A 57,671-nucleotide genomic window follows, 5' to 3' on the forward strand; every position below is an offset into this window, starting at 1 on the left:
GGCCATCAAAGGCGGCAGCGCCCTATACAAAACGGCCAAAGGACTCAACGCAGCGGAACACGCGCTCGATGCCTATAAAACGACAAAAGGCTTTAGCCTCCTCCAGAAAACCGAATACGGGATATACGGGCTCCTCGCAGCCAACGGCCTCGGTGAAGCAGTCACCGGCAAAGACATGTTCGGCAACCAGCTAACCGAGGAACAGCGCCAGAACGGACTGTTGATGGCACTCGGAATCGGAGGTGTGGCAGGTGCTGCGAAGGTCGCTGATAAAGTAGCGAGTGGTACAAAGTTCATTCCTTACAGCAAAGAATTTGCGCAAAAGCAGGTACAGAAGGTTCAAGCCTTCGGCAGGGAAATCGGCAAGGTGGAAGTTCCTCTCCGGATTAGGGTCGAAGAATTAGCGACGGCGTATGGAAACAACTATAAACATGTCACATTTGATAAAACGACGATTAAGGATATCGTGCAGAAGTTTGCGGTGAAAAGACTGTCTACTGTAAATCAGGCAAGGGCTGACGGTGCGATGGTTGAAGCAGTTAGAAATCTACCAGCATATACAAGAAGACCTAACCAACCAAGAAATTATAAATATAAAGAACGTAATGAAGACGGAACTACACTGTACACTTTTATTTCAATCAAAAATGGAAAAGAATATCAAGTAATTTATGACAAAGATGGATTCCCAATTTTTCAATCAAAATTTGAAATTTACTTACCAGAAAAATATTTTTTAGAATCAGATGCTGCACAATTTGAATATTTATCTAAAACCTTATCTGAAGAAATTATAAGCAATCCAGAACTAGCTGAAAAGTTCACAGCGAAAGAATATGAAGTGTTTAAAGAAGGTAGAGTTCCAAAAACACTTACTTGGCATCATCATCAGGAAACAGGTAGAATGCAAATTGTGGATTATTTTGAACACCAAGCAGCCGGACATACTGGTGGAAGGGCTATATGGGGCGGTGGTGAATCGGGCAGAAAAGGTATTATAAAAAAAGAAATTCTGGAGATGGTAACATGGGATTAAAAAAGTGGCTATTTGTAGAGGAAGAAAAACCCGATGAGGGTGTAATTGCTTCGATTGAAAGAGTGTTTGAGATTGAATATCCTGATGACTACAAAATGTGTGTTATGAGATATAACGGAGGTTTTCCAGAGCCTAATATCTTTAATTTTGGTGAAGGGCAACAGGGAGTATTTAATGATTTAATTAGCTTTACTGATAATGATATAAATATAGGGATGTTTTATGAGCTATTTTCTAGTCCAACGTTAAAAGGGATTGTGCCTTTTGCCAGAGATCCATTTGGAAACTACTTATGTTTTGATTATCGAAATAATTATCCTTCTCCCAAAATAATTTTCTTCAATCATGAAGAAGAAGCGTTATCATTAGTTTGTGATACATTTAGTGATTTGCTAGAGCAAATGTATTCTATAGAAGATACAAAGTAGATGGGGGAGCAAAAATAAAATGGAATATAAATTTGAATATACATTTAAAAATATTACAGTAAGTGAACTTGAAAATTTCGAGAAAAAATTTAATTTAGTACTACCGGAAGATTTCAGTAAATTTTTATTATCTAATAATGGTGGAAAAGCGGTAAATAGAAGATTTCAAACAGAAGATCGAACAATAACTTCCTCGATTATACTATTTTTCCCTTTATCTAGTGAAATAGAAGAAAATTTAGAAAGTAATTTCATTAAGTATAATGAAAGCAGGATTGTACCGAAAGATTTTCTCCCTATAGGATTAGATCCGGCTAATAGTTTAATCTGTTTATCTTTAGATAGAGAACAAAAAGGTAAAGTTTATTTTTGTGACATGGACTACTTTGAAGAGGATAATGAATTAAGGAAAGAATTTATTAAACCGATATCTGGAAATTTTAAAGAGTTCATGGATAATTTATTTGTCGCCAAGTAAATAAAGTTTGAATATTGGGTGCGAAAATACAACAAAATAGAACCCGGTGGATTCCAAGCACTATCATCAACGCTTTCTGATGCTATTCTTCAATTTGTTCGTTTTTCTGAATGATATTAAAAGCTATTAGCCATGGTTATAATTCTTTTGACCTTTTATACAAAATAAACCAAAACTTTACTCTTATCAGGTAGCGTCTGGTTTAGAGCAACAGTAAAAGAATTGAATTAATCAAACTACCAAAAAATAACTCAAACTGTAAATGAGATTATTCCAGAAGAGTGGAGTAAAGTAATTTTGTATGGAGAAATTACTGTGGGGACAGGGACAGCGTTCATTTTCTATCACTTAATTTTAATGATAACCTCATATATATCCATGATATACCTTAATTACATATTAGTTGAATGGAGCATAGAGAAACATGGCGGAGGTTAATAAAGATCTTAATAGACTTATTAGAAGAATTTAAACAGAACAATGAACCAATTTAACTTTTACTTTAGAAAGTACAGGGAATTTTAAGGTTGATTATGATTATGTAGATCTATCAGATTCAGATGACCACGAAAGAAGGGTTATTTGGGAATATACTTATTTGGGTATTTTACCTGAATCTGAATATAATAAAAGTATTTTAGAAGAATACCTAAAGAAAGAATAATGAAGGACAAGAAAAGCTTGTTCTTTTGTATGACCTTAACGCAAAAGTTAAGGTCTTTTCATTGTTGATATGAATATGTATCATCTTAAGCCATATAGGTTCCTCAGATAATAGGCCGTGAGGACTTAAAATCATATAGAATTACTTCAGGCAAGGTGGCATAGGAAAAAATCAGCAAGTGGTACAAAGTTCATCCCTTACAGCAAAGAATTTGCGCAAAAGCAGGTTCAGAAGGCTCAAGCTACAATAACAGACATAGCGAGATCAGGGAAAACCACGTTAAAAAATATAGGTGAAGAACTAGGTAAAAAAGAAATTCTTAAACGTATAAGTGTGGAACAAGTTTCCATCGCAGCAGGACCAAGCCTTCCCCAAGTTATGATGGAAAAGCAGGCAATTAAGGAAGCCTATCAGAAATTCACCGTGAAGGATAGCAAAGTAGAGGTTGCTTCAGGGGAGAGTATTCCTAAGGGTACGCGTAAAGGTAGTAAGAGCGTTGATGATATAATTAAAGACGGTAGTCATTTTTTAGATGAGTTTAAATTAAAGCCAAATGTTAAATATGAAACAAATGGATATCGATATCAAACAGACGATTTAGGAAGAATTGAGAAGGCTTCGGGAGAGTTAACGTTGGAAATGGTTGTTCGTGATACCAAACATCAGTTAGCTGCTGGAGGGGATGAGAGAATAATAGCTCCTAGTACTAAAGGGGATCATGGAGGACATTTAATCGGTACTCAATTTAATGGTTCTCCTCTTATCGATAATATAGTTGCAATGAATGGTAATGTTAATGTAAGTGCTTATAAAAAACTTGAATATGCTTGGGCAAAAGCTTTAAGAGAAGGTCAACATGTTTCGGTAGATATAAAACCAATATATGAAGGGCAGTCTTTACGACCAAGTAGATTTGAAATAAAGTATAAAATTGATGGTAAAAAGGAGGTAAATAAATGAATAAAGAAAAAATGGAGCAACTATATCAAAATATAGGACGACAATTAAATTTTATTATTCCTGAATCTTGGGACAAAGTATTATTATATTCTGAAGTAACAGAGTGGAGTAATCGAACCTATTTCTACTATTATCCTCATTATAAAGAAACACCTATTTATAGTTTAGATATTGAAGATATGGATAATGTTAATGAGGACGAAGTTAATAGACAATTACACCAATTATATGAATATCTAAGAGAATTATGGGATGAATTTAAAAATCAAAAACAAGAGCAGTGGACTAACTTAACATTAGAATTGACATCAAATGGAAAATTTAATATTGATTATAATTATAGAAATTTAGAAAATGATGATAGCTATGAGCAACAAGTAATTTGGGAATATGAAAAATTAGGCATAATGCCAAAAGCGAATAGAAAACGGGATTTCAAGATAATTGAAGAATATAATAAAATTAAGAATACTACTAAATAAACTTACTTGTTAATAAAATTTTAATTTATGGTTGACTATGGTTATGAGAATCTTTCAGATGCAGATAATCACGAAAGAAGGGGTATTTGGGAATACACTTGCTTGGGTCTTTTACCTGAAACTGAATATGATAAGAGTATTTTAGAAGAATACCTTAAGAATGAATATTGGAGGACAATAAGAGCTTGTTCTTTTTGTATGACCTTAACGCAAAAGTTAAGGTCTTTTGTCTTTTCATTGTTGAGATATGAAAATGTATCAACTTACTCCATATCATGCTCCTCAGATAATAGGCCGTGAGGACTTAAAATCATATAGATTTACTTTAAGGCAAGGTGGATTAGAAAAAAGTAGCGAGTGTGGTACAAAGTTCATCCCTTACAGCAAGGAATTTGCGAAAAAGCAGGTTCAAGCTACAATAACAGACATAGCGAGATCAGGAAAAACCAAGATAAAAAATATAGGTGAAGCAATCGGTAAAAAAGAAATCCCTAAACGGATAAGTATGGAACAAGTATCCCTCGCAGGAGGACCAAGCCTTCCCCATGCTATGATTGAAAAACAGACAATTAAGGAAGCCTATCAGAAATTTGCGGTGAAGGATAGAAAAGTAGAGGGTGTTTCAAGGGAGAGTATTTCTAAGGGTACGGATAAAGCTCTATTGACTAATGAAGGAAAAGTTGGAACCTATAAACAACTTGTGAAACAAGGAACTGCTTTTGATAATATTACTCCACATCATATGCCTTCTGCAGAGAAAATGAAACAAGCTGGTATAAAAAGGAATGATGGTGTGAGTATGAATATGGAACAACCTCATCCTGGAACTGGTGGGAGACATCGTGAAACATATACATATGGTCTATCAGGAGAAAAATCGAAGGCGTATTTAAACCTTAGCTTTCGTGATGCCTTAGCTCATGATATCTTGGATGCTTGAAAAATTTATATAAAAGATGGTTTATATACTGCTGAGATAAGAGAAGGTTTAAGATAAGTTATTAAAAGAAACAAAGAGCTGTATCCGCATTTATTTGATAAATAAAACATGGAAAGGATGATTACCTTTGGATATTAAGAGTCATTTAAAAAGACTATATGATAATCGTTTATTAGAAAATGAAAATGAGATACGAGATTTTAATGAGTCATTAATGGAAGTAATAGAGTACAACGACGTCTCTGTTATTACAGATTTATGTTTAGTTTTGGATGATGAGACTGAGCAATTTGAGGTTATGTTTGGTTTGATTCATGGAATAGAGAGCTTATATAAAAATAACATAGAAGAAGGACTTGTATGTATTGCTAAAGCTTTTCCAAAGATGATTAACTCAGCTAAAGAATGGGTAGAAATTTTACATTATAGAATTTTTAATCACCCTCAAGTAAGATTAGCATATGGGAAAGTACTTTCGGGATTTGATCCATCAATTACGATTATTATTAAAGAATTATTGATTGATATAAAAAATGAAGACCCTGATATGTTTAGTGAATCTGTTAATGAGGTAATTAAGAACATCTAATGTTTAAAGTTGAACGATATAAAAGCACATAAGGCAAGTTAACAAAAAAAGAATTTATTATTGGAGTGGAAAGAAAAAGAATAAGCTATTAAAAAGTACATACTCCATGATGGTTGTACCATCATGGAGTACTGTGTGCAATGATAGAATAGAAAAACGAAGTACGAGCTTAGGCGAGATAACATTTTACTGGGTGATGAATATAAACACATGGAATGGACATAAAACTAACGAACTCGTACAAGCTCGTAGGTTTTAACGTAGTAGTTGTCACGACATATAAAAGGTGTCATACTGTTACCATAAAACTTACAAATTTAATGCTACTTAAAAACATATGAACTTAAAGCACTTGATTGTCAATTAGAGGCAACAAGTGCTTTTTTGCGTTTTAGCGTAGAAATGTAAAAGAGCACTATAATTTTATAAGTGCATTAAGTGTTAAATTTTTAGTTAAGTTTGAAGCAGACCATATGGTTTCAATGAAAGAAATAACTGAAATCGAAGGATTCAGTAGGTTAACTAGAGAACAACAGATAGAAATTCTAAATCTAAAAGATAATTTTGTTGGTCTTGGGAAATCTTCGAATGCCTCTAAGGGGGCTCATAGTTGGGCTGATTGGAAAGGACATTCTAAGATGGGAGAGGTTCCTGTTAATGTTAGAATGGAGATGCTAGAAAAAGAGGGAACAAGCTAGAGAAGCGCTAAAAGTAGCTATAGAGGAGAGGTTGAAGTAATGATGAAATTTGAAAAGATTATTATGGGTAAAACCATTGTAGTGACTGCCGAAAAAGAATTAGAACCTCAAATAGAAAATTTGTTTGCTATATTAGAACAGGTAGATTGTAATAAATTAATTCATGGATTCTCTCTTCAAGTTGGTTGGTCTGTCTATTATTTACATGAGAGAGAAACCGGGAATTTTATATTGACTTCTCCTGATTACTCTAGAAATCCATTTGAAGATATAACAGAAGATTTAACTTTAGCATTGTGGGTACAACTAGAACAAGGTCATTTTTTGAGAAAGATAAATGTCGATGGTTTATCAATAAAATTTAGTGATAAAATCATACTTACTAAAGGTGTACTAGAACTTGAGAAAATATATTTACAAAGAAATAGAGATGTTGAAAAAGGAGATTCAGGTTGGTATATAGGTCCTGTAGAGGATAATAATACTACAGAGTTGTATGCTCTATATGCTTATCAACTACTAAAAATTAAACCAGAAATCATTCAAGTTCTTGCTTTACCAAATGACTATTTGGTTGTTTTTGAAGGTCATGAAATAAAAGCAGTATTAAACGAAAACGATGTAGATGTTTTTAAAGGCTCTATATAGATTTTATTTACGGGAATTTAAGTTACACAACTAAACTATACAGGAAGTAAAACATTGAATAAAGCACTTGATTGTCAAACGGACAACAGGTGCTTTTTGTTTTATGTGAGAAATTGCTATGGACGACAGAAAATACTAATGAAAAATTCATAACTCATGATGGTTGTACCATCAAAGCATTCTGTTTTAATACTTAGTTTGTGAAAATAATAAAGATAAATAGGAGGGATAAGGAAAGTAAGATAACTGAAATAACAGGGGCAAATTTTGGAAAGCATATCATTAAAGGAAAGAATGGAAGGAAAGAACTTGATCCAAATGTACGCTATATAACTGAGGAAAATTATAAATATACAACTGATGAACTTGGTAGAATAGTAGATGTAAATGCAGAAGAATTAATATACTTGAAAAAGGAACAAGAAAAACAGCGATGCAAGTGGCAGTAGGTCGAGAAGAAGGTTGTTTGATGATGATGGTGGACACTTGATAGGAACTCAGTTTCGTGGTTCGGGAGATATTGATAATTTGCTTGCTTGAATAGGCAAATTAATCGCTCTGGTGGGGAGTGGTACAAGATGGAGACTGAGTGGGCAAACGCTCTGAAAGAGATTCCTGGGACTTCATTAAGACCAGATTCATATAAAGTAGTTTATGAGATTGAAGGTAAAGGAATATTTAAGAAAACCATTGAAAATAGAGCAGGAAGTAGAGAGATAGCTGAAACAGTTAATGAAATTATTCCAGAAGATTGGAATAAATTTTATTTTTATGCTCAAATATCAGAAAATGGAGGAGGAACTTACTTTTTTTTATAATACACTTGAAAATAAGCAATATAAATATAGTTTAGAAATTCCTTTCAAATATCAAATTGATGAAGATGAATTTGAGAGAAAAGAAGATGTTTTATATAAATTGAGTAAGGAGCTTAGAAAGGTTTTTAAAGATAATGAGCAAGTACTTTGGTATTCTTTTACAATGTCTCTAGAGAGTAGTGGGAAATTTAAGTTACATTATGATTATACAAATTGGTTTGATACAGATTATAGTTTTAGTGACCAGATGATTATTTGGAAAAATAAATATTTAGGTGACCATCTGATGAAAATTATAAAGCATTAATTGATAAGTATCATGATGAATTTCCAAATAATCCGATTTAATTAAATAGAACAGGACAGAAAAAGAAATTTTCATTTTGAAGAATTGATCTATGATGGTTGTACCATCATAAGCTACTGCTTGCACCCCCATCTCTCGACACAATAAAATAAGTCACACGAGCTTAGGCGAGATGACATTTTACTGGTTGATGAATATTAACACATGGAATGGACACGAAACTAACGAACTCGTACAAACTCGTAAGTTTTAACGTATTACTTGTCAAGACATATAAAAGGTGTCGTACTATTACTACAAAACAAATTTAATGCTACTTAAAAACTTATAAACTTTAAGCACTTGATTGTCTACTAAGGCAACAAGTGCTGTTTTGCATTTTAGAGTGAATTATAAAAAGACAACTATAATTTTATAATTGCACGAAGTGTTAAACTTTTATAGATTGTAATGGCTATGTAAAAAAATATAGGTGAAGAAATAGGTAAAAAAGAAATCCCTAAACGGATAAGTATGGAACAGACCTCCCTCGTAGGAGGACCAAGCCTTCGCCAAGTTGTGATAGAAACATACCATTAAGGAAGCCAAGCAGAAATTCACGGTGAAGGGGATAGCAAAGTAGAGGCTGCTTCAGGGGAGAGTATTCCTAAGGGTATGGGTAAAGGTAGTGCTGAAGTATGTGAAGTTAAAACATTAGTGGACAACAGACTATTTACAAACGGAAGAAAAAATAGGTTAAAGTCTGATATTAGATATAAAATTTACAATTAACAACGAGAACAGATAGATTGTCACACAGCAAAAACACACCTGGTAAAGTAAAAGGTCAAGACCATGCAGGGCATTTGGCAGGTGATAGGTTTGGAGGCTCACCTAAAATTGACAATTTGGTTTCGCTATTATCTGATGTTAATTTGAAGCAATATAAGAAAATTGAAGAAGAATGGGCTGCAGCTTTAAAAGAAACATCTCCCAAAAAAGTAACAGTTAATGTTGATATAATTTATTCTGGGAGTGATATGCGTCCTGAAAAATTTAAATATATATATACTATTAATGGTAAAAGGAGCTCTAGAGTTCTTGAAAATTAATCTAAGGAGTGAATTAGTAGTATGAAAGAATTTGAAGATAAGTTTAGTGAATTGCAAGCAGATATGATATCCATATGTATGGAATATGTTGAAGATAGAGCTGATAAAGTGTATGTTTATGCTTCACGTGAAGAAGGAGTTACTGCGAGCGATTTTTTTTATATGATTAACGACAAGTATGTAGAGCCTCATAAATTGAATGATGCATTGGAGAATGGGGAAGAAAGATATGATGTATCTGCAGAACGAAATTTTATGGTATTAGATATCTTAAATGAAGATATCGGAAAAATCAAAGCATTGTGCAAAGAATATAAAAGAGATATGCCCACTGAGATGAAATTAATATATGATGTTAAGAGTGGGAACTTCAAAGCTGAATACAAGTATGATTTAGTTTATACGCATGATGAGATTAAAACCGCCACTCATATTTTTAATGAGTGGTTTGATGAGATAAAAAATAATAACCTTTAAATTGTTTACACTCGAAGATACGCTCTAATTTGAATTCATGACTCATCAAGGTTGTACCTTCAAGGTGTGTCAATGTAATTTTAATATTAGGTAATAAGATCGAGAATAGGGCGGGATAACATTTTAATAGATAGGATTCCTCATAGATGTCATACAGTCAACATTAAAACATGAAACTTAATGAATTATTTAGAAAATGAACTTAAAGCGCTTGATTGTCTATTAAAGACAACAAGTGCTTTTTAGCGTTAAAAATTAAAAGAGCACTATAATTTTTATAATACACTAAGTGTTAAATTAATTCTTGTCTGTAAATAGACTGTAATGACTGTGAACGGTGTATTACGAGAGCAGAGGAAAGAAGAGAATAATCTTTAACAATGGTTTTAAGGTAAGGTGAAATAGAAAATTAATCCAATTATATATGTGCCAGAAAGCCAAATACGAATTATACGTACTCCTCGCAGCCAACGGTCTCGGGGAAGCAGCCACCGGCAAAGACATGTTCGGCAACCAGGTAACCGAGGAACAGCGCCAGAACGGCCTGTTGAAGGTGCTCGGAATCGGCGGTGTAGCTGGTGCGGCCAAAGTCGCCGATAAAGTACGAGTGGTACAAAGTTCGTCCCTTACAGCAAGGAGGTTGCGCAAAAGCAGGTTCAGAAGGTTCAAGCTACAATAACAGACATAGCGAGATCAGGAAAAACCACGTTAAAAAATATAGGTGACGAACTAGGTAAAAAAGAAATACCTAAACGGATAAGTATGGAACAAGTTTCCCTCGCAGGAGGACCAAACCTTCCCCAAATTGTAATGGAAAAGCAGACAATTAAGGAAGCCTATCAGAAATTCACGGTGAAGGATAGAAAAGTAGAGGGTGTTTCAGGGGAGAGTATTTCTAAGGGTACGGATAATAGGGGTGCTGAAGTTCCACCTGCCTTTAGACAAACTGAATTTGCTAGTTCGTATGAAGCGAGGCTTAATCAGACACCTGCATTAGAGAATTCAAAGGTTGAATTTGAGGGAATAAGGGGTGAATCTAAGGGAATACTTAAGCCGCCACCAGACCGTCAATTAAAACAAATTTTAGATGAAGTTGGGATTGATGGCATCCAATATAAAAATGCTGTTCCTGATTTTTCACCGACAGCAAAAGCACAAGTTGAAATCAACTATATGCTTGAAGGAAAAGGAACTTATGGAGGGAAAGCCAGACGAGCTAATTTTGTTCAATCAGACCAAAAATTAGCTGATCAACTTAATAATTCACCTGAATTAGCAAGCCAATTTGGGATGGAGTCTGGTAAAATTAGTGCAAGAGATATAAAGAAATATCGAGAAAATAATAAATTAACATGGCATGAATTAAATGATGTTAAAACAATGCAACTTGTGCCAACAAAAATAAATAGTGAATTCGGACATCTGGGTGGTGTATGAGAAATAAATGCAGGAGCTTTTATACCTGGAGGGTTTGCTAATAAACAAAAAGAGGAGATTTTAAAATGACTATAAACGACCCAATTTTTGGTGAACTTGAGTATGGTTGGGCTAAGGATACCACTATTCATTTTTTTGGTAAAGAAACTGAGATATCTTTGATGATAGATGGTGAAGAAGATGGAAAGTTTGATGAAGAGCAGTATATGGCATATCAAGCATTTATGCAAAAATGGGAGGATTTACAGCTAAGTTTATTGCAATCAATTTTAGACTATTACAAACAAAAGCGACATGAACTAGGTTATGATATTGGATTAAATGAAAATTATCCATTAGTTGAAACAACTAATCAAATACTAGAAATGATAACTTTAGATGGAATTGTTGTTCCTTATGCGGATATTTTTGAGGGGCGAGATATTGGAATTACATTTAATTGTACATGGGATATAGAAAATGGATTAGGGCTTCGTCTATTAAATGAAAAAATAATTGAAGTAGGTTACCAGGACGTTGCAATTTAAAATCGCTGTTAAAAAGTAAAGACTCATGATGGTTGTACCATCATAGAGTATTACGTGCAAAGATGGAATAGAAAAAGAAGTACGAGCTTAGGTGATATGACATTTTACTGGGCGATGAATATAAACACATGAATTGTATATTAAACTAGCGAACTCGTACAAATTCGTAAGTTTTAACGTAGTATTTGTCTCGACATATAAAAGTTGTCATACTGTTACTATGAAACTTACAAATTTAATGTTACTTAAAAACAAATCAACTTAAAGCGCTTGATTGTCAACTAAAGGCAACGAGTGCTTTTTAGCGTTATAGCGTTAAAAATTAAAAGAGCATAATACACTAGAGTTAAATTTTTATTGTCGTGTATATAGACTGTAATGACTGTGACAGTGTATGAGTAGAGAAAAAAAGGAAACTATCTTTAATAATGGTTTTAGGGTAAAGTAAAATGGGATATTAATCCAATAATTTATCTGCCATGAAACCAAGTGCGATCTGTACGGCTTAACCGCAGCCGCCTCGGTGAAGCGGCCACAGGCAAAGACATGTTCGGCAACCAACTACCGAGGAACAGCGCCAGAATGGGCTGTTGATGGCACTAGGGATCGGCGGTGTGGCTGGTGTGGCCAAAGTCGCTGGTAAAGTGGCAAGTGGTACAAAGTTCGTCCCTTACAGTAAGGAATTTGCGCAAAAGCAGGTTCAGAAGGTTCAAGCTACAATAACAGACATAGCGAGATCAGGAAAAACCACGATAAAAAATATAGGTGAAGCAATCGGTAAAAAAGAAATCCCTAAACGGATAAGTATGGAACAAGTATCCCTCGCAGGAGGACCAACCCTTCGCCAAGTTATGATGGAAAAGCAGACAATTAAGGAAGCCTATCAGAAATTCACGGTGAAGGATGGCAAAGTAGAGGCTGCTTCAGGGGAGAGTATTCCTAAGGGTACGGGTAATATATCAAACAATAATGTAAGTTTAAATCGAATAGATTATTTGCATGATAAATATGGAAGATTTACTTCAGAAGATTTAAATCATAGAATTAACTTACGTGGTGCTCTAGCACAAGAAGTTGAAAGATTAAATAAACTTGGCATTTCTAAAAGAGAGATGGGACCTGCAATTGCTGGAACTTTTGATAAAACAACAGGTAAATATTACTTTGGAATCAATAATACTACCGGTAAGATTCCAGAAAAGTTACACTCTTTAATAGAACAACGCATAATAAATATGCCGAAAGATATTAAAGAAGGATATACATTTACGTATGGGGCTGGATCTCACGCAGAAGTTTACTCATTAAATCAAGCGTTACTTGCAAATCCTCAAGCAAGTTCTTCAAATTTTAACACTCATGTAGTATGATCTGGTAAAAAATTGAAACCGGCTGGCATGATGATGCCAACTTGCCCACATTGTAATTATATTACTGAAGGATTTGAATTTAGTTCAGAGGTGAAAAAGATTGAAAGATCAAATTGAAATTTTAAGTAAAGAATATGTTATAGAACATGGAACCGACTTTGACGAAGATTTATGGTTTACATCTTATAGCGATGAAGTTTTAGATAATCCGGAAGACGAAAATGGGAAACCTTTTACCGGTTTAGCTTATGAGTTGTATGATAATGGGAATTTAATATATTATACAAATTATGTAAAAGGTTTTATAGAGGGCCAGTTAATAGAGTTTTATAAAAATGGAAATATAAAATCCGTGAAAAATTTAATACATGGACAAATTAATGGTACCGAAAGAATCTGGTACGAAAGTGGAGAATTAAAATTTGAAGGAAAATATAAATTCGGTATAGCTCTTCATTATGTGGAATGGGATGATAAAGGTCGTATCATCAAGCAAAAACTTTCTCCAACAGACACAGATTTAAAATTGATTGAATCTTTTTCTAAACGTGATACTCTATGAAGAATGTAGATTCAAACAATATAAAATTGTTAAATCAATTTACTAATATTCAAATTGAATTATTATCCGATGTAACTCTTGAGAATAGTTTTGACATTAGTGAAATCCAAACCATTGCTGGGGTAGATTTAGCTTACTGGGATGTAAATAAAACGACGTATGGTACATGTTGTATAGTTATGATTGATTATAATACAAAGGAAGTTGTCGAAAAGGTATATAGTTATGGAGAAATAAATGTTCCTTATATTTCAGGTTTCCTTGCTTTTCGAGAGTTGCCTCTAGTACTTGAAGCCGCGAAGAAATTATCTAATGAACCTGATTTATATATGTTTGATGGAAATGGGTATCTACATTATCGTCACATGGGAATTGCTACTCATGCTTCAATGTATTTAAAAAAACCAACTATTGGTGTGGCAAAGAGCTATTTAAAAATAGAAAATGTTGACTTTACGATGCCTGAAAATGAAGTGGGTTCGTATACTGACATCTTAATTCATGGTAATGTTTATGGCAGAACTTTGAGGACTTCCTATCATGTAAAACCAATTTTTGTTTCATGTGGGAACTGGATTGATTTAGAAACTAGTACGGAGATTGTCATGAACTGTATCAATCAAGAGAGTCGTTTACCCATTCCTATTAGATTAGCAGATATAGAAACACATAAAGTGAGAAAACAATTATTTAAATGAAGAATAATGTAAGTAGACATAGGACAAGTAAACAAAATTTTTGCGATAACTTGTTGAAAATCGAAAGCTTATGAGGTTTGTACGATCATAAAGTATTATAGCGAAATTTAGGCGGGATGACATTTTTTACGCAGGGAACATACCTAAAAAGAAAGCACTTGATTGTCTATTTGGCAACAGGTCCTTTTGCGTTTAATATGATTTATCAAAAGGTCGGGATGAGAGTATACGAAAGTGGTTGGTTAACCTGACATAAAAAGTAAAACCAAAATACTACTCCCGGAGTCGATCTAGTAACGGGCCGAAAGAATCGCCGCCGGCGCCATGGCAGCCGCTGGATTAATCCCCGTCGTCGGCTGGGCCGGCCGGGCCATCAAAGGCGGCACGCCCTATACAAAACGGCCAAAGGACTCAACGCAGCGAACCACGCGCTCGATGCCTATAAAACGACAAAAGGCTTTAGTCTCCTCCAGAAAACCGAATACGGAATATACGGACTCCTCGCAGCCAACGGCCTCTTTGAGACGGCCACCGGCAAAGACATGTTCGGCAACCAGCTAACCGAGGAACAGCGCCAGAACGGCCTTTTGATGGCACTCGGAATCGGCGGTGTGGCAGGTGCGGCGAAGGTCGCCGATAAAGTAGTGAGTGGTACAAAGTTCATCCCTTACAGTAAGGAATTTGCGCAAAAGCAGGTTCAGAAAGCAAAAGCATTCGGCAGACAAATCGGCAATGTGGAAGTACCTCTCCGGATTAGGGTCGAAGAATTAGCCACGGCGTATGGAAACAACTATAAACATGTCACATTTGATAAAACGACGGTTAAGGAAATTGTTCAGAAGTTTGCGGTGAAGAGCAATGGTGATAAGGGTATGGGTGTTTTGTACCATGTCCAAAGAATCTCAGAAATAGAAGTCAAGTTCAAGCAAAATCCTAAACACAATGCAGAAGAATTCGCAAGACAGTTAAAAGACCAAGAAAAAGGGTTGAATGGTTTAACTATTGATGAGTATTTAAAGAATAGAGAAAGATATATAGAAGAAGGAAGAGCTTTAGAAGGGAATGTAGCTCAAAAGGCTGCAAGAGTAAAAGCTTATTTAGATAAAGTTGATGAGTTAAGGGAGACAGGCTTATCTAGAAAAGAATCAGAAAAGCAGGCTACGGTATGGATGAATGAACAGGCTGCTTTACATAATCCAGATCAAATTGCGGGTGGCAATCCACTTGATATTGGTGGAATGGGAAAAAAGGGTTAATTCATCCCTTGGTTCGCAATGGAGATATAGAATTGATGTTATAGATGAACAAATAAAATCTATTGCAGCTAGTATGACGGAAGTGGATAAAAATCAATATACTTAAATGTGAAATTAATACAATGAAATAGAGGTGATTATAAAAATGTCAACTAACATTTTTGATAACTTTAAATTATTTGAAAAAGCACAAGCAGAAACTATTAATAATTTCAATGGTTACATACCTGAACAAGTATTAGAAGTGTGGAATAAATATGGTTTTGGTAGTATTTTAAACGGTTATTTAAATATTGTTAACCCAGAAAAATATCAGGAACTATTAAAGGATGTATATGTAAGAAACGAGGATGCTCTAGTATTGTTTACTACATCAATGGGAGATCTTGTTGTTTGGGAACATAATAAATATTTAATTTTACTTAATTTTAGAAAGGGTGAAATTAAAGGGATATCGTCCGGTTTTAAATATTTCTTTCCTGATTTAGAAGATGAATCATTTTACCAAGAAATTTTAGATTGGAATCCTTATCCTGAAGCAGTTGATAAATATGGAGAACCAGATTTTGATGAATGCTTTGGTTATACCCCTCTCCTTGGATTAGGTGGACCTGAGAATGTGGAAAACTTGAAAAAGGTGAAACTTATTGAGCATATTTATCTAATTACTCAATTCATGGGACCAATCGAATAAGGGAGAGTCAATGAAGTTGAAAAGATGGTTGATGATTACAAGTGACTATCAAAAGTAAATGAATCCAGGGACTTTTTTTGGGGTTAAGTCAAAAAGCCTAAAATTCAGGGGCTTATCGTTTTTTTCGATAAGCTCTTTTAATTTGGTGAAAAAAGAATCATAAATACTAGAAACTGGTTATATGAGAAAGTAGAAAAGAAATATTAATCCCCAAGTAACACCCCAAGGATAAGACAGACATAGTAACAAAGAAACTAAAATCCTCCCCTACCAGTAAGGAATATTGGAGATATGGACATTTGAAAATTGAGCAGGAGGTAGGTAAGTATGAATGAAATTAAACTTAATAGTATTTATCAAAAAATAGCCCAAACTATTAATGAAACTATACCAGAGGAATGGTCAAAGGTATTAATGTACGGTGAAATTGCTGACGGTACCGGTACGGCTTTCTTTTTTTATTATACTCCTAATAGTGAAGTGCCTATTTATAGTCATGATATACCTGAAATATATAGTTTAAATGAAGAAGAATATGATAAATTATGGTATCAATTATTAGATGAATTAAAAATATTATCAGATGAATTTAAAAATAATAATCAAGAACAATGGACCAATTTAACTTTTACTTTGGAAAGTACAGGGAAATTTAAAGTTGACTATGATTATGAAGATCTATCAAATGCAGATGATCACGAAAGAAGGGTTATTTGGGAATATACTCGTTTGGATCTTTTACCTGAAACTGAATATGATAAGAGTATTTTAGAAGAATACCTAAAGAATAATCAAGGATAAGAAAAGCTATTTCTTTTGTATGACCTTAACGGTAAAGTTAAGGTCTTTTCAATGTTGATATGGTATGTATCATCTTAAGCCATATCGGGTTCCTCAGATAAAAGGCCGTTAGGTCTAAAAATATTAATAGATAAGAATATGGATTTACTGACCTCAGGCAGGGTCGTGATAAAATAGCAAGTGGTACAAAGTTCGTCCCTTACAGCAAGGAATTTGCGCAAAGGCAGGTACAGAAGGTTCAAGCTACAATAACAGACATAGCGATATCAGGATAAAACACGTTAAAAAATATAGGTGAAGAACTGGGTAAAAAAGAAATTCCTAAACGGATAAGTGTGGAACAAGTATCCCTCGCAGGAGGACCAAGCCTTCCCCATGTTATGATGGAAAAGCAGACAATTAAGGAAGCCTATCAGAAATTTACGGTGAAGGATAGCAAAGTAGAGGCTGTTTCAGGGGAGAGAGTTTCTAAGGGTACGGGTAAAGGTATTTCTGGAGTAAGTGAAGTCAAAACATTTATCGACAACGGACAACAGTTTACAAATGGTAGAAAAAATAGGTTAAAGCCTGATATTAGGTATAAAACTGGAGAGTATGATTATCTATATGAAACAGATAATTTAGGTAGGATTTCAAAATTTGAAACAAAAAATTTACAATTAACAAAGAGAAAAGACAGATTGTCACACAGCAAGAATACACCAGGTAAAGTAAAAGGTCAGGACCATGCAGGACATTTGGCAGCTGATAGGTTTGGAGGATCACCTTAAATTGACAATTTGGTATCGCAATTATCTGATGTTAATTTGAAGAAATATAAGAAAGTCGAAGATAAATGGGCTGCAGCTCTAAAAGAAACACCACCAAAAAAAGTAACAGTTGATGTTGCTATAAATTACTCTGGGAATGATATGCGCCCAGACAAATTTATAGTTAATTACACTATTGATGGTAAGCCGGGCAGTGCAAAATTTAAAAATTTATAAAAGGAGTGCAATGTAGTATGAAAGAATTTGAAGATAGATTTAGTGAATTGCAAGCTGATATGATATCCATTTGTATGGAATATGTTGAAGATAGAGCCGATAAAGTATATGTTTATGCTTCATGTGAAGAAGATATGATATCGAGCAGTTTCTTTTATTTAATTAACAATAAGTATGTAGAATGTAATAAGGTGAACGATACATTGGAGAATGGGGACGAAAGATATGATGTATCTACAGAACGACAGTTTATGGTATTAAATATTATCAATGATGATGCCGAAAAAATTGAAGAATTATGCAAAGAATACGAAAGAGACATGCCAACGGAGTTGAAATTAATATATGATGCTAAGAGTGGCAGTCTTCAAGCTGAATACAAGTATGATTTAGTACATACAAATGATGATATAAAAACGGCAGATGATTTTGCTGATGAGTGGTTTGAGGAGATAAAAAATAATAATCTTTAAATTGTTTACAGTTAAAGATAAGTGCTCTAATTTGAATTAATGACTCATGAAGGTTGTGCAATCAAGGAGTGTCAATGTTATATTAGGCAATAAGAACGAGAATATGGTGAGATGACATTTTACTAGATAGAACCCCTCATAGATGTCTTGTGCAACCAAACTAACGAGATTGCACAAGCACTGGTTTTATACGTGACACTTGTCAAGAAACAAAAAAGACGTCATACTGTCAATATAAAAACATGAAACTTACAAACTTATGAAGACTCAAAGATATTACTAAACTTATAACATGTATGAACTTAAAGCACTTTATTGTCTATTATAGGCGACGAGTGTTTTTTTGCATGTTTACATACATGGATTAAGAACGATCATGATTATTTAATTAGCATACTAAGTGTTAAATTTTTATACGAGTGCGAACATAAATAGGAGGAGAACAGGCGATGATTGGGTAATGGAAACACAAGTATCGATAGATAAGGATCAATTATTAGACGAATTAAAAGAATTAGCAGAAGAAAATTTTTCATTAGAGAAAATTAACTTAATCCATATCGGGTTCCTCAGTTAATATGCCGTAAGGTATTAAAATCATTCTATTAGAAAATTATGAATATAATCAGGTGAGGTGGCTTAGAAAAAAGTAGCGAGTGGTACAAAGTTCGTCCCTTACAGCAAGAATTTGCCCAAAAGCAGGTTCAAAAAGGTTCAAGCTACAATAACAGACATAGCGAGATCAGGAAAAACCACGTTAAAAAATATAGGTGAAGAACTAGGTAAAAAAGAAATTCCTAAAAGTATAAGTGTGGAACAAGTATCCCTCGCAGGAGGACCAAGCCTTCCCCATGTTATGACGGAAAAGCAGACAATTAAGGAAGCCTATCAGAAATTTACGGTGAAGGATAGCAAAGTAGAGGCTGTTCCAGGGGAGAGTATTCCTAAGGGTACGGGTAAAAGTGCTGAAGTAAGTGAAGTTAAAACATTAGCGGACAACAGACAACAGTTTACAAACGGAAGAAAAAATAGGTTAAAGCCTGATATTAGGTATAAAACAGGAGAGTATGATTACTTTTATGAAACAGATAATGTAGGTAGGATTGTAAAATTTGAAACAGAAAATTTAAAATTAACAACGAGAACAGATAGATTGTCACACAGCAAAAACACACCTGGTAAAGTAAAAGGTCAAGACCATGCAGGGCATTTGGCAGGTGATAGATTTGGAGGATCACCTAAAATTGACAATTTGGTATCGCAATTATCTGATGTTAATTTGAAGCAATATAAGAAGATTGAAGAGGAATGGGCAACAGCTTTAAAAGAAACACCTCCAAAAAAAGTGACAGTTGATGTTGAAATAATTTATTCTGAAATGATATGCGCCCAAAGGAATTTATAGTTAATTACTCAATTGATGGTAAGTCAGGTTTTAGAATTATTGAAAATTAATCTAAGGAGTGAAAAAGTAGTATGAAAGAATTTGAAGATAGATTTAGTGAATTGCAAGCAGATATGGTCTCTATATGTGTGGAATATGTTGAGGATAGAGCGGATAAAGCGTATGTTTATGCTTCATGTGAAGAAGGAATTATTTCGAGCGGTTTCTTTTATTTGATTAATAATAAGTATGTAGAATGTCATAAGGTGAACGATGCATTGGAGAATGGGGACGAAAGATATGATGTGTCTGCAAAACGACAGTCTATGGTATTGCGCATAATATGTGAAGATATCCAAAAAGTAAAATTATTGTGCAAAGAATATGATAGAGACATGCCCACTGAGATGAAATTAATATATGATGTTAAGAGTGGTAACTTCAAAGCGGAATACAAGTATGATTTAGTATATACGAATGATGATATTAAAACGGCGGATCATATTGCTGATGAGTGGTTTGAGGAGGTAAAAAATAATAATCTTTAAATTGTTTACAGTTAAAGATATGCTGGAATTTGAATTAATGGCGCATGAAGGTTATTCCTTCAAGGAGTGTCAATGTTATTTTAATATTTAGGCAATAAGAAAGAGAATAGGGCGAGATGACATTTTCTAGATAGGACCACTCCATAGATGTCATCGGCAACCAAACAAGCTAGAGTGCACAAGCTCATAGGTTTATGCGTGACACTTGTCAAGATACAAAAAAGATGTCATACTGTCAACATAAAAATATGAAACTTACAAACTTATGAAAACTCAAAGAAATTACTAAACTTAAAACATGTATGAACTTAAAGCACTTGATTGTCTCCTAAAGGCAACGAGTGCTTTTTAGCGTAAAAATTTAATAGAGCACTATAATTTTATAAGTACTCTAAGTGTTAAATTCTTATTGTCGTGTTTATAGACTGTAATGACTGTGAACGGTGTAATACGAGAATAGAGGAAAAAAGAAACTATCTTTAAAAATGGTTTTAGGGTATAGTGAAATGGAAGATTAATCCAATAATTTATCTGCCATGAGACCAAGTGCGATCTGTATGGCTTAACTGTAGCCAACGGTCTAGGCGAAGCAGTTACAGGCAAGGACATAGCTAATTGAGGAACAGCGCCAGAACGGGCTGATGATGGCACTGGGAATCGGTGGAGTGGCAGGTACGGGAAAGTCGCAGATAAAGTAGCAAGTGGTACAAAGTTCATTCCTTACAGCAAGGAATTTGCGCAAAAGCATTCGGCCGGCAAATCGGTAATGTGGAAGTACCTCTTCGTATCAGAGTCGAAGAGGTAGCCACGGCGTATGGAAACAACTACAAGCATGTCACTTTTGATAATACGACGATTAAGGAAATAGTACAGAAGTTTGCGGTGAAGAGTGATGGTGGTAAGGGTACAGGCATTTATACCATATCCAAAGAATCTCAGAAATAGAGGTTATGTTCAAGCAAAATCCAAAACACAATGCAGAAGAATTCGCTAGACAGTTAAAAGACCAAGAAAAAGGGTTGAATGATTTAACTATTGATGAATATTTAAAGAATAGAGAAAGATATATAGAAGAAGGAAGAGCTGGAATTAAGGAAACAAGGATTGTCTAGACAAGACGCAAACAAAAAAGCAAATGAATGGTTAGAAACTCAAGCTGCTCTCCATAACCCGGATCAAATTGCGGGAGGAAGTCCTATTAATATAGGTGGAATGGGGGATAAAAAAGTTAATTCTTCTATTGGTTCTCAATGGAAATACAGAATAGATGTATTAGATGAAAAAATAAGAGAGCTATCAAAAACCATGGTTGAATCAGAAAGAAAATCAACATATTTAAATGTTAAATTAATGAATTAATTATTGGAGGGAGAATGATTTGTCAAATAATGTATTTGGAGGATTTGTATTTGAAGAAAAAATTGATAAAGAAGTCATCGAAAAATATAAAGAGAAGATACCAGAACAAATAACAGAAATATGGAGGCAATACGGGTTTGGAAGTATATTAAAAGGTTATTTAAAATTGATAAACCCTGAAGTATTTGAAGAACTTTTAAAAGATGTATATATAAGAAGCGAGGATGCTATTCCGTTATTTGCTACATCTATGGGCGATATAATTGTTTGGGAAAAAGGAAGATATTTAAACCTGCTAAATTTTAGAAAAGGGAATGTAAATGTTATTTCAGCTGGTTTTGACTTTTTTCTAGATGATTTAAATGATAATAGCTTTATTGTTGAAGAATTAGAATGGAATCCTTATCCTGAAGCAGTTGATAAATATGGAGAACCAGATTTTGATGAATGTTTTGGTTATACCCCTCTCCTTGGATTAGGTGGACCAGATAAAGTGGAAAACCTGAAAAAGGTGAAACTTATTGAACATATTTATCTGATTACTCAATTCATGGGACCAATCGAATAAGGGATAACCAATCAAGAATAGATTATGAATATAATTATTAAGATCTATCAGGTTCAGATAATCATGAAAGAAGGGGTATTTGGGAATATACTTTCTTGGGTCTTTTACCTCCAACTGAATATGATAAGAGTATTTTAGAAGAATACCTTAAGAATGAATATTGGAGGACAATAAGAGCTTGTTCTTTTTGTATGACCTTAACGCAAAAGTTAAGGTCTTTTGTCTTTTCATTGTTGAGATATGAAAATGTATCAACTTACTCCATATCATTCCTCAGATAATAGGCCAAGAGGACTTAAAATCATATAGATTTACTTTAAGGCAAGGTGGCTTAGAAAAAAGTAGCGAGTGGTACAAAGTTCGTCCCTTACAGCAAGTAATTTGTCCAAAAGCAGGTTCAGAGGTTCAAGCTACAATAACAGACATAGCGAGATCCGGAAAAACCACGTTAAAAAATATAGGTGAAGAACTAGGTAAAAAGGAAATTCCTAAACGTATAAGTGTGGAACAAGTTTCCCTCGCAGGAGGACCAAGCCTTCCCCAAGTTGTAATGGAAAAGCAGACAATTAAGGAAGCCTATCAGAAATTTACGGTTAAGGATAGCAAAGTTTTCTCACAGTAGATGAAATTGAGAGAATGGAAAATATTCTTCATGATTATCAGTGTACAGATAAAGAAATCCTAATAAAAAGAGAAGAATTTATAAAATTATTTTAAACATGCAATAAACCTATGTATTTGTCTGTGTTACGTACTTCAAGACTTGCAATAGAACTTTTAGCATACTATAATTTCGTTTGTTTATGAAGGTGATAACTGGTAAAACCAGTTATCACCTTCTTTATTCCTAAGTATACAGATTATAACTTTTGGTATAGGATGTTGTTAAAAACTACTAAGAACATTTGAAAATAGAGCAGGGGGATAAAAAATTGAATGAATCAATACTAAATGATTATTATCAGAATATAGCTCAAACTGTAAATGAGATGATTCCAGAAGAATGGAGTAAAGTAATTTTGTATGGAGAAATTACTGAGGGGACAGGGACTGCGTTCTTTTTCTATCAGTCTAATATTAATGATAAACTCATATATAGCCATGATATCCCTGAATTACATAGTATTAGTAGAAGGGAGTATAGAGATACATGGCGGAAGTTAATAAAGGTCTTAAAAGAATTATCGGATGAATTTAAAAATAATAATCAAGAACAATGGACCAATTTAACTTTTACTTTAGAAAGTTCAGGGAAATTTAAGGTTGACTATGATTATGAAGATCTATCAGATGCGGATGATCACGAAAGAAGGGTTATTTGGGAATATACTCATTTGGGTATTTTACCTGAATCTGAATATGATAAGAGTATTTTAGAAGAATACCTTAAGAAAGAATAATGTAGACAAGAAAAGCTTGTTCTTTTGTATGACCTTAACGCAAAAGTTAAGGTCTTTTTATTGTTGATATGAATATGTATCATCTTAAGCCATATCGGTTCCTCAAATAATAGGCAGTGAGGACTTAACATCATATAGATTCACTTCATGGCTAGGTGGCTTAGAAAAAAGTAGCGAGTGGTACAAAGTTCGTCCCTTACAGCAAGAATTTGCCCAAAAGCAGGTTCAAAAAGGTTCAAGCTACAATAACAGACATAGCGAGATCAGGAAAAACCACGTTAAAAAATATAGGTGAAGAACTAGGTAAAAAAGAAATTCCTAAAAGTATAAGTGTGGAACAAGTATCCCTCGCAGGAGGACCAAGCCTTCCCCATGTTATGACGGAAAAGCAGACAATTAAGGAAGCCTATCAGAAATTTACGGTGAAGGATAGCAAAGTAGAGGCTGTTCCAGGGGAGAGTATTCCTAAGGGTACGGGTAAAAGTGCTGAAGTAAGTGAAGTTAAAACATTAGCGGACAACAGACAACAGTTTACAAACGGAAGAAAAAATAGGTTAAAGCCTGATATTAGGTATAAAACAGGAGAGTATGATTACTTTTATGAAACAGATAATGTAGGTAGGATTGTAAAATTTGAAACAGAAAATTTACAATTAACAACGAGAACAGATAGATTGTCACACAGCAAAAACACACCTGGTAAAGTAAAAGGTCAAGACCATGCAGGGCATTTGGCAGGTGATAGATTTGGAGGATCACATAAAATTGACAATTTGGTTTCGCAATTATCTGATGTTAATTTGAAGCAATATAAGAAAATTGAAGAAGAACGGGCTGCAGCTTTAAAAGAAACACCTTCCAAAAAAGTAACAGTTGTTGATATAATCTACTCTGGGAACGATATGCGTCCTGAAAAATTTAAAGTAATTTATACTATTGATGGTAAAAGGAGCTCTAGAGTTCTTGAAAATTAATCTAAGGAGTGAAAAAATAGTATGAAAGAATTTGAAGATAAGTTTAGTGAATTGCAAGCAGATATGATATCCATATGTATGGAATATGTTGAAGATAGAGCTGATAAAGTATATGTTCATGCTTCATGTGAAGAAGGAATTATTTCGAGCAGTTTCTTTTATTTGATTAACAATAAGTATTTAAAGTCTCATAAATTGAATGATGCATTGGAAAATGGGGAAGAAAGATATGATGTATCTGCAGAACGAAATTTTATGGTATTAGATATCTTAAATGAAGATATCGGAAAAATCAAAGCATTATGCAAAGAATATGAAAAAGATATGCCCACTGAGATGAAATTAATATATGATGTCAAGAGTGGAAACTTCAAAGCTGAATACAAGTATGATTTAGTTTATACGCATGATGAGATTAAAACGGCCACTCATATTTTTAATGAGTGGTTTGATGAGATAAAAAATAATAACCTTTAAATTGTTTACACTCGAAGATACGCTCTAATTTGAATACATGACTCATCAAGGTTGTACCTTCAAGGTGTGTAAATGTAATTTTAATATTAGGCAATAAGAACGAGAATAGGGCGGGATAACATTTTAATAGATAGGACCCCTCATAGATGTCATACTGTCAACATTAAAACATGAAACTTAATGATTTATTTAGAAAATGAACTTAATGCGCTTGATTGTCTACTAAAGGCAACGAGTGCTTTTTAGCGTTAAAAAAAAAGAGAACTAGAATTTTTATAATACACTAAGTGTTAAATTCTTATTGTCCTGTAAATAGACTGTAATGACTGTGAACAGTGTATTACGAGAGTAGAGGAAAGAAGAAAACTATCTTTAACAATGGTTTTAGGGTAAGGTGAAATAGAAAATTAATCCAATAATATATCTATCAGAAGACAAAATGCTAATTATACGGGAATTTGCGCAAAAGCAGGTTCAGAAGGTTCAAGCTACAATAACAGACAGAGAGATCAGGAAAAACCACGTTAAAAAATATAGGTAATGAAATAGGTAAGAAAGAAATCCCAAACGTATAAGTGTGGAACAAGATTCCCTCGCAGGAGGACCAAGCCTACCCCAAGTTGTGATGGAAAAGCAGACAAATAAGGAAGCCTATCAGAAATTCACGGTGAAGGATGGCACAATAGAGGGTGTTTCAAAGGAGAGTGTTCCTAAGGGGACGGGTGAATTTACATCTAAAAAGAAAACTGTACCAGATTGGCTTAAAGAGCGATGGGAAGCAGGTAATAATTTTAATAAGGAAATCGTCCTCGTTATCCTTATAATGAGGTAGAGTACTTCTAATATTAATTCATCTTTAAGTCGCCCTCCTTGAGAGCGTTTGGATTAAAAGGACCAATTGATATTTTAGAGCCTGAAGGATATTTTTTTGTAATTTCATATAAGTAACTCTTAGCTATCGTTTTTTGCACTTCACTAAGTTGAGTGAAATTTCTCGATACTATTTCCTTATTGGGTCCATATGAGTCGACTACGTACTTTTTGCCGCCTACTTCTTTTGCTTCCATTACCAGTTCAAAATAAACCAATTCCGCAAACAATTATTGATGAAGCAACAAAAAACAGAATTATTATTAAGGATATTAATGGGAAGGTGTATAAATGATAATGATTATGAAAGTTTATTATTGTGACGAGTGGTCAGATATCAAAAAAAAGCCTTGGAACATTCTTGATGAACGTACTGCATACACATACCATCAAAAACATGAACCATATACGGCGGTATTAACTGAAAATGAAAAACCTAAATATATTGTAAATATAACAAATGAATGGGTTTCGGTGAGTTTTTATGATGATTTCACTCGTAAGTATCTAAATTATGACTTTGAAGTTATGAGTGATGGTAAGATTTTTTTAAGAACAGCAATGTATTGGGAATATGATGATGAAACTGATAAGGAAGTAAGTAGCTTGATTTTGGGCTTCCGAGAAGATGGCTATATAGCAATGGAAAAGAGAGACTTTAAAACCGGTTCAGTCGAGGAACGCGAGGTTAGCGATACCCTTGAAAGAAACTGGGACGTATTTCCTGATTTTAGTCAGTACATTCATTTGTGCAAAGAGGAAAGATAACGGATTTAGAGCACTCTTCAGTGCCGATGCTAGCTATATGAATGGTTATCATATTTCAGTAACACATAAGGCAAGTGAACTAAAGATAAATATGCCATTTTGTATAGTATTAATGACGCTCAAGGTGGTTGTATGTATTATGAGGGTGGCTTACCTACTAATAAGATAAAAAATCCTATTTTAGATCTTAACTGGCTTTTGCCTTTCAATCCTTTTTTGCTTTAATAGTTTTAAGGTTAAAGTAATCCATATATAGATTTAAAAATCGGGATGGGAGTGTAGCAAGTGGTTGTTTAACCTGACATGAAAAGTAAAGTAAAGCAAACAAATACCGGAGTCGATCTAGTAACGGATCGCAAGCTGTCCGAAGCCGAAAGTCCATGGAAGAAGTCTTTGGTAAAGAAGTAATTATTAAAGTAAAACCCATAAAGAGGCGCAACCAGCTAGACTAGGTGAGTTTAAAATCAACTATGCAATAGATGGTAAAAAATATTCATATAGATTAACTAATTATTTTAAGAGGTAAATGAGATGGAAACCAAAATAATGGAGCAGACATATCAACAAATTGCGAATACATTAGTTAATATGATTCCAGAGGATTGGAAACAAATCTTTTTATACGCTGAGTTTAGAGAAGGTTATAAAAAGGTTTTTTTCTACTATTACCCTGAAATTGGAGGGGAACCAGTATATAGTCTGGATATAACTGATTTATTTAATGTTGATGAGGAAGAGTTTGAGGGGCTTGATAATGATTTGTATAATTGTTTTTCGAAAATGCGTGAAGAACTTAAGGAGCAAGAACAGGAACTATGGACTAACCTAACTTTCATTTTAGATAACACAGGAAAAATGCAAATGAATTATGGATATGATGATATTTCAGAACTTAGCCCTGTAGAAAAACAAGATAAATGGGAATCTGAATACCTAAATTAAAACACTATATAAAATGAAACCTTGAAATGCTTTTTTAATCCCTTGAATGGCTAAATATCTTTCAGGTTTTTTTGGGTGGCTACCTAGTGCCGAATAAATAGTTTCGTTCTAAGATAGATAACACTAAGTAGTTATTAATAATGTTTGACAAAAAAATATTGTACATAAAAACAACTTTAAATACATGTTCACAATTAAGCCAAATGTATAGGGACTCATCACGGACAACGGCTTTGGCGAAGTGGTCATTGGGAAAGATGTTCGGCAACCAGCTAACTGAGGAACAGCGCCAGAACAGGCTGATGGATGCAAGAGGAATATTTAAGCAAATGACTGATATGTATCCTAATTTAAAAATTAAGGTATCGACTGAAATAAATCCTAGTTTACCATATCCAAGAGATACATTGTCCTTTGAATGGGTTCCCAGAAAATGTGGTTAAAATAAGAAAATAAGTAGGGAATGATAGTTATGAATTTTATCAATAACCTCAACGCAGTGGCTAAGGTTGCAGTAGGATTGGTAATAGCTGAAAATATGTTTAATATAATTAGTATGGATGAACCCGGATATAAAATTGGTAAAGAAGCTCTAGATTCCTGTTGGAAATGGCTTGAAGGTGAAAAAATCGATGCGGATGATTTGTGTAACTACATAGATAGCGAAGATTATGTAGATGTAGCTGAGTTTGCAAATAAAGAAAAGGATGTACAAAAACAATATGCATGGTATTCAGTTTTAGATGCTGTTTCTTATACAACTTATCAAGCATATAAAAAGGAAAAAAGAGACTTTGTTCCTCAAGTGGTTGAAGTGATTGATGACGAAACGTTAAGAATATTAGGTGAAAATGCGATTGAATCGGGTTATTTTGAGATTGAAAGTCTAAATAATTTTAAAAAATACTTATTGGAAAACTACTCATTAATCGATAATATTGAAAACTATAATTATATAAAAAGGGATAGACTAACACTGTCCTAAGAGTATAAAAGAAACCTTCTCCCTTTAGGAAGAAGGTTTTTTAACCAAATCGAATTAGGTGAACCTGAGAAAGTGGAAATAACTAAGTAAAAGAAGTAAAAAGGTACCCTGAGTTAACGATAAAGTTATCTTCTGAGACGTTGAAGGGGTTAAATCTGCAGGGGAATTATCCTTTATTTTAAATAAATGGAGTTTTGATTGAATAAGGAGGAAAAGTTTGTGATAGAAAAAATCATTGAAATGAACTCTGATTTACAGGTAGCATTTCTTTTAACTTTGTCTGAGAAAGTTATAGGCATGCTTTCGAAATCTTCTGGGTATAAAGCTGCAGTCGAAGCAATTGACTTATGCTGGGATTGGGTTGAAAACAAAAACATTTCTGGAGATACTATCTATCAATTTTTTGACAATGCAGATGAAACAGGTCTATTCATACTGATGCAATTTGAGGAGAAGGAATTAAAGATGAAGGCTTGGAACTGCATTATTGATGCGATTGCATTTACTGATTGGAAAGCTTATATTGAGCAAGGGGAAAAATATTTACCTGGTCCAATAGAATCAGTGGATGAGGATCTATTTCATCATTTCATAAATAATTTCTTAGAAATTAACCATGGAAAGGATGGAATGATCTATCGATTAATTGATATTTTACAAGATAATTATTCAAATAATAAAATTGATGCAAATATAAGAAAACAAATTTTATCTAGCATTGAATAAGTAGTTATACAAATGGCTGTTCAGCTTTTTTCCTTTAAGTTCTTGTTTTACACGCACAAATAAAGAAACAAAAGTAGGTTATGTAAATTGTTAGCGGATGGGTTAATTATGATTATGAGGATTTATCCAATGAGAAGATCACGAAAGAAGGATTATTTGGGAATATACTCGTTTAGGTCTTTTACCTGAATCTGAAAATGAAAAGAGTATTTTAGAAGAATACCTTAAGAAAGAATAATGGAGGCACGGTGGCTTAGAAAAAAATAGCAAGTGGGACAAAGTCCTCCCTTACATAAGGAATTTGCGCAAAAGCGCGGTTTAGAAGGCCCAAGCTACAATAACAAGGAAAAACTACGTTAAAAAATATAGGTGAAGAACTAGGCAAAAAAGAAATTCCTAAACGTATAAGTGTGGAACAAGTATCCCTCGCAGGAGGACCAACTTTAGCCAAGTTATGATCGAAAAGCAGACAATTTTCCCAATGAGACAAATGCTAAATTTAGAAGAGCATCGCCGTCTTCTAAAATACAAAGAGAAGTTTACAATAATATTGATGATATTATTGGATTGAGGATTTTGCTCTACCTGGAAAAATAATGATAAAAAACGGCATGCAGACCATATTGTTTCTCTAGAAAATAGCTCGTATAGAAGGTTTTGAGACATTAACTTACAATCAACAGAAGGAAATTGCCAATTTTGCAGAGAATTTTATAGGTCTTAGTGAAGCAGCTAATACATCTAAAGGTTCAAAATCATTTGCAGGTTGGTACATCTACAAAAAAGAAAATATTCCGGTAAATCCTGAATTTAGGGAAAAAATGATATTAAAAGAAAAAGAACTAGAAATTGAGATACAAAAGATGATAGATGAATTTAATAGGAAAAATAAAAAGGAGTGATTTCGGGTGGATAAATTATCTTTTTTAAAACAATACAGGAAAAGTATCGAGTTTGTATCTAACAAAGACTTACTCAATATTGAAAAGGAAAATATGCCTGAAAAATGGATAGAGATATTTAAAGAAACAGATAAAACTAGAAAGAAAGATAAACTAATAGCTTTATGGAATAATGTGTGTGAAAAAGAATTGAGTAATACTATATCATACTTGAAAGAGAATTTATTAGAAATTGAACTAATTGTAGATAATGGACAATATGCAGTACTATATAGCGTAATGAGTGAAAATGACGAAATTCTCTATTATGAAGGTGGTATACCGACCAATTCTATTAATATTTCAGAAATGCAACAAAATTGGTCAAATGTACCAGTATCTATTAAGGGATTTTATGAAAAGTTACATAATGGGTTTTATTATCTGCCAAGTAGAGCTATGGGGCTTGTACCAGTAGACCACATTACTCATTTTGAGGATTACGAATGGGGAATACTTGAAGAATTAGATGAACCATTAGGAATTAATATGGCAACAACATATGGTTTTTTTGAAAATGGCATGGGAGGATATGTTGCTATAGATTTAAAAAACTGTATAGATGACTTAGCGACATTATGGTTTACTAATGATAAGCCTGAGTATAATGTGGATTTCTGGGATATTGTAGATGAATGGATTGTAATAGGGCTACAAGACAATTGAAAAATATGTAAAATCCCTCGCAGGAGGACCAAGCCCTCGCATATGGAGAAAATACAAAATGGATTTCTGGCCCAAATACCTACATTACCAATAAAAATTAAGGATGTTGAAGAAATAATTAGTAGAAGTGTATCAAGGAACTCCGACTTTGTAGAGAATGTTACAAACGCAAAAATTGTACTTAAAAAAGATACAACGATAATTTTATTCTAACAGGATATCCATAAAAAATAAGGAAGCGAGGAATCTAATGAAAGAAAGGTATGATTACTTAGAAGAGTTAGAAGATTTTTTATGTGGAACATTTCACCAGGATATTAGTTCGCCTGAACAAGCATTAGTTGAGTTTATAAACGAAGCTAATAATGAATGTTTGCTTTTTACAATAAAGTATTGTGACGAATTTTTAAATAGTGATATAACAAAAAAAGAAAAGGAAAACTATATAAAAGCTAATGCAGAAATTTATTTTCCCGCAATTGGATTAACTCCTATACAGTGGCTAAATAAAGTCATAGAACGAATAAAAGAAGCTGTAAAATTAAAATAGAACTTATTATCATAGAAACCTTGGGAGGTAAACAAGTCTTTCAAGGTTTTTATTATGGGAATTTCAATGGCCTACGGCTAAAAAAAGGGGAATTTGTTCCTCAATGTTAAAGTTAATTATGATGGGATTAATAAGAGACCGAGCAGTTTTGATATTATGTACGAGATAGATGGGGAACCAAACTTTATTAAAATAAAGAATTAGAGGTGTTCATTTTGGGAAAAGAATTTGAAGATTATTTTTCAGAGCTTCAAACAGATTTGGTTGCGATTTGTTTGGAATTTGTTGATAAGAAAGCAGATGAAATTTATATTTATGGTTCTTATGAACCTGATGCATATTATTTTAATGTGTTTTATAACGTGCAAGGGACTATTGTTTTGAAGCAAAAATTGAACGAAATAGATGTGAAGAATCATGACTATATTTATGATGTATCAAAAGAACGACAATTTGCATTACAACGTATAGGTACTGAAATTTTAGAAGAGATTCATAAAAGATGTAACGAATTTAATCATGAGATGCCAACTGAAATAAAGTTACGTTACAGTATAAAAAATAACAAATTGCAAGCAAAGTATAACTATGATTTAGTTTACACTAATGATGATACCCTTCTTCCAAGTAATATTTTCAAAACTTGGTTTAATGAAGTAAGTGAAGAGTTAAGTAAAAGAGATTAATATTGTTAACAAATTTGACTGGAAAATATATGTGAAGTGGATAGAAGGTAATGATGAGGTGTTTGAAAATACTTACTTCATGATGGTTGAACCATCATGAAGTATTTTGTGCAATGATAGAATTGAAAAAGAAGTACGAGGTTAGGCGAGATTTTGATTGCACAACAGATTAACGATATGATTCCAAATGAATGGGATAATTGTTGTATTAATGGTGAAGTTAAGGGGGGAAGGAGGAGCTTTCTTCTTTTTTAGGCCCCAAAGGTAAGGAGTAACACGTTTTTACATTATATTTCAAAATTATATTATGTAGATAAGATAGCTTACAATTAAGAACTACATAAAATTATATCAAACAAATGTTGAACTCCAAAAGTTTTTATTGATAACGACCAAGAACCTTAGTATTCGGTGACATTATTAGTAAATGATTCAGGAAAGTTAAATGTACATTTTGATTATACAAAGTGGCTTGAAAGGAATTTGGTCCAACAGCTGCCTTTTAGGCATCAGGTGCTGTTTGTTTTTCTGAGATGAAATTCAAGTATAAAACACATTAAAGAAGGAATTCTCATTTAAAGAATTCCTTCTTTGCATATTATTTGTTAAGAAATGATTTTTCGAAAAATTCCAGAAGATGCTCTAAAGTGATTGGATCACTGTAGGTGGATGCTTTACTATTTATTTCAAATATACGATCGTTTTTAACTGCAGGTATATTTTTCCATGTCTCGGTCTCTACAAATGAATTAACAACATCTGGGTTTTTGCTAAAGATAATATAATCTCCAGTATACTCAGGAAGCACTTCCGATGAGAGGACATAAATGCCGGATTTAAGTGCCTTTTCTTTTACTTTTTCAGGCATTTTCAAATCCATTGCTTGATACAATATTTCTGTTCCGCGTGCATAGTTATTTCCAAATACATAAAATTCCTTAGCATCATTTTCAATCACAGAAACGGTTGCATCTTCACCAATTTTTGCACGTATCGCTTTTCCTGCGGATTCTGCACGTGTTTCGAAATCATTAACCCATTCTTTTGCTTCCTTTTCTTTGTTTAAGAGTTTACCGATTTCTATTTGCTGTGATAAATAATCTAATTTCCCCCAAGTGAATACTACAGTTGGAGCAATTTCATTTAGCTTTCCGATATTTTTCATCTCGGATCCCGCTATGATTAGGTCCGGTTCCAGTTCTATGATTTTCTCGAGGTTATCTTCTGATACGACTTCCACTCCCTTTAGTCTTTCTTTAAAAAGTGGATTCATATTAGTCCATTGGTCTATCCCAACGACATTTCCTTCTAAAGCCAATACATTAGGTCCATTAGAGAGAGCAATTATTCTTTTTGGGTTTTTAGGAATCTCAATAGGGCCAGTTTCTGATTGATATGTAACTGTTTCTTTTTTAGCCTTGGATGCATTATTTTCGTTCGCAGTCTCTTTGTTACCGCAAGCACTAAGAATGAGTACGAACAAGAGTAGGAAGGGGATGAATAGCTTTTTCATTCTGATTTTTCTCCTTATGAATTATAGAGTAGGTTAAAAACATATCAAAAAATGTCTAATTAATAATGATATTCATTTTCAATGACTACATCAATATATTAATAGTAATGATAATCATTGTCAATAAATTTCGCCAGGTTGCTAAACTCTGTGTACTAAAAAATTGCGGTGTTCGCAGTCATCATTTTCTGCCTGCGTCGTTAAATACTTGATGTTGACGTATTCCGTTAAATTTTGATCGGTATTTGTTTACATAACTATATTATGGTCTAATCGTTGAGAAGTCATATATATTTGAACTAAAATTTGGAGGTGTATATAATTCTATAAATATAGTATAGAAAGAATTAAATGAAAACGTTAAAAAAGGGTTTTTAATCGTGTTAGCAAGTTTTGTTTTTCATTACTAAACATTTCGATACCGGTTTCAGCTCATGAAACTAAATCAAAACGAACGGTAATAACCAGTGAGGATGGATCAGTAGTTCTAACTCAAATAAAAAAGGATGTTTGGGTACATACAACATATACGGAAATCCAAGGTAATAAGATTTGTGCGAATGGTCTGGTACTTAATACTTCAAAAGGAATCGTCTTAGTTGATGCAGCTTGGGACGATATACTGGCAAAGCAAATATTGGATATGATAAAAAAGGAATTCAAAAAACCTGTCAAGTGGGCAATAGTAACTCACCACAAATACGATAGAATTGGCGGGATACAGGCATTATTGGATCAAAACTAAAAACGGTAAGCACTCCTGAAACTGCAAGATTGGCAGAAGAGTTCAACTATCCTATGCCCGATCCTTCACTGGATTCAATGGCATCAACTTTAAAAGTTGGGAATATGAAAATCGAAATATACTTCCCCGGGGAAGCCCATACTTCTGATAACATGACGATATGGCTTCCAAAGTATAACTTAATTATTTGGTGATATGATCTTTGCACTGGAACAAAAGAATTCGGGGATCATAGATGAAGCTAACATGGAAGCTTGGCCAAATACGATGAAGAATTTAATGTATGTGTATAAAGATGCGAAAATCGTTATTCCTGGTCATAAAAATTGGGGAGATTTCAGTTTGCTTCCACATACATTGGAAATTGTCCAGAATCATGGAAAATGAATTAATTAATTCTCATTCACTTCTAATCTTTAAGCAACTTGTCCACACCTTCCATCAGTCCATGCATATACAATAGTAAGGAGGGTGTTAGTATGCAGATAAATTGTTGTTATGAAGAAAAATGTTTTGAGAACAATGACCCAAGTACAGTATGGTTTCCTGGAAAACGTTGTGAATGTAAAAAATGCAAAAAAAACAAGCATCGTTTTCATTAATCACTAAATGAATGAAACAACTGTAAAACAATTGTTCAACAGGGGCAGTCCTAGTGGCTGCCTTTTTTATTTGGACATGAAGTTGATGGTGAGTAATGCTCTGAAATATAAAAGCTTAAAAACACTCAACCGTGATGGCTGAGTGTTTTTAAGCTAGTCTTTCTTAAGAATCTGCCTGCTTTGCTGAATGATTTCATTATTTTTATTAATCGCTTCAACATTGTTTAATTTAACATGGTCATTGATCAATTCATTGTCTTCCATATATTCAAGTAACAATTCGACGGATTTATCCAATAATCTTTCCAGTGGGATTACCCTTTCTTCTGCCAAACGAGTGAGCCGCATGTTTAAATGTGAAGCGAGTGAGGAAACGAATGGATCTCTACCTTCGTTCATTTGCCATGCCCCCTTCCTCTTTAATAGCTTCATTATATGATGGAAATGATTGGAAGGCAAATGGAACAAAATTAATGAAAAGATGGTTAAATCGATTGAAAGTGTGCTGGTAGCTGGATGATTTTTGAATCGGAAGCTGTCAATTATTTATTTATATTACGCAATCTTTAATAATTTTTTTGCATAAAAAATAGAAGCTACCCAAAATAGATAGCTCCTCATTTGTTTTATTTATGCCAATTACTAAACTGGTCCATTAAGACTCTAAAGTGATTTGAAATTTTTGATGTAATGCAAGGTATATAGAATGTTATAAGTTTATTGAACTAAAGTTAATACCTAAATAAAAGGGCGTTTCCACACAATGAGTTTTCGAACCAACTAAATTAGTATCTACTACAGGAATTCCCAAGAAATTGAACAACAATCTGTATTAGTTGATGTAACGGATAGCGCAACCCCAAAGTCTTATTTTAGTTTAACCAAAATAAGACTTTGGTCATCTTTACGTTGGTCAGTGTCCTCTTCATTTCTAAGCGATTGTATAATTTCCTCTTTAAGTGTAGATAAAGGGGCAGCCGAATAGGTCTTTAACAATGAGCATAAACGGTCTGAACCTAGAGGTTCTTCAACTCCATCTGTATAAAGGCAGAGCTTACTGTCCTTATTGTATGTAAGGGTATTTGTTTTAAAAATAATTTCTTCAAACATCCCGAGTGGAGGCCGATTAGAACGCAACTGATATTGTTTTCCGTTTATATCCTGTAAAAGAACGGAAGGATGGCCTGCATTAATATAATTAATTTCTCTCTTATCAGTATCGATTAAAAGGTAGACGGCTGTGCAGTAATGCCAAGTTTCACTTGTGTTTTTGAATAAAGAATGAAGGTGATCATCTAATTCCTTCATCACAGTTTTCACTTCAGAACCTTTTAAAATTAATCTCTGAAATATGGAATGAAGTGACATGGTTATGAGAGCTGAAGAAAGCCCGTGCCCCATCACATCAAGTAGGATAAGCCCATACCGTTGGGCGTCAATTTGGTAAAATCCATATAGATCACCTGATAATTGATTGGAACCTTTATAATACGCTTGAATTTCAAGATGTTCATTACTAATAGGAACAGTTAATAGTGTCTCTTGGATTTTTTTAGCAAGATCCATTTCTCTTTCTGTATCTACTTTGTATTTTTCGTTTTTTTCGTTTAATTCAATAAGTTTATCCTTTTGCATTTTCATCGTTTCATGAGCAGTCTCTAAATCAGAATAAGCCTTATTCCTAGCATTTAAAGCGGTCACTGCCTCTTTTTTCGCTATAAGAAGCTCATTTTCTAATTCGTTTCTTTTTCGCATTGGAATCACCACACACTCAATAATGGTTCTTCCATCTCGCTCTCTTTGAACAGCGTTTAGTAACACAGGTATTTCTTCTTCGTCTTCAGACTTTAAGGATATATATATTTCCTCAATGTGATTTTCTAACTTAATCAGAGGAACAAGATAAAGCTGATGAAAGAGTATAGCAGAAGCCGAAAGGATAAAATTAATATGCTGTCCCTTCAAATCATCGAGATTATACCCCAATAATTTAAGTAAGGTTTGATTAACGGATAAAATTGTATCTTCTTCTGATAAAGTTAAATATCCGCAGGGTGCCTCATTCAGTTGTTCATTCACAAAAATTCACACCCATCTCTATCTATAAATCGTTTGTCGGAAATTCATCCAAAAACTGTCTAATTAAGAATATCGTCTCTTCAGGATGACTCATATGTGGACAGTGTCCTGTTGCTTTCATCACTTTCAATGTACTATCAGGAAGATGCTTATGAATATATTCTCCTACTGCTGACGGAGCAATAACATCTTCTGAACATTGCAAAATGAGTGATGGTACTTTTACTTTTGGTAAGTCTTTACGGTTATCAGCAAAAAAGGTAACCTCCGCAAATTGTCGAGCGATAATGGGATCAGTAGAACAAAAACGATTCTCTAGCTCCCGTTTAAGCTCTGGTCGATCTGGATTATTCATTACCGTTCCAGCAAAGGCGGTTGCCCAGCCTATATAATTTTTGTCCATCATATCAATCAATCCTAAAAGTTGTTCTTTTTCGAATCCTCCGTAATAATCATTAGGGAGATTCAAGTAGCAAGGAGAAGGACCAACCAGAACAAGTTTAGAAAAATATTCTGGATGTTTAATTGATGCCAGCATGCCGATCACACATCCGACAGAGTGTCCAACAAATATAGCATCTTTTAGGTCTAATGCGGAACAAACATCAAGTACATCTTGTGCATACCCTTCAAGAGTACTGTATCTTTCCACGTTATATGCCTGTATATCTGAATTACCTGACCCAACATAGTCAAATAGGATAATTTGGTATTCATCTTCGAAGTCTTTTGCAACTGATTGCCAGACATTTTGATCACAACCAAAACCTGGGGCAAATATCATTGGTCGTGTACCACTTCCTTTAAGCTTTACATTATTACGCAATAAAATATTGGGATTCATGATTAGCTCCTTCATTAGAAGATATACTTACTATATGTTAACACTAACCTTATTCGAATTAAAGAATTACACTTTAGTACCAAATCGGTGGAACTTATGTTTAACTTCACCATGATTTACTTGAACTGAAAATTGTCACAGTATCTATTTACCTTAAAAGTTCTGTCAACCTTTTACCATGGTAAGTAATGATCGGTTTTCATAGTCTTAGATTTGCTGGTCAGTGAGTACGAGGAATCACATTTTCTCCTCAAACCATCATTTAAGATCTATTAATAAAAATGAATAATCATCAAACTATGATTTACAAAGGCACTCGCTTTAAAATGAACTTGAAGGGGGGAGATTGATACACTTCGTGGAGTTTCAAGACTTTTGGAAACTCTTAGACTAACGTATGCACGAACTTCTTATATACGGAAAAGGCCGACAACGTTCCTTGATAATTAGCCTTTGGAAAGGCTAATTTTTTTAAAAGGGATTATGTATAGGGGATCCATGAGGGGTTTTTTAATTAGATCGAAATATATGGCCCGTGATGTGATTCAATCCACTGTTCTAGAGTGTAAATTCTTTTTAGAAAACATTTTGTAGAGAGCCGAGATAAGTGGGGTTTTGAGAAGTATTGACTGATTATGTGAAGTTCTTTAATTCAATTTATCTATTTTATAATCATGATAGAAACGCGACAAAAAATACATTACCCTAATTTATGTCTATATTTGAATAGATAAGATGGGGGTTTTTATAATGGGTAATTTAAACTTCTCCCTTTTTCTGATTCAAATCCTTCAATATGGATTCACCCTATCTTTAAGAAATTTTCTGATTACTAATTGGAGATCATTAAAATGCGGCTAGCTTCAGTTTTTTGCGCAAAATAATTATTTAAATAATAAATCAATATCGAACGCCTTCTTTGTTTTTCCTGTATAATAATACTATATTTTACATTTGGGAGGGATTATTTATGGACCAAGCCAGCAGTTTAATAGGGCTTTTTGCAATCATACCGATTTTATTTTATTTGGGACTTATTGTATTAAGTGTTTATTTCATAATTAAGATAATTAAATTCATCAATGCAAAGACAAGATTAGATCAAGAAAGAAATGAAAAGCTGGATGAGTTGATAAGGGTAATTGGTAAAGAAAAAGAAGATCAAAATATGCCTTTATAATAGTTGAAAAGCACAGCCCCATTTAGGGTTGTGCTTTTTTTATTTAAGAACGATGAACCTATACTAGGTCCTCATAAAAGGGCGTTTTTTTTGTAACGTCAAGGTAGGTGTACAAGCATTTCCTAATTAGCACCATAACATATTAGGAGGTGATTGAATTGACGGTTAAATTAGAAACTTTATTGGATCGTTCAGAAAAGAATATGGGCAGCGGAATTCATCCAGTCGTAAAAGAATCAGCATTGGAAATGGTTAAACGGGCATATCAAGAAGGCATTTTCGTGCAAATCAGCGCAGGTTATCGGTCTATGGAAGAGCAAGCAAAGCTATATGGTCAAGGTCGCCTAGGATATATCTACGATGGTAAAAACTATAGTAATCTATCAAAACCGAGAGTGACCAACGCGATGCCAGGTCAATCTTACCATAACTATGGACTAGCCATTGATTATTTCATAGTCAGTGATGATGGAAAGAATGCAATATGGACGGTTGATGCAAAATGGAAACGGGTAGCGGCTATTGGTAAATCCTTGGGCTTTGCATGGGGAGGAGATTGGTCAAGCTTTAAAGACTATCCGCACTTGGATATGACGGCCGGACTGACTTATTCTCAGTTAAAAGCGGGAGCAAAGCCTGTACTGATATCAAAAGTTAAAGGAACAACCCCACCAGCTACACAAGTCGAATCCGAAGTCATTGTAAAAGATACACCAGCAAAGGACAGCGGCAACCAAACTATCAAGTCCATTCAAAGGACATTAAATAGCAGATATAATGCGAAAATAGATGTTGATGGATATTATGGTCCCAATACTAAAAAAGCGCTGATCAAGGGTTTTCAAACCGAATTGAATAAACAATATGGTGCAAAGATTAATGTTGATGGAATATGGGGACCCCAAACAAAAGCGGCTTCACCTAATGTTAGGGAAGGGGCGGAAGGGAATATCACCTATATCCTTCAAGCTGCACTTTATTTGGAAGGACATAATCCACATGGCATGGATGGTATCTTTGGAAGCGGAACGGAAATAGCTGTGAAGGCATTTCAAAGGGCCAATGGATTATCTGCAGACGGCATCGCCGGTGAAAATACCTTTGCAAAACTATTTGGATGATATTTGAATTTGAATAGAACTATAATGCTTAAAAGCAATCAGGTTAGCAAAAAAGCCCTTAAAAATGAGGGCTTTTTTTGGATGAATGAAAAAATATTTTATAATAGCAGTTATTTTAAAAGTAAATATCTCAATCGTTTAAGAATCGAAGTATAAGAAACGTAAGAATACATATGGGGACAAGAAATGTAACCGCATTTACGAAATGAAAGTACTTTAATGCGGAATGATTTTTGACTTTAATTACTAAATAGAAGAATGATAAAGTTGCGATCAATGGGCATAACAAGCCAAGATCAGTTAAAATGCTCGAAATTGGGTGGTTTATAACACTAAGTCCAATGAGGAATGAAGCAAGGCAGATAGCATTGATAACCGACAAAATGGTTGGTATTAACAACAAGTTCTTTTTTACTGTCTCCATAAATTTCACCTCCTAGGTGATAATCCCACACGATATATCTTATAATATTCACTGATTAGGCAGTAAAGCAAGATTAAGGCTTTGTTAAAGCAAAGGTTGATTAACTGTGTACAAATAGAAAATTTCAAAAATTGTCCATTCACTAAATGAATTGTAATATTTATCGAGTATTTATCCACATTTTTGTTCACTTAAAATTGACTGAAAAATAATAGTTTTTTTAATTTCCCATCATATTTAGACAATATAGTTAAAGGAGGACATAACTTTATTGGAGGAAAAAAATGAAAAAAATACGGAAAAAGCCAATTTTGCCTATAGTCTTTATTAGTCTGGCATCTGTGATGTTTCTAAGTGCAATTCCTGAAACTCCAGTTCAAGCAGAATTGAATGTTTCACAGTTACAAATGAAAAATCATTTGCTTCCGCTTGGTACGCCAAATTTGCAGGAGAAAAGAACTTCCATGAATCTAGCACCAGGAGTGAAGTATACCAAAATCAATCGTGGTGAAACATCTTCTAAAGACTTTTACACAGTGGATGTGGCATTTGTAGCAACACAAAAGCAGGCAAAGAAATTGTTGGAAAATTTAAAGAGAGACGGTTTCAAAAATGCTCGTATCATAAAAGAACCGGATCGGGCCGTGGATGACCGGAAAAAGGGACCGCTTGGGTACATTGTTCGCATCGGTCAATATCAGCTGGAAGCGGATGCAGCCGAAATGAGAAACAAGTTATCGGATAAGGGATATTCGGGACTGCGGACTGTGTATACGGGTGAAGACGGAGAGAAAACAACAGGACCATGGGTAGTGAACGTCCTTGAAGTGGATCAGGATCGATTTCATGGGCATGTGATGCCTGAGTTAGCAAATGATGCAGTGGCAGGAAAAGAAACATTGACCCAAATCGCTGGTAGAAATGATGCCATTGCAGGAGTTAATGCCGGATACTTTGTTGTAGGAGAGAAGGATGGAACACCAGGAGATCTTGCCGGTATATTCGCCAGCAAAGGTCAACTTGTCAGTGAAGCTATAAATGGACGTTCAGCTCTGATTTTATCTTCTGTTGAAGAGAAGGCAAACATTGCATCTGTGTCCACGTCAATTCAGGCTACTTCATCTGATGGTGCGGTCAGGGAAGTGGATGGATTAAATCGAAAGCCAGGATTAATCCGCAATTGTGGCGGTGTTGGAGGAGATACGACCACAGAACGGGCAAAACATGATTTTACTTGTAAGGATGAAAGTGAACTTATCCAATATACGTCCGTATTTGGAGATAAGACAGAATCGGGCGAAGGTATGGAAGTGGTAGTAAATCATGCCGGGGTAGTGGGGGAAATTCGTAACAAGCGTGGGGGAGACATTCCAAGCGGTGGTTCTGTTCTTGCGGGAACGGGGGAGGCGGCAGAGTGGCTTCGTGACCATGCCCGACAAGGAATGAAGATTCAAGTGAAAAGTAAAATCATCGGTGATGGAAAGCAATTGATATTAGACCAAACCACAAGTATGATTAATGGAGGTCCTCGATTATTGGAAAACGGAGAAATTTCCATTAATGCCGTAGAGGAAGGCTTTCACTGGGAAGAAGATCCAGGGTTTTATTATCGTTTTGGGGAACGTCGCAATCCTAGAACGCTTGCAGGAATCAAAGAGAATGGCAATCTATTATTCGTCACCATTGATGGACGCGCACCCGGATGGAGCGTGGGAGCTAATTTTGAAGAAAGTGCGAAAGTGATGAAGTCATTAGGGGCCGTCGATGCCATCAATCTTGACGGCGGCGGATCGACGACCATGACAGTTGGGGATGACCGAGTCACAAGACCCTCTGATGCAGCAGGTGAACGCCCGATTGCCGACGGTATAATGTTAGTAGAATAGATGGGCAGAGATTAACGACTTCATTTATCAAATAAACTTAAAATCTCTTCAGATAGGTTTCTGAAGAGATTTTTTTGTTGTGATATTTTGAAATAATTTAATAAAAGGATTTTGAAATACTTTCAGCAGTTTTTAACAATAAAGGGATATGTTGTTCCATCGATTCCTTATTCCAGCGAAAGACAGGCCCGGAAATGGAGATAGCTCCAATGACTTTTCCTTTAGCACCGAATACTGGTGCTGATAATGCAGCTACATTTTTCGTGATTTCCTCCTCATTAATGGAGTAACGGGTATTTACTATAATTTCTAATTGTTGTTGTAACATTTTTCTTTCTTCCTCTGGAAGGAGGTTTAATACTTGTGCCTGTAACCCTTCGCTAAGAAATGCCAATATTACCCGTCCGCTTGAGCCAAGTTGTAGCGGAATCCTATTGCCAACACCTGCTCTTCTGCTTATTTCCTGATTACTTACATGTTCAATTACACACATCCTAACCATGTTTGTTAACATATAAAACCCTACAGTTTCCTGTGTTTCGTCTCTTAATTTAATTAGTTGTGGATCGATTATCGAGACAAAAGGTACATCGGTTATAATTTTATTTGCATAATCGATAAACACCGTACCAAGTGAATATTTTTTAGAATCTACATCCTGGAATACCAAACCGTCCATTTTCAAAGTAGTAAGCAGACGATGAGTGATAGGGGGAGAAATATTAAGGTTTTCGCTAATATTTTTAATTCCTTGTGGACCGGTTGTTTCATTCAAATAATTGATGATTTTGATTGCACGCTGCACCGTAGACGAAATCTTTGTGTTCATGAATATATCCTCCAAATAAAATTCCAAATTAATTTAATTATTTAAAATATTATATCATAGTAAGATAAGGGGCCAATCAGTACCTAGAATAGTTTTCTTTATCATTACTAAAATTTGAACGGGGTGATTCAAAAAGTTCACGAAAAGTGAACTTTTTGGGTCATCCCTTCTTTTTTAGAAATTATATTTATATAAAATTTGGTGAAGAAAAACTCAATTTTTCTGCATGATGAGCTCCTGTTTAATAAATTGACTTTTCTGAAAATTAACTTTATATTCATGATATAGGAATTATGATTCCTGTATTATGAATAATAATTTCGTGAAATGTTGAAAGGAAGTGAAATAATAACCTGAAAAACGAATCACTTGTACAGATCCTGACTCGGAGAAAAGTATAAAAAATAAAAGTGGGGATAAGAGAATTAAAATGGAACATCAAACAAGGAGGAATAATATGTCCGTGAAATTAATGAATTCTCATCCTAGAAAAGCCTATCCTGGTGCGATGCCAGACACGAAAGGATTAAACTTTTTTGATGAGGATCAAAATTTGACTTTTATACTTAAACATTATCTTTCCACTGAAATTTATGAACGTGCCCTTCCTATCCTAAAGGAGTTGGGGGAAATAGCCGGAACAAGGCTTGATGAATTATCCCGCATGGCGGATAAGCATACTCCCGAGTTAATAAATTACGATGCAAAAGGGGAACGAGTGGACAAAGTTGAATATCATCCGTCCTATAAGGAGATGGAATCATTAGGATATGGAAAGTTCGCTCTGGTCGCTATGTCACATAAACCCGTACTGGGGTTTCCTACTAAACTACCGCACGTGTTAAAGTACGGATTTTGGTATTTGTTCGTCCAATCTGAGTTTGGTTTAGCTTGCCCGATGAGCATGACTGACTCTGCTGCAAGGGTCTTAAGAAAATTTGGTGATCAAGGTTTAAAAGAAACCTATTTGTCTCGTATGACGAGTACTGATATAAATACTTTTTGGACAGGTGCCCAATTTATGACCGAAAAACAAGGCGGGTCTGACGTAGGTGCTAATACGGTAACAGCAAAGAAAGTGGATGATCATTGGGAGATTTGGGGTGATAAATGGTTTTGTTCCAACGTTTCAGCAGATGTAGCATTAGTTTTGGCTCGACCTGAAGGGGCCCCCGAGGGTACTAAAGGTCTTGGAATGTTTTTAATGCCAAGAAGACTGCCAGATGGAACTCTTAATAAATACAAAGTTAATCGCCTAAAAGATAAATTAGGGACCCGCGATATGGCTTCTGGTGAGGTGACATTTGAAGGAGCCGTTGCTTATGTCGTAGGAGATTTAACTAAAGGGTTTAAACAAATGATGTCGATGGTAAATTCTTCACGGTTATCGAACGCCGTACGTTCCAGCGCGATGATGCGAAGAAGCTTTTTAGAAGCACTCGTTTCAGCTCGCGGACGTGTCGCATTTGGCAGCTCCTTGTCTGAAAAGCCCCTTATGAAAGAAACACTTTTTGAACTATTACTAGATTGCGAAGCAGCTGCGTCAATCACATTTTACACAGCTTCCGTTTATGATAAATCCGAACAAGGGAACGTGGAAGCTGAAAGGCTATTACGAATTTTGACGCCATTGTTAAAAGGGTACATTTGTAAACGTGCTAGGAATTCTACCTCTGAAGGAATGGAATCCAGGGGAGGAAATGGATATATCGAGGATTGGATAGATTCAAAACTTGTACGGGATGCTCACGTGGGTTCCATTTGGGAAGGTACCACGAATATCGTTGCCTTAGACGTTGTAAGAGCGTTAGTGAAAGACGAAGCAGGAAAAATCTTTTTTAACGACTTATACAATCGGTTGGATGCTATTACGAATTCTTTAACTAAACGGATTGGGAAAATCCTTCTGCAAATATCCAAAAAAGTCGAATCACAATCAAACAGGATAATGAGTCTGAATGGACCAGAAAGGGAATTGCCTGCAAAACAATTAATGAACCGGATGTATCATATATTCACTGCAAGTCTTTTGCTAAATGAAGCAGAAGTACAAATTACAGCACAAGAAAACTATCGAAAATTATACATGACTTTGCAGTATATCCATCGTTATTTGCTTTCAAGTGGCTTGGATGAACTTACTTATTTTGATTCATCATTATTACAATGGTTTGATGCTATTGTTGACTTTAACAAAGTATCAAAAGGGGCGGTAGAAGGTTTGCTGGAAAACGTGCAACAGGCCGTGAAAATCTAAACGTAAAGGATGGAGGTGAGAACAATGACTAGGGCATTAAGCCGGATAAAGGTTCTTGATCTAAGCCGAGTGGTTGCTGGTCCTGTCTGCACAAGTATTTTAGGAGATTTGGGTGCAGATATTATTAAAGTGGAAGGGCCGGATTTCTTGGATGAAACACGAACATGGTTTCCTCCGGACATTGAAGATATTAGTTTGTATTATATGGCAGTTAATCGAAATAAACGTGCCATAACGGTGAATTTAAAGACGAAAGAAGGAATCCAAATCATAAAAAAACTCATCCAGGAATCTGATGTTATCGTAGAAAATTTTAAGACAGGAACGATGGAGCGGTTAGGACTGGGATATGGAGACTTGAAAGCGTTAAAACCTAAAATAATTCACTGCTCCATTACAGGGTTTGGTCATACTGGACCGTATAAACAATTACCTGGATATGACTTTCTTGCTCAGGCAATGAGCGGTTTTATGAGTGTGAATGGCACATCCAATGGTGAACCTGTAAAAGCCGGGATTGCCATGGCCGATTTATATGCAGGTCTATATGCAACCATTAGCATATTAGCTGCTTTGGAGGCAAGGAACCATACCGGTCGTGGTCAGCATTGTGACATCTCTCTTATGGACTCAATGGTTGCTTCTTTGCTAAATATAGGAACAGGTTTCTTAAACACAGGAAATCTGCCTAAGCGGTATGGAAATCAGCATCCAACCCTAGTACCCTATCAGAATTTCAAAACAAAAGATAAGGAGATAATCATAGCAGTAGGCAACGACAGGCAATTCCAGCGTTTTTGTACATTAATAAATGCAGATGAATTACCCAAGGATGAACGTTTTGCGACAGCTAATGCAAGAATCATATATAGGGAAGAATTAATTCCTATATTACAAGAAGTGATATTTACAAAAACAGCAGATGAATGGCTAACAATCTTTCAAGAAAACAATATTCCTTGTGGTCCCATCAATACTTTAGATAAAGTTTTTACAGATGAACAAGTACTTGAAAGGCAAATGATTCAGGAAGTTGAACATCCCACAGTTGGAATTGTTAAACTTTTGGGATCACCTATAAAGCTCTCGGATACACCAGTCACAATCGAGAGGCATCCTCCTTTACATGGGGAACATACCGTAGAAGTATTGTTGGAATTAGGGTACGATAAACAAGAAATTGAATCGTTCATGGAAGATAAGGTTATTTAGAAAGAAGTTTCGGGGTCAAGTTCTAGAGGGAATCAATGTATTATTGAATAGTAATGCCACTATTATTTCCTTTAGCAGTAGTTTATCTTAACAAAACTCTTAACATTAATGAGTTACTTACAATAATTAAATTTCTCCATGATAGGCTATACGTGGTCAAGTGTACCTACACATATTCCTGATAAAGCTATGTAGGGGGAAAATATCTTGTTGCAGATTTAGACGGAGACATCCTAATCAGGATTGTAAGCGTTATCATTATATAATGACAGTCAATCAGATTAGGCCAAGCAAATATAAGTATAACTATGTCTTAGAAGTAGGTATTTCTACATGGTTTATCTAAAAAAAATATAGTTTCTATTTGTGATTAAGAAAATGATACTACTCAACAAGAAACAATAGAAAACGATTTCGAAGCCGGGTCAAGTCAAGAATTCGATGACATTATCAAATAGGGTAAAAGATGAGCAAGCAAACTTAATAAACTTTTCCATTAAAAAAGGAGTGATTATATGTATTTACGCTTAACAGATGAACAAAAAATGATCCAACAAACCATTCGGAAATTCGTGGAGAATGAATTAATCCCTCTTGAAAATGATGTATTAAAAAATGAGAGGGAAAGCAAACCGGGCATTTCTCCAGAAAAATTGATGGAGCTGCAGTTAAAGGCAAAGGAATTTGGATTTTGGGGAATCAATACACCGGAAGAGTATGGCGGAGCCGATATTGGGCAAGTGATGATGGCTATCGTAACAATTGAAGTAGCCAAAACATTTGTGCCGTTTAAGTTTGGTGGCTATGCCGATAACATTCTGTATTACGGGAATGAAGAACAAAAGAAAAAATATTTAATTCCAACCATTAATGGTGATAAGAAATCATGTTTTGCTATAACGGAACCAAATGCCGGTTCGGATACTAGAAACATAAAAATGATAGCTGTCAAAGAGGGAGATGAATGGGTATTAAACGGTGAAAAAACATTTATTACCGGAGGCAATGACGCCGACTTCGTTATGGTCATTGCGATTACCGATCAGGAAAAACACGAATCTACCGGCAGAGATGGTGTCACTTGCTTTATCGTTGATAGGGAAATGGGATGGAAATCAGAGTATATTCATACGATGGGAGAATGGGGTCCGGCCGCTTTAGTATTTGACAATGTACGTGTACCAGAAGAAAACATTTTAGGCGAGATTAACGGCGGCTATAATCTTGGCCTGGAATGGATTGGTTTTCAGAGATGGCTTGTGGGCGCACGCGCTGTCGGAATGGGTGAGCGATTGTTGCAAATGGCGATTGAGTATGCAAAGGAGCGGGAAACATTTGGTCGACCACTCGCGGATAGACAAGCCATTCAGTGGCAAATCGCCGATTCAGCGGTTGAAATAGAAGCGGCGAAATGGCTAGTGTTGAATGCTGCTTTTACCCTTGACCAAGGGGAAGATAACCGCTATTTAGCTTCCATGGCTAAATTGTATGGAGCAAACATCGGGAACAGGGTAGTGGATCGTGTTATGCAAATTCATGGAGGAATGGGTTATACGAGGGAACTGCCGATTGAACGTTGGTACCGCGAAGCCAGACTTTGGAGAATCTATGATGGAACAGATGAAATTCAGCGAATGATCATTTCCAGAAGCCTGCTGAAAGGTCATGCCAAATTGGGGCAATTTGTTTAAGAAAACGTATAGAAGAAAAAGTTCTGGAGAAATAGCTGTGAGTTTGAAAATACAAGAGCCAATCATGACCTTTAAGTATTAAAATCAGCCCTTTAGAAAACTGAAGGAGGAAGAGAGGAACTTCCCCTGTTTATAATTAAGTGAAAATTCAAAAAAATAAATGGTATTTTAAGATACATTTAAGAGAGAAATTAATATGAAAAATATAAATAGAAAAGGGGAATATATATGCGCTGGATTGTTCTTCTTCTGTTATTTCTCGGAATGATAATAAATTTTGCCGATAAATCAATCGTTGGACTTGCCGCTGTACCGATCATGAAGGAATTTAATCTCTCCTATGCCGATTGGGGGCTAGTAGGAAGCAGTTATTATTGGCTCTATCCAGTGACTGGAGTTGTTGGAGCAGCATGGGCTGATCGAGCCGGAGCAAAAAAAGTGCTTGGATTTTTAATGATAATGTGGACTGTTTTGCAATTTGGTGTTTTGGCCATTACGGCTTTGCCTCTTTTGATTCTCTATAGAATTTTATTAGGGGCATTTGAGGGGCCGTTTAGTCCAGTTGCTTATAGTCATGTAAATAAGTGGTTTCCGCCGAAACAGAAGGCATTCGCCACTTCCGTCGTGGTGTCCGGAGGCACTGTGGGTGCCATGATTGTGGCGCCGCTCCTTGTCTTCTTAATTACGACTATGGGATGGAAGATAGCTTTCGCCTGCCTTGGTGCAGCAAGTCTTGTATGGTTCTTCCTATTCCAATTCACTAAGGAAAATCCAAATGAAGTATATGTAGAAGAAAATAAGAAAAAGAAAGAAAAACTAGAGAAATTAAACTTGAAAGATTTTCTCGTTCTCCTCGCCTCGCGTTCTGCATTATTTACAACCCTAGCATATTGTTCAACCTATCTTCTTGTCGTTTGGTTTTCGGTTTGGCTACCAATTTATTTGGTAGAGGCGGTGAACATGACATCAGCTCAAATGGGATATAGTGTGGCTATCATTGGTGTAGCATCTATCGCTATTTATATGGGTGTGTCGGTGCTATCCGATCATTTATTCAAAAATAATCAAAATTGGCGTGTTTCACGAGTCTTTGTCGTCGCTGGAGCGATGATGATAGGTGCATTATTTATGGCATCCAACACGTTTTTTCAAAATCCAATTTGGGTAGTCCTGGCAATGTGTTTTGCAAAAGGTCTCACGTATGCAATTATTCCGATTGGACCCACGATAATGATAAATGAGCTCCCTGAACGCGGCGGTTTGATGACGAGCATATTAACATCATCGGGGAATATAGCTGGCATTATAGCGCCACTTATAACGGGATACATCATCAGTTTAGCAGGAGGCGACAAAATTGTAGGCTATAATTTATCTATTTGGTTCATGGCTGTTCTAGTCTTTGCATTTGCAATACTATTTGCCATTTTTGTTAAACCTACCTCTTTGAAAGGGAATATTGATGCCCAGCAAAATGAACTACCTGAAAATGTTAATTAATTTGTGGCGAAGTCAGCTGAAATAAATATTAAAGTCCACTATGAAATGCCATTCAATTTAGCATAAAAAATTATCAAATAGGTGATAAGCCAGGTTTTATTCATAGTTGAAGAAAACGTATTGTGAAAATTCGGAAGAGAAGGAAGAGGGATTTATATGAATCATTTAATAAATAGGCCGTGGTATAAATTTTATAGAGATCCAAAAGAACTGAAAGTGCCTGAAATTTCTCTGTATTCCATTCTGAAAGAAACGGTCAAACTATATGGAGAGCGGGTTGCAATCATTTATGAACATACAAATACAACTTACAGTGAGTTAAAAGATAAAGTTGACCGCTTAGCTGCTGCGTGGAAAGAATTAGGCTTCCAAAAAGATGAGCGAATTGGATTAATGGTTGCCAATCATCCTGACTATATTATTTCATATTATGCTGCCCAAGCGCTTGGATTGATAGTCGTACAAATTAATCCAATGTATACACCCCGTGAGCTTTTATACATTTTAAGTGACTGTCAAGTTTCTTATCTTGTGGCAGATCCGGACGCATTAAAAACTGTACGTCAAGTATGTGATTCATACAAATTCAAAAATATTTTCGTTTCGCAAATGAGAAGTGATGATTCAAGTAGCGAGTTTTTAGACTTGGATAAGCTAAAAAAACATTCGTATCATTTGGAAAAGCAAGCATCTATCTCAACTACTAATGATGTTGCAGTTATTCAGTATACAGGTGGAACTACAGGGAAAATGAAAGGTGCGATGTTGACTCACTACAATTTAATCGCCAATTTGATGCAAGGTTATAGCTTACTTAAGGAAAAAATGCTACCTGGACAGGAAGTGATCTTAACTGCTGTTCCTCTATACCACGTTTATGGGATGAATTCTATAATGAATTTAGGGGTGTATATCGGGGCAACGTTGCTATTATTCAAGAAGTTCCAGGTAGAAGATATATTGGAGCAAATTAAAGAATATCGTCCCACTTTCCTCCCGGGTGTTCCAAAAATGTACAATGCTTTTGTTAACCATCCACATGTCGAGAGGTACGGGTTGGATTGCTTTAAATTATGTTCGTGCGGATCATCACCACTACCTGTCGAGGTTATTAAACGTTTTGAGCATTTAACCGGAGCTGAAATTTTAGAAGCGTTCGGACTATCTGAAGCCTCACCGTTAACACACCGAAATCCACTTATTGGAATGAGGAAGGTCGGAAGTATTGGGATACCGGTACCTGGTACAGATAGTATTATCGTCGATGATAACAACCAAGAACTGCCATCGAAGTGCATTGGGGAATTATTAATAAAAGGGCCACAAGTAATGAAAGGTTATTGGAACAATGAGCAAGAAACAAATCGCTCTTTACAAAATGGATGGCTATATACCGGAGATTTAGCCATGATGGACGAGGACGGTTATTTTTACATTGTCGGACGAAAAAAAGAAATGATCATTGTGGGGGGCTTTAATATTTATCCTCAGGAAGTCGAGGGTGTCTTATATGAGCATCCAGATGTGAAGGAGGCAGCAGTTGTTGGTATTCCAAACCTAGTGAACGGAGAAACAGTAAAAGCGTATGTTGTTCCAAAAGATGGATGTCAAATCGATCTAGAGGAATTAAGAGGTCAATGCTATCTTAAGCTAACCCGTTACAAAGTGCCAAAGGAGTTTGAAATACGAGAATCATTACCTCGGAATACAGTCGGGAAGTTACTTAAAAGATTACTAGTTCAAGAGGAACAAGAGAAGGGAGCAAGGGAGAATGCGAATTGATGATATCTCTAAATTAGCGGTTATCGGCTCAGGAACGATGGGATCACAAATCGCCATGATTTGCGCATTGAGGGGATATTCGGTTGTTTTGTATGATATCAGCGATGAGAACCTAATAAAGGCTAAGAAGTCACTCCAAGGCCATATGGATAGAAGAGTACAAAAAGGAAGATTAATAGAGGAGAAAGTAAGTGATGCATTTAGCAAAATGACTTTTTCATCTAAGTTTGAAGAGATGAAGGATGTAGATTTCGTAATCGAAGCAATTGTGGAAAAACTTGATGCCAAACGTGAATTATTTACAAAGTTAGATAAGGTGACTCCGGAACATGCGGTTCTGGCAACAAATAGTTCGACAATTGTAAGTTCGAAAATTGCAGATGCAACGAATCGCCCGGATAAGGTTTGCAATGTTCACTTTTTTAATCCGCCACTTGTCATGGAGCTCGTAGAAGTTGTGTGCGGTCCGCATACTTCGGAGGAGACAACTCAAATAGCGCTAGAGCTTATAAAGAGCATTCAAAAGGTACCTGTCTTGCTGAAAAAAGAAATTTCCGGTTTTATTGCAAACCGAATTTTAGGGAAGTTAACGGACGAAGCGGTGTATTTACTAGAAAATGGGTATGCCGACCATGAAGAAATTGACCTTGTTTGTACGAAAGCGTTAAACCATCCGATCGGGCCTTTTGCACTTATGGATTTGACAGGCATTGATGTCAACAATTTCGTTCGCATGCAACGTTACCAGGAAAGCGGTAATGAATCAGATATGCCGGCTAAAATTGTACAAGAAAAAGTGCGAAAAGGAGAACTTGGCCGAAAAACAGGAAAAGGGTTTTACACATACGATTAATCCAAAAGACGGATTAAAAAAACGTTCATCAGTGGGGGGCATTCATTCTTCACTGATGAGATGAGAACTACTTATGCATGTTCAGCAGCCGGATTAATGGTTGCCATACAGAATATCCATTCCCGCGCTTTTCAAGGAAGTAAAATGGATAGGCATTATTAAAAGGCAGACGAATAAAGAATTTATATATAACTGATTTAAAGGATTCACAAAACCACCTTCTAAACTTAATTATATAAAGATATTTCCAATTTTCTGAGGTACAGAGATTTATTTAAAAGTCTGAAGTCCATATTGTTTCGAATAGTTGAAAAAAGAATACAGCTAAATATAGAGAGGAGTAGATGAGATGGGAGAAGATATTGTTATTGTTAGTGCAGTTCGAACTCCAATTGGGCGTTACGGCGGTAATTTTAAGGAAATCAGTTCTGGTCATTTGGCGAGTATTGTAATCCAAGAAGCTATTAAAAAGGCCGGAATTACGCCTCAACAAGTTGATGAGGTTATTTTGGGCGAAGTCAGACAATCGACTGAATCATCCAATGTGGCGAGAGTTGCAGCATTAAGGGCCGGGATTCCGGATATTGCACCTGCTTTCACAGTCAACCGGTTATGTGCATCAGGGATGCAAGCCATTGCTTCGGCCGTACAGCAGCTAACCTCTAATCAAGCTAATATCATGGTTGCAGGCGGTACGGAAAATATGAGCCGAGGTCCAATCTATTTAAGAAATACACGTTTCGGTGGTGACCGAGTTATCTTAATGGACTCTAATATGGAAGCCGGGCAGCAGCCACAAGAAATATACGGAAAACAGTTAGGTATGGGAATCACAGCAGAGAATGTAGCGGAGCGCTACAATATTTCTAGGGAAGATCAGGACACTTTTTCGATAGAAAGTCAACGAAGAGCTGCAAAGGCTATAGAAGCTGGAAGGTTTAAGGATGAAATCGTATCTGTAGGGGTCATGGTTGAAAAGAAAGCGCTTACTATTGGGACGGATGAGCATCCTCGTCCTGAAACAACAATGGATAAGCTTACGAACTTAAAACCAGCGTTCAAAGAAAATGGGACTGTCACCGCAGGTAATGCCTGCGGCCGGAATGATGGAGCGTCTGCATTAGTGTTAATGAAAGCAGGCGAGGCTTCACGTTTAGGCTTGAAGCCGCTCGCCAAGATTGTAGACTGGACCGCGGCAGGAGTTTCTCCTGAAATAATGGGAATCGGACCGGTACCAGCAGTAAAAAAATTGTTAAAGCGTACGGAAAAAAAACTGGAAGATATCGGGCTTATTGAACTAAATGAAGCTTTTGCTTCTCAAGCATTAGCGGTTATTAGAGAACTTCGTCTTGATATAAACAAAGTCAATGTGAATGGAGGAGCCATTGCTCTCGGTCATCCAGTAGGAGCGACCGGTGCCCGCATCGTAACAACATTAGTACATGAAATGATCCGAAGGCAAGAATTGTATGGAATAGCGGCACTCTGCGTAGGAGGTGGTCAAGGCATGGCCATTATGTTTGAAACAATATAACAAACAATTCGGTAGCATACGAGGATTGTATTTTATGGTAATGGTAATAAAACATTGGAGAACATCCCTAGTTTTTAATGGTTATATACCTTTTAAACGAGAAATCCTGAATGCTTTATTAAAAATTAAAAAGGGTGTGTTATATAAATGGGGACATTTACTAATATAGAGGTTTATAAAAAAGGACAGATTGCTTTTGTAATGATTAATCGTCCGAAGCAGAGGAATGCCTTAAATAAAGTAACTTTAGACGAGATAACAGGAGCTTTAGAAGCATTAAAACATGATGAAACTGTAGAGTGTATAGTGTTTACTGGAAAGGGAGTTGAATCGTTCGCAGCAGGAGCAGATATTACTGAATTACGGGAAAAGACGGCGGGTGATGCACTAAAATCTGACGGTATGCAGGATGTTTATAATTTAATAGATGATTACGAGAAGCCTACAATTGCGATGATAAACGGTTTTGCTCTTGGAGGTGGATGTGAATTAGCAATGTCATGTGACATTCGAATTGCTTCTACAAACGCAAAAATTGGTCTCCCGGAACTAAACTTATCAATTATTCCAAGTGCTGGAGGAACACAGCGATTAGCTAGAATCGTAGGTAAGGGAAAAGCGCTGGAAATGATTATATTGGGGAAAATTATTGACGCAAATGAAGCGTTTCGTATTGGACTAATATCGGAAGTGACAAGTCCTGAGGACCTTCCCGCAAAGGTAGAAGAAGTAGCTTCTCAAATCCTTGCAAAAGGCCCATTGGCTGTTAAATTGGCTAAAATTGCTGTGAATTTTGGTGCTGATGTTGACCTGAAAACAGGATTGATATTCGAAAAATTGGCTCGAGCTGTTCTCTTTTCAACAGAAGATAAAATAGAAGGAACAACTGCATTTTTGGAAAAAAGAAAGCCACAATTTCAAGGGAAATAAGAAATATAATACTAAATAAACTGAGGATAAAATTATAAACTTATCATTGATACATAAAATTTGGGGTTGAAATGATAAAAGTAAAGTTTATAAATTTAAACCACTTAAAGAGAAAAATCGTGAAACAAGAAAGGATGGACTAGACCTTGCCAATAACATTGGAAGATATTCAGAAAGATTTTGAAAGCAATCCATTTCTTTCGCATATCGGATTTCAAATCATTTACTTTGAAGAAGGGAATGTCAAGGTGAAGTTAACAATTGAAGAATATTTGCTTAATACAAATGGAACATTACACGGTGGTGTTTATGCTACGATGCTTGATTTTATCCTTGGAATGGTTCTTCGATCCGTCACAAAGACAAGATGTGTGACAACAAACTTAACCATCCATTATCTAGCTAGTATGTCAGAAGGAGAATTATATGCTGAAGCAAAAGTGCTTCAGCAAGGATATAAACTTGCTTTTGCTGAGGGAGAAATAAAGGACATGAAAGGAAATGTTATTACAAAGGGCATTGGAACATTTAAGCTTATTCGAGAAGAATAAAAAACGGTGATTAATTTGGGGAAACCTAAAAACCATTAAGGGATAGTAATCTTTATACATCGAGTAATTCCATATATTATTACAGGTGCAGATAAAAGCTTAAAAGTCTAACAATTAGCATTTAAAAGTGTATGGTTATAGATAAACATCAATTCGACGTACTACATTATAGATATAACGATATAAATAAGGCACTTGGCTACGAAAAAAATACACTCTTGATATTGATAATAAAGAATTTTTTTTATGGGACAAATATTGTCCTGTTTTTTTATAATTTATCGCTAAAACTAGTGAGTTTTTTGTGGTTCTTGCTACCCGTAATACGCACCATAGCTTGACCGTGATGGAGAAGTGAAATTAAAAGGCAAGAGTCCAGTAGGTTACCGGATTCATGCCCTCAAGATATATCCTATTAAACGGTAGACTAGTTGCAAAACTCACTTATAACTTGCTTCTTTATTTCTTCAATCGGAAAACTTTGTTGATAGGTGGATATCATCAACATAATACCTTGTAGCACCGATGAAAAATATAACGATCGTTTCCTTGGTTCCTTTTCACCCATACTTTCAAATATTGTACATTGAAACTCAAATTGTTTAGCATTTTCTTCAATAATGCGATGACTGTATTTTATCAACTCTTCATCAGACTCCGGCTGAGTTTGCAGGTGCAGATAAAACCGATGGACTTCCGGTTTTTTGTGGATATTATCAATGGCACCATTTACTATATGTTCAAGCTGTTCACGAGGTGTATTTGAGGTGAACGCTTCTTCCATGACTTCAACCACTTCCCTGATTCTGGCCTCGACCATTTCAGAAAGCAGTTCTTCTTTTCCTTTGTAATAATTATAGAGTAACCCTTTAGAAATACCCGCTTTCTTGGCTATATCGCTTATAGAAGTAGCGTAATATCCTTGTTTTATAAATAACTCCATGGCAGCAGCGCGAATTTTTTCTTTGGAAGCTTGGCGAATGCGGTCATTTTCTTCAGGTGTACGTGGCATTTTTACTTCAATCCTCCATAAAAGCAGTGAATTCTTGATATAAAATTTCAGAATGAGTGAGGGGCATCATATGATCGGCATCCTCTATTTCGATGAACCCGATGTTTGGAACCTTACGGAAACAATCGGCAACTCGAAAATTGTCTGCCAAGTCCTTTTTGCCGATAAAAAATAAAGTTTCGGTGTTCAATTCTTCTAATCGTTCCATTGCTGGCGGCTGAGGCCATTTCATGCAGAAATCAGCGGGCCACTTAAGAATGCGCCCGAAATGATGTCTGAGCATTTGAACAATGAGATCTTTGTGCGGACTATCGATAATCACCTGATATGTTGGTGAATGAAGGGCAAGCTCTAACATCTTATCTATATTGGGTGCACTTTCCAATATTCTTTCATGATACTGTTCAAACTCCTTTGAATAGGGAAAACCTGTTAAAGAAGGAGCAATTAACACAAGTTTTGATACTCTTTCAGGGTAATTAAGAGCGAAATCAGTTGCAATTTGCCCGCCCATGGAATGGCCAATAATTGTTGCCTGATTAAGTTCAAGGTAATTCATTAGTGCCAGTACTTCGTCTACATAGTTTACATGTTTTATAGGGGATGGTGATTTACCGGCACCACGGCCATCAAAAGCAATAACTTTGTAATCCTTAGATAAAAGAGATGCTAAAAATGTCCATTGCCTCAAATCAGTCCCACCACCATGAATAAGAACAACAGGACGACCATTGCCAGTAATCTCGAAATGTAAATCCAATGCAACCCCTCCGTTTTTCACTGAATTTTCAGTTTTATTCTATTATTGAATGAACGTTTAGTCAATAGAAAATGTAAATTAATTCCTAATGATCCATTCCGA

The 57,671-nt window shown here is 35.2% G+C and carries 61 protein-coding genes and 4 pseudogenes (1 of these 65 only partly in view); 57 read left to right on the forward strand and 8 right to left on the reverse strand.

The features are described 5' to 3' along the window. From ABOA58_RS12420 to ABOA58_RS12495, 16 genes and pseudogenes are all read left to right on the forward strand, one after another. Positions 1-1,036, forward strand: the 3' portion of a protein-coding gene (locus tag ABOA58_RS12420) for a T7SS effector LXG polymorphic toxin (RefSeq protein WP_350302534.1). It extends 941 nt beyond the left edge of the window; the window shows 1,036 of its 1,977 coding nt (coding positions 942-1,977); its start codon lies off the left edge, out of view; the stop codon is at positions 1,034-1,036. Continuing rightward, a complete protein-coding gene (locus tag ABOA58_RS12425) occupies positions 1,027-1,464 on the forward strand; it encodes an SMI1/KNR4 family protein (RefSeq protein WP_350302535.1) in 438 nt (145 codons plus the stop codon). The genes ABOA58_RS12420 and ABOA58_RS12425 overlap by 10 nt, the downstream gene beginning before the upstream one ends. 19 nt (positions 1,465-1,483) lie before the next feature. Continuing rightward, complete coding sequence (locus ABOA58_RS12430) at positions 1,484-1,942, forward strand: SMI1/KNR4 family protein (RefSeq protein ID WP_289321968.1); 459 nt, start codon at positions 1,484-1,486, stop codon at positions 1,940-1,942. 270 nt (positions 1,943-2,212) lie between these two features. Then, entirely contained in the window at positions 2,213-2,380 is a 168-nt protein-coding gene (locus ABOA58_RS12435; RefSeq protein WP_434547791.1) for a hypothetical protein, read from the forward strand. A 106-nt stretch (positions 2,381-2,486) separates the two neighbouring features. After that, a pseudogene (locus tag ABOA58_RS12440) lies at positions 2,487-2,606 on the forward strand (immunity protein YezG family protein); the annotation flags it as partial. Positions 2,607-2,939: 333 nt separating this feature from the next. After that, positions 2,940-3,566 carry a DNA/RNA non-specific endonuclease gene (locus ABOA58_RS12445; protein WP_350302536.1) on the forward strand — a complete coding sequence of 209 codons (627 nt, stop codon included), beginning with the start codon at positions 2,940-2,942 and terminating at the stop codon, positions 3,564-3,566. After that, positions 3,563-4,048, forward strand: a complete 486-nt coding sequence (locus ABOA58_RS12450) for an immunity protein YezG family protein (protein ID WP_350302537.1) — start codon at positions 3,563-3,565, stop codon at positions 4,046-4,048. The genes ABOA58_RS12445 and ABOA58_RS12450 overlap by 4 nt, the downstream gene beginning before the upstream one ends. A gap of 27 nt (positions 4,049-4,075) precedes the next feature. Then, the gene (locus ABOA58_RS12455) at positions 4,076-4,348 is read left to right on the forward strand and encodes an immunity protein YezG family protein (protein WP_350302538.1); all 273 of its coding nucleotides are present in this window, start codon (positions 4,076-4,078) and stop codon (positions 4,346-4,348) included. Next, complete coding sequence (locus ABOA58_RS12460; protein ID WP_350302539.1) at positions 4,302-4,988, forward strand: hypothetical protein; 687 nt, start codon at positions 4,302-4,304, stop codon at positions 4,986-4,988. The genes ABOA58_RS12455 and ABOA58_RS12460 overlap by 47 nt, the downstream gene beginning before the upstream one ends. A 127-nt stretch (positions 4,989-5,115) precedes the next feature. Then, entirely contained in the window at positions 5,116-5,577 is a 462-nt protein-coding gene (locus ABOA58_RS12465) for an Imm30 family immunity protein (RefSeq protein WP_350302540.1), read from the forward strand. 473 nt (positions 5,578-6,050) lie between these two features. Continuing rightward, positions 6,051-6,275, forward strand: coding sequence for a hypothetical protein (locus tag ABOA58_RS12470; RefSeq protein ID WP_350302541.1), 225 nt, complete (start codon positions 6,051-6,053; stop codon positions 6,273-6,275). A 39-nt stretch (positions 6,276-6,314) separates the two neighbouring features. Then, positions 6,315-6,923, forward strand: coding sequence for an immunity protein Imm33 domain-containing protein (locus ABOA58_RS12475; RefSeq protein ID WP_350302542.1), 609 nt, complete (start codon positions 6,315-6,317; stop codon positions 6,921-6,923). 200 nt (positions 6,924-7,123) lie between these two features. After that, positions 7,124-7,630 (forward strand): annotated as a pseudogene (locus ABOA58_RS12480) (DNA/RNA non-specific endonuclease); the annotation flags it as partial. Then, positions 7,613-8,089 (forward strand): annotated as a pseudogene (locus ABOA58_RS12485) (antitoxin YezG family protein). The pseudogenes ABOA58_RS12480 and ABOA58_RS12485, both read left to right, overlap by 18 nt. A 747-nt stretch (positions 8,090-8,836) precedes the next feature. Next, positions 8,837-9,139, forward strand: coding sequence for a DNA/RNA non-specific endonuclease (locus ABOA58_RS12490; protein WP_350302543.1), 303 nt, complete (start codon positions 8,837-8,839; stop codon positions 9,137-9,139). A 21-nt stretch (positions 9,140-9,160) separates the two neighbouring features. Then, a complete protein-coding gene (locus tag ABOA58_RS12495) occupies positions 9,161-9,616 on the forward strand; it encodes an immunity protein YezG family protein (protein WP_350302544.1) in 456 nt (151 codons plus the stop codon). A gap of 448 nt (positions 9,617-10,064) precedes the next feature. Here the strand turns inward: ABOA58_RS12495 and ABOA58_RS12500 are convergent, their stop codons facing one another. Then, on the reverse strand, positions 10,065-10,232 hold the full coding sequence (locus ABOA58_RS12500; RefSeq protein WP_350302545.1) for a hypothetical protein: 168 nt from the start codon (positions 10,230-10,232) through the stop codon (positions 10,065-10,067). A 194-nt stretch (positions 10,233-10,426) separates the two neighbouring features. Here ABOA58_RS12500 and ABOA58_RS12505 point away from each other — a divergent pair, with 194 nt between their 5' ends. The 27 genes and pseudogenes from ABOA58_RS12505 (at position 10,427) to ABOA58_RS12630 (ending at position 32,264) form a co-directional block, all read left to right on the forward strand. Next, complete coding sequence (locus ABOA58_RS12505) at positions 10,427-11,053, forward strand: HNH endonuclease (protein WP_434547792.1); 627 nt, start codon at positions 10,427-10,429, stop codon at positions 11,051-11,053. 65 nt (positions 11,054-11,118) lie between these two features. Next, positions 11,119-11,580, forward strand: coding sequence for a DUF6985 domain-containing protein (locus ABOA58_RS12510; protein ID WP_350302547.1), 462 nt, complete (start codon positions 11,119-11,121; stop codon positions 11,578-11,580). Positions 11,581-12,173: 593 nt separating this feature from the next. Beyond that, positions 12,174-12,950, forward strand: coding sequence for a YwqJ-related putative deaminase (locus ABOA58_RS12515; RefSeq protein ID WP_350302548.1), 777 nt, complete (start codon positions 12,174-12,176; stop codon positions 12,948-12,950). 100 nt (positions 12,951-13,050) lie between these two features. Beyond that, entirely contained in the window at positions 13,051-13,512 is a 462-nt protein-coding gene (locus ABOA58_RS12520; RefSeq protein ID WP_350302549.1) for a toxin-antitoxin system YwqK family antitoxin, read from the forward strand. Beyond that, a complete protein-coding gene (locus tag ABOA58_RS12525; RefSeq protein WP_252297168.1) occupies positions 13,509-14,210 on the forward strand; it encodes an endonuclease V in 702 nt (233 codons plus the stop codon). The genes ABOA58_RS12520 and ABOA58_RS12525 overlap by 4 nt, the downstream gene beginning before the upstream one ends. A 542-nt stretch (positions 14,211-14,752) precedes the next feature. Beyond that, complete coding sequence (locus ABOA58_RS12530) at positions 14,753-15,466, forward strand: polymorphic toxin type 15 domain-containing protein (RefSeq protein ID WP_350302550.1); 714 nt, start codon at positions 14,753-14,755, stop codon at positions 15,464-15,466. After that, entirely contained in the window at positions 15,384-15,572 is a 189-nt protein-coding gene (locus ABOA58_RS12535) for a polymorphic toxin type 15 domain-containing protein (RefSeq protein WP_350302551.1), read from the forward strand. The genes ABOA58_RS12530 and ABOA58_RS12535 overlap by 83 nt, the downstream gene beginning before the upstream one ends. A 39-nt stretch (positions 15,573-15,611) precedes the next feature. Next, complete coding sequence (locus ABOA58_RS12540) at positions 15,612-16,160, forward strand: T6SS immunity protein Tdi1 domain-containing protein (RefSeq protein WP_350302552.1); 549 nt, start codon at positions 15,612-15,614, stop codon at positions 16,158-16,160. 327 nt (positions 16,161-16,487) lie between these two features. Next, on the forward strand, positions 16,488-16,961 hold the full coding sequence (locus ABOA58_RS12545; protein WP_350302553.1) for an antitoxin YezG family protein: 474 nt from the start codon (positions 16,488-16,490) through the stop codon (positions 16,959-16,961). Between the two features lie 383 nt (positions 16,962-17,344). Then, a pseudogene (locus ABOA58_RS12550) lies at positions 17,345-17,947 on the forward strand (DNA/RNA non-specific endonuclease). 17 nt (positions 17,948-17,964) lie between these two features. Further along, a complete protein-coding gene (locus tag ABOA58_RS12555; RefSeq protein WP_350302554.1) occupies positions 17,965-18,420 on the forward strand; it encodes an immunity protein YezG family protein in 456 nt (151 codons plus the stop codon). Positions 18,421-19,108: 688 nt separating this feature from the next. Next, on the forward strand, positions 19,109-19,825 hold the full coding sequence (locus ABOA58_RS12560) for a DNA/RNA non-specific endonuclease (protein ID WP_350302555.1): 717 nt from the start codon (positions 19,109-19,111) through the stop codon (positions 19,823-19,825). 71 nt (positions 19,826-19,896) lie between these two features. Further along, positions 19,897-20,352 (forward strand): immunity protein YezG family protein, encoded by a 456-nt coding sequence (locus tag ABOA58_RS12565; RefSeq protein ID WP_350302556.1) that lies wholly within the window; start codon positions 19,897-19,899, stop codon positions 20,350-20,352. Positions 20,353-21,302: 950 nt separating this feature from the next. Continuing rightward, positions 21,303-21,464 carry a polymorphic toxin type 15 domain-containing protein gene (locus ABOA58_RS12570; RefSeq protein ID WP_350302557.1) on the forward strand — a complete coding sequence of 54 codons (162 nt, stop codon included), beginning with the start codon at positions 21,303-21,305 and terminating at the stop codon, positions 21,462-21,464. Beyond that, on the forward strand, positions 21,457-21,711 hold the full coding sequence (locus ABOA58_RS12575) for a polymorphic toxin type 15 domain-containing protein (RefSeq protein WP_350302558.1): 255 nt from the start codon (positions 21,457-21,459) through the stop codon (positions 21,709-21,711). Before ABOA58_RS12570 ends, ABOA58_RS12575 begins: the two co-directional genes overlap by 8 nt. 19 nt (positions 21,712-21,730) lie before the next feature. Then, complete coding sequence (locus ABOA58_RS12580) at positions 21,731-22,279, forward strand: T6SS immunity protein Tdi1 domain-containing protein (RefSeq protein ID WP_350302559.1); 549 nt, start codon at positions 21,731-21,733, stop codon at positions 22,277-22,279. Positions 22,280-23,211: 932 nt separating this feature from the next. Then, positions 23,212-23,679: an antitoxin YezG family protein gene (locus ABOA58_RS12585; RefSeq protein WP_350302560.1), complete on the forward strand. Its 468-nt coding sequence runs from the start codon at positions 23,212-23,214 to the stop codon at positions 23,677-23,679. 209 nt (positions 23,680-23,888) lie between these two features. Further along, complete coding sequence (locus ABOA58_RS12590) at positions 23,889-24,653, forward strand: DNA/RNA non-specific endonuclease (protein WP_350302561.1); 765 nt, start codon at positions 23,889-23,891, stop codon at positions 24,651-24,653. Between the two features lie 21 nt (positions 24,654-24,674). Continuing rightward, the gene (locus ABOA58_RS12595; RefSeq protein ID WP_350302562.1) at positions 24,675-25,130 is read left to right on the forward strand and encodes an immunity protein YezG family protein; all 456 of its coding nucleotides are present in this window, start codon (positions 24,675-24,677) and stop codon (positions 25,128-25,130) included. Between the two features lie 1,173 nt (positions 25,131-26,303). Further along, positions 26,304-26,768 (forward strand): hypothetical protein, encoded by a 465-nt coding sequence (locus ABOA58_RS12600; RefSeq protein WP_350302864.1) that lies wholly within the window; start codon positions 26,304-26,306, stop codon positions 26,766-26,768. Positions 26,769-27,299: 531 nt separating this feature from the next. Then, positions 27,300-27,710, forward strand: coding sequence for an immunity protein YezG family protein (locus ABOA58_RS12605; RefSeq protein ID WP_350302563.1), 411 nt, complete (start codon positions 27,300-27,302; stop codon positions 27,708-27,710). A 472-nt stretch (positions 27,711-28,182) separates the two neighbouring features. After that, positions 28,183-28,695: an Imm6 family immunity protein gene (locus ABOA58_RS12610; RefSeq protein ID WP_350302564.1), complete on the forward strand. Its 513-nt coding sequence runs from the start codon at positions 28,183-28,185 to the stop codon at positions 28,693-28,695. Positions 28,696-28,914: 219 nt separating this feature from the next. Then, the gene (locus ABOA58_RS12615) at positions 28,915-29,421 is read left to right on the forward strand and encodes an Imm6 family immunity protein (RefSeq protein WP_350302565.1); all 507 of its coding nucleotides are present in this window, start codon (positions 28,915-28,917) and stop codon (positions 29,419-29,421) included. 154 nt (positions 29,422-29,575) lie between these two features. Continuing rightward, positions 29,576-29,659 carry a hypothetical protein gene (locus ABOA58_RS27760; RefSeq protein ID WP_413020318.1) on the forward strand — a complete coding sequence of 28 codons (84 nt, stop codon included), beginning with the start codon at positions 29,576-29,578 and terminating at the stop codon, positions 29,657-29,659. A 670-nt stretch (positions 29,660-30,329) separates the two neighbouring features. Then, a complete protein-coding gene (locus ABOA58_RS12620) occupies positions 30,330-31,028 on the forward strand; it encodes an SMI1/KNR4 family protein (RefSeq protein WP_350302566.1) in 699 nt (232 codons plus the stop codon). A gap of 250 nt (positions 31,029-31,278) precedes the next feature. Continuing rightward, positions 31,279-31,578, forward strand: a complete 300-nt coding sequence (locus tag ABOA58_RS12625) for a contact-dependent growth inhibition system immunity protein (protein WP_350302567.1) — start codon at positions 31,279-31,281, stop codon at positions 31,576-31,578. A gap of 206 nt (positions 31,579-31,784) precedes the next feature. Further along, the gene (locus ABOA58_RS12630; protein ID WP_350302568.1) at positions 31,785-32,264 is read left to right on the forward strand and encodes a DUF600 domain-containing protein; all 480 of its coding nucleotides are present in this window, start codon (positions 31,785-31,787) and stop codon (positions 32,262-32,264) included. Positions 32,265-32,862: 598 nt separating this feature from the next. On the opposite strand, the gene ABOA58_RS12635 is transcribed toward ABOA58_RS12630, so the two are convergent. Continuing rightward, a complete protein-coding gene (locus tag ABOA58_RS12635; protein WP_350302569.1) occupies positions 32,863-33,777 on the reverse strand; it encodes an iron-hydroxamate ABC transporter substrate-binding protein in 915 nt (304 codons plus the stop codon). 565 nt (positions 33,778-34,342) lie between these two features. Here ABOA58_RS12635 and ABOA58_RS12640 point away from each other — a divergent pair. Together ABOA58_RS12640 and ABOA58_RS12645 are read left to right on the forward strand one after the other, a co-directional pair. Then, positions 34,343-34,522: an MBL fold metallo-hydrolase gene (locus ABOA58_RS12640; RefSeq protein WP_350302865.1), complete on the forward strand. Its 180-nt coding sequence runs from the start codon at positions 34,343-34,345 to the stop codon at positions 34,520-34,522. 195 nt (positions 34,523-34,717) lie between these two features. After that, on the forward strand, positions 34,718-34,909 hold the full coding sequence (locus ABOA58_RS12645; protein WP_350302570.1) for a hypothetical protein: 192 nt from the start codon (positions 34,718-34,720) through the stop codon (positions 34,907-34,909). A 368-nt stretch (positions 34,910-35,277) separates the two neighbouring features. Here the strand turns inward: ABOA58_RS12645 and ABOA58_RS12650 are convergent, their stop codons facing one another. The 3 genes from ABOA58_RS12650 to ABOA58_RS12660 all read right to left on the reverse strand — a co-directional run bounded on the left by ABOA58_RS12650 (position 35,278) and on the right by ABOA58_RS12660 (position 38,047). Further along, complete coding sequence (locus ABOA58_RS12650; RefSeq protein ID WP_350302571.1) at positions 35,278-35,523, reverse strand: hypothetical protein; 246 nt, start codon at positions 35,521-35,523, stop codon at positions 35,278-35,280. 468 nt (positions 35,524-35,991) lie between these two features. Beyond that, a complete protein-coding gene (locus tag ABOA58_RS12655; protein WP_350302572.1) occupies positions 35,992-37,203 on the reverse strand; it encodes a SpoIIE family protein phosphatase in 1,212 nt (403 codons plus the stop codon). Between the two features lie 22 nt (positions 37,204-37,225). After that, complete coding sequence (locus ABOA58_RS12660) at positions 37,226-38,047, reverse strand: alpha/beta fold hydrolase (protein WP_350302573.1); 822 nt, start codon at positions 38,045-38,047, stop codon at positions 37,226-37,228. Positions 38,048-39,017: 970 nt separating this feature from the next. On the opposite strand from ABOA58_RS12660, the gene ABOA58_RS12665 reads away from it, so the two are divergent. The 3 genes from ABOA58_RS12665 (at position 39,018) to ABOA58_RS12675 (ending at position 42,658) form a co-directional block, all read left to right on the forward strand. Then, positions 39,018-39,227 carry a hypothetical protein gene (locus ABOA58_RS12665; protein ID WP_350302574.1) on the forward strand — a complete coding sequence of 70 codons (210 nt, stop codon included), beginning with the start codon at positions 39,018-39,020 and terminating at the stop codon, positions 39,225-39,227. A gap of 158 nt (positions 39,228-39,385) precedes the next feature. Next, on the forward strand, positions 39,386-40,348 hold the full coding sequence (locus ABOA58_RS12670) for a peptidoglycan-binding protein (RefSeq protein ID WP_350302575.1): 963 nt from the start codon (positions 39,386-39,388) through the stop codon (positions 40,346-40,348). A gap of 708 nt (positions 40,349-41,056) precedes the next feature. After that, positions 41,057-42,658 carry a phosphodiester glycosidase family protein gene (locus ABOA58_RS12675; RefSeq protein ID WP_350302576.1) on the forward strand — a complete coding sequence of 534 codons (1,602 nt, stop codon included), beginning with the start codon at positions 41,057-41,059 and terminating at the stop codon, positions 42,656-42,658. Between the two features lie 97 nt (positions 42,659-42,755). Here ABOA58_RS12675 and ABOA58_RS12680 read toward each other — a convergent pair whose 3' ends face one another. Beyond that, positions 42,756-43,487: an IclR family transcriptional regulator gene (locus tag ABOA58_RS12680; protein WP_350302577.1), complete on the reverse strand. Its 732-nt coding sequence runs from the start codon at positions 43,485-43,487 to the stop codon at positions 42,756-42,758. Between the two features lie 457 nt (positions 43,488-43,944). Here ABOA58_RS12680 and ABOA58_RS12685 point away from each other — a divergent pair, with 457 nt between their 5' ends. From ABOA58_RS12685 to ABOA58_RS12725, 9 genes are all read left to right on the forward strand, one after another. Beyond that, positions 43,945-45,744 (forward strand): acyl-CoA dehydrogenase family protein, encoded by a 1,800-nt coding sequence (locus ABOA58_RS12685; protein WP_350302578.1) that lies wholly within the window; start codon positions 43,945-43,947, stop codon positions 45,742-45,744. A 24-nt stretch (positions 45,745-45,768) separates the two neighbouring features. Next, the gene (locus ABOA58_RS12690) at positions 45,769-46,956 is read left to right on the forward strand and encodes a CaiB/BaiF CoA transferase family protein (protein WP_350302579.1); all 1,188 of its coding nucleotides are present in this window, start codon (positions 45,769-45,771) and stop codon (positions 46,954-46,956) included. Between the two features lie 515 nt (positions 46,957-47,471). After that, positions 47,472-48,647: an acyl-CoA dehydrogenase family protein gene (locus ABOA58_RS12695; RefSeq protein WP_350302580.1), complete on the forward strand. Its 1,176-nt coding sequence runs from the start codon at positions 47,472-47,474 to the stop codon at positions 48,645-48,647. Positions 48,648-48,875: 228 nt separating this feature from the next. Further along, positions 48,876-50,147, forward strand: coding sequence for an MFS transporter (locus tag ABOA58_RS12700; protein ID WP_350302581.1), 1,272 nt, complete (start codon positions 48,876-48,878; stop codon positions 50,145-50,147). Between the two features lie 156 nt (positions 50,148-50,303). Then, positions 50,304-51,929: a long-chain-fatty-acid--CoA ligase gene (locus ABOA58_RS12705; protein ID WP_350302582.1), complete on the forward strand. Its 1,626-nt coding sequence runs from the start codon at positions 50,304-50,306 to the stop codon at positions 51,927-51,929. Then, positions 51,919-52,782, forward strand: a complete 864-nt coding sequence (locus tag ABOA58_RS12710) for a 3-hydroxyacyl-CoA dehydrogenase family protein (protein WP_350302583.1) — start codon at positions 51,919-51,921, stop codon at positions 52,780-52,782. Before ABOA58_RS12705 ends, ABOA58_RS12710 begins: the two co-directional genes overlap by 11 nt. A gap of 349 nt (positions 52,783-53,131) precedes the next feature. Continuing rightward, the gene (locus ABOA58_RS12715) at positions 53,132-54,316 is read left to right on the forward strand and encodes a thiolase family protein (protein WP_350302584.1); all 1,185 of its coding nucleotides are present in this window, start codon (positions 53,132-53,134) and stop codon (positions 54,314-54,316) included. Positions 54,317-54,463: 147 nt separating this feature from the next. After that, positions 54,464-55,246 (forward strand): enoyl-CoA hydratase/isomerase family protein, encoded by a 783-nt coding sequence (locus ABOA58_RS12720; RefSeq protein ID WP_350302585.1) that lies wholly within the window; start codon positions 54,464-54,466, stop codon positions 55,244-55,246. A gap of 146 nt (positions 55,247-55,392) precedes the next feature. Continuing rightward, a complete protein-coding gene (locus tag ABOA58_RS12725; protein ID WP_063593440.1) occupies positions 55,393-55,797 on the forward strand; it encodes a PaaI family thioesterase in 405 nt (134 codons plus the stop codon). A gap of 427 nt (positions 55,798-56,224) precedes the next feature. On the opposite strand, the gene ABOA58_RS12730 is transcribed toward ABOA58_RS12725, so the two are convergent. Continuing rightward, on the reverse strand, positions 56,225-56,809 hold the full coding sequence (locus ABOA58_RS12730) for a TetR/AcrR family transcriptional regulator (RefSeq protein WP_350302586.1): 585 nt from the start codon (positions 56,807-56,809) through the stop codon (positions 56,225-56,227). Positions 56,810-56,816: 7 nt separating this feature from the next. Beyond that, complete coding sequence (locus ABOA58_RS12735; protein ID WP_350302587.1) at positions 56,817-57,569, reverse strand: alpha/beta fold hydrolase; 753 nt, start codon at positions 57,567-57,569, stop codon at positions 56,817-56,819. Between the last annotated feature and the right edge of the window lie 102 nt (positions 57,570-57,671).

The sequence above is a fragment of the Peribacillus frigoritolerans genome (assembly GCF_040250305.1).
Lineage (GTDB): Bacteria > Bacillota > Bacilli > Bacillales > DSM-1321 > Peribacillus.

Bases quoted from the DNA above. Each gene is read 5' to 3' on its own strand.
- ABOA58_RS12650 (WP_350302571.1), bottom strand. From the start codon at position 35,523: ATGAACGAAGGTAGAGATCCATTCGTTTCCTCACTCGCTTCACATTTA.
- ABOA58_RS12595 (WP_350302562.1), top strand. From the start codon at position 24,675: ATGAAAGAATTTGAAGATAAGTTTAGTGAATTGCAAGCAGATATGATA.
- ABOA58_RS12425 (WP_350302535.1), top strand. From the start codon at position 1,027: ATGGGATTAAAAAAGTGGCTATTTGTAGAGGAAGAAAAACCCGATGAG.
- ABOA58_RS12515 (WP_350302548.1), top strand. From the start codon at position 12,174: ATGGCACTAGGGATCGGCGGTGTGGCTGGTGTGGCCAAAGTCGCTGGT.
- ABOA58_RS12565 (WP_350302556.1), top strand. From the start codon at position 19,897: ATGAAAGAATTTGAAGATAGATTTAGTGAATTGCAAGCAGATATGGTC.
- ABOA58_RS12545 (WP_350302553.1), top strand. From the start codon at position 16,488: ATGAATGAAATTAAACTTAATAGTATTTATCAAAAAATAGCCCAAACT.
- ABOA58_RS12700 (WP_350302581.1), top strand. From the start codon at position 48,876: ATGCGCTGGATTGTTCTTCTTCTGTTATTTCTCGGAATGATAATAAAT.
- ABOA58_RS12680 (WP_350302577.1), bottom strand. From the start codon at position 43,487: ATGAACACAAAGATTTCGTCTACGGTGCAGCGTGCAATCAAAATCATC.
- ABOA58_RS12605 (WP_350302563.1), top strand. From the start codon at position 27,300: ATGGAAACCAAAATAATGGAGCAGACATATCAACAAATTGCGAATACA.
- ABOA58_RS12555 (WP_350302554.1), top strand. From the start codon at position 17,965: ATGAAAGAATTTGAAGATAGATTTAGTGAATTGCAAGCTGATATGATA.
- ABOA58_RS12525 (WP_252297168.1), top strand. From the start codon at position 13,509: ATGAAGAATGTAGATTCAAACAATATAAAATTGTTAAATCAATTTACT.
- ABOA58_RS12600 (WP_350302864.1), top strand. From the start codon at position 26,304: ATGAAAGTTTATTATTGTGACGAGTGGTCAGATATCAAAAAAAAGCCT.
- ABOA58_RS12570 (WP_350302557.1), top strand. From the start codon at position 21,303: ATGTTCAAGCAAAATCCAAAACACAATGCAGAAGAATTCGCTAGACAG.
- ABOA58_RS12710 (WP_350302583.1), top strand. From the start codon at position 51,919: ATGCGAATTGATGATATCTCTAAATTAGCGGTTATCGGCTCAGGAACG.
- ABOA58_RS12730 (WP_350302586.1), bottom strand. From the start codon at position 56,809: ATGCCACGTACACCTGAAGAAAATGACCGCATTCGCCAAGCTTCCAAA.
- ABOA58_RS12690 (WP_350302579.1), top strand. From the start codon at position 45,769: ATGACTAGGGCATTAAGCCGGATAAAGGTTCTTGATCTAAGCCGAGTG.
- ABOA58_RS12635 (WP_350302569.1), bottom strand. From the start codon at position 33,777: ATGAAAAAGCTATTCATCCCCTTCCTACTCTTGTTCGTACTCATTCTT.
- ABOA58_RS12510 (WP_350302547.1), top strand. From the start codon at position 11,119: ATGACTATAAACGACCCAATTTTTGGTGAACTTGAGTATGGTTGGGCT.
- ABOA58_RS12720 (WP_350302585.1), top strand. From the start codon at position 54,464: ATGGGGACATTTACTAATATAGAGGTTTATAAAAAAGGACAGATTGCT.
- ABOA58_RS12450 (WP_350302537.1), top strand. From the start codon at position 3,563: ATGAATAAAGAAAAAATGGAGCAACTATATCAAAATATAGGACGACAA.
- ABOA58_RS12535 (WP_350302551.1), top strand. From the start codon at position 15,384: ATGAACAGGCTGCTTTACATAATCCAGATCAAATTGCGGGTGGCAATC.
- ABOA58_RS12540 (WP_350302552.1), top strand. From the start codon at position 15,612: ATGTCAACTAACATTTTTGATAACTTTAAATTATTTGAAAAAGCACAA.
- ABOA58_RS12610 (WP_350302564.1), top strand. From the start codon at position 28,183: ATGAATTTTATCAATAACCTCAACGCAGTGGCTAAGGTTGCAGTAGGA.
- ABOA58_RS12495 (WP_350302544.1), top strand. From the start codon at position 9,161: ATGAAAGAATTTGAAGATAAGTTTAGTGAATTGCAAGCAGATATGATA.
- ABOA58_RS12430 (WP_289321968.1), top strand. From the start codon at position 1,484: ATGGAATATAAATTTGAATATACATTTAAAAATATTACAGTAAGTGAA.
- ABOA58_RS12715 (WP_350302584.1), top strand. From the start codon at position 53,132: ATGGGAGAAGATATTGTTATTGTTAGTGCAGTTCGAACTCCAATTGGG.
- ABOA58_RS12460 (WP_350302539.1), top strand. From the start codon at position 4,302: ATGTATCAACTTACTCCATATCATGCTCCTCAGATAATAGGCCGTGAG.
- ABOA58_RS12705 (WP_350302582.1), top strand. From the start codon at position 50,304: ATGAATCATTTAATAAATAGGCCGTGGTATAAATTTTATAGAGATCCA.
- ABOA58_RS12685 (WP_350302578.1), top strand. From the start codon at position 43,945: ATGTCCGTGAAATTAATGAATTCTCATCCTAGAAAAGCCTATCCTGGT.
- ABOA58_RS12470 (WP_350302541.1), top strand. From the start codon at position 6,051: ATGGTTTCAATGAAAGAAATAACTGAAATCGAAGGATTCAGTAGGTTA.
- ABOA58_RS12530 (WP_350302550.1), top strand. From the start codon at position 14,753: ATGTTCGGCAACCAGCTAACCGAGGAACAGCGCCAGAACGGCCTTTTG.
- ABOA58_RS12455 (WP_350302538.1), top strand. From the start codon at position 4,076: ATGGTTGACTATGGTTATGAGAATCTTTCAGATGCAGATAATCACGAA.
- ABOA58_RS12475 (WP_350302542.1), top strand. From the start codon at position 6,315: ATGATGAAATTTGAAAAGATTATTATGGGTAAAACCATTGTAGTGACT.
- ABOA58_RS12660 (WP_350302573.1), bottom strand. From the start codon at position 38,047: ATGAATCCCAATATTTTATTGCGTAATAATGTAAAGCTTAAAGGAAGT.
- ABOA58_RS12695 (WP_350302580.1), top strand. From the start codon at position 47,472: ATGTATTTACGCTTAACAGATGAACAAAAAATGATCCAACAAACCATT.
- ABOA58_RS12625 (WP_350302567.1), top strand. From the start codon at position 31,279: ATGAAAGAAAGGTATGATTACTTAGAAGAGTTAGAAGATTTTTTATGT.
- ABOA58_RS12645 (WP_350302570.1), top strand. From the start codon at position 34,718: ATGATCTTTGCACTGGAACAAAAGAATTCGGGGATCATAGATGAAGCT.
- ABOA58_RS12675 (WP_350302576.1), top strand. From the start codon at position 41,057: ATGAAAAAAATACGGAAAAAGCCAATTTTGCCTATAGTCTTTATTAGT.
- ABOA58_RS12665 (WP_350302574.1), top strand. From the start codon at position 39,018: ATGGACCAAGCCAGCAGTTTAATAGGGCTTTTTGCAATCATACCGATT.
- ABOA58_RS12505 (WP_434547792.1), top strand. From the start codon at position 10,427: ATGGAAAAGCAGACAATTAAGGAAGCCTATCAGAAATTCACGGTGAAG.